General features: G+C 72.5%; 53 protein-coding genes and 1 tRNA gene (1 of these 54 cut by a window edge). 23 read left to right on the forward strand and 31 right to left on the reverse strand.

What is annotated here, in order from left to right; translation table 11 throughout:
* Positions 1-508: the 5' portion of a YIP1 family protein gene (locus ACGFML_RS22325; protein WP_393546197.1), read on the reverse strand. It extends 107 nt beyond the left edge of the window; only the first 508 of its 615 coding nucleotides appear in the window; the start codon lies at positions 506-508; its stop codon lies off the left edge, out of view.
* 85 nt (positions 509-593) lie between these two features.
* Here ACGFML_RS22325 and ACGFML_RS22330 point away from each other — a divergent pair, with 85 nt between their 5' ends.
* Entirely contained in the window at positions 594-1,310 is a 717-nt protein-coding gene (locus ACGFML_RS22330) for a VIT family protein (protein WP_393546199.1), read from the forward strand.
* A gap of 16 nt (positions 1,311-1,326) precedes the next feature.
* Here ACGFML_RS22330 and ACGFML_RS22335 read toward each other — a convergent pair whose 3' ends face one another.
* The 5 genes from ACGFML_RS22335 to ACGFML_RS22355 all read right to left on the reverse strand — a co-directional run bounded on the left by ACGFML_RS22335 (position 1,327) and on the right by ACGFML_RS22355 (position 6,518).
* Positions 1,327-2,448: a P1 family peptidase gene (locus tag ACGFML_RS22335; RefSeq protein WP_393546201.1), complete on the reverse strand. Its 1,122-nt coding sequence runs from the start codon at positions 2,446-2,448 to the stop codon at positions 1,327-1,329.
* Positions 2,449-2,495: 47 nt separating this feature from the next.
* Positions 2,496-3,320: a L,D-transpeptidase family protein gene (locus ACGFML_RS22340; protein ID WP_393546203.1), complete on the reverse strand. Its 825-nt coding sequence runs from the start codon at positions 3,318-3,320 to the stop codon at positions 2,496-2,498.
* Positions 3,321-3,810: 490 nt separating this feature from the next.
* Positions 3,811-4,968, reverse strand: a complete 1,158-nt coding sequence (locus ACGFML_RS22345) for a low temperature requirement protein A (RefSeq protein ID WP_393546205.1) — start codon at positions 4,966-4,968, stop codon at positions 3,811-3,813.
* A gap of 7 nt (positions 4,969-4,975) precedes the next feature.
* Positions 4,976-5,302, reverse strand: coding sequence for a nuclear transport factor 2 family protein (locus tag ACGFML_RS22350; RefSeq protein ID WP_393546207.1), 327 nt, complete (start codon positions 5,300-5,302; stop codon positions 4,976-4,978).
* Between the two features lie 241 nt (positions 5,303-5,543).
* Positions 5,544-6,518 carry a methyltransferase gene (locus ACGFML_RS22355; RefSeq protein WP_393546411.1) on the reverse strand — a complete coding sequence of 325 codons (975 nt, stop codon included), beginning with the start codon at positions 6,516-6,518 and terminating at the stop codon, positions 5,544-5,546.
* A 238-nt stretch (positions 6,519-6,756) separates the two neighbouring features.
* On the opposite strand from ACGFML_RS22355, the gene ACGFML_RS22360 reads away from it, so the two are divergent.
* Positions 6,757-8,079, forward strand: coding sequence for an amidohydrolase (locus ACGFML_RS22360; protein ID WP_393546209.1), 1,323 nt, complete (start codon positions 6,757-6,759; stop codon positions 8,077-8,079).
* A 102-nt stretch (positions 8,080-8,181) separates the two neighbouring features.
* Positions 8,182-9,279, forward strand: coding sequence for a MerR family transcriptional regulator (locus ACGFML_RS22365; RefSeq protein WP_393546413.1), 1,098 nt, complete (start codon positions 8,182-8,184; stop codon positions 9,277-9,279).
* 347 nt (positions 9,280-9,626) lie between these two features.
* Here ACGFML_RS22365 and ACGFML_RS22370 read toward each other — a convergent pair whose 3' ends face one another.
* From ACGFML_RS22370 to ACGFML_RS22385, 4 genes are all read right to left on the reverse strand, one after another.
* Positions 9,627-10,472, reverse strand: a complete 846-nt coding sequence (locus ACGFML_RS22370) for a S1 family peptidase (protein WP_393546211.1) — start codon at positions 10,470-10,472, stop codon at positions 9,627-9,629.
* Positions 10,473-10,819: 347 nt separating this feature from the next.
* A complete protein-coding gene (locus tag ACGFML_RS22375; RefSeq protein WP_393546213.1) occupies positions 10,820-12,025 on the reverse strand; it encodes an FAD-dependent oxidoreductase in 1,206 nt (401 codons plus the stop codon).
* A 98-nt stretch (positions 12,026-12,123) separates the two neighbouring features.
* Complete coding sequence (locus ACGFML_RS22380; protein WP_393546215.1) at positions 12,124-12,885, reverse strand: sulfite exporter TauE/SafE family protein; 762 nt, start codon at positions 12,883-12,885, stop codon at positions 12,124-12,126.
* Position 12,886: 1 nt separating this feature from the next.
* A complete protein-coding gene (locus ACGFML_RS22385) occupies positions 12,887-13,687 on the reverse strand; it encodes a GntR family transcriptional regulator (RefSeq protein WP_393546217.1) in 801 nt (266 codons plus the stop codon).
* A gap of 149 nt (positions 13,688-13,836) precedes the next feature.
* Here ACGFML_RS22385 and ACGFML_RS22390 point away from each other — a divergent pair, with 149 nt between their 5' ends.
* The gene (locus ACGFML_RS22390) at positions 13,837-15,222 is read left to right on the forward strand and encodes a rhodanese-like domain-containing protein (protein ID WP_393546219.1); all 1,386 of its coding nucleotides are present in this window, start codon (positions 13,837-13,839) and stop codon (positions 15,220-15,222) included.
* Positions 15,223-15,313: 91 nt separating this feature from the next.
* Here the strand turns inward: ACGFML_RS22390 and ACGFML_RS22395 are convergent, their stop codons facing one another.
* Positions 15,314-16,708: an MFS transporter gene (locus ACGFML_RS22395; protein ID WP_393546220.1), complete on the reverse strand. Its 1,395-nt coding sequence runs from the start codon at positions 16,706-16,708 to the stop codon at positions 15,314-15,316.
* Between the two features lie 393 nt (positions 16,709-17,101).
* On the opposite strand from ACGFML_RS22395, the gene ACGFML_RS22400 reads away from it, so the two are divergent.
* Positions 17,102-17,530 carry an AMP-binding protein gene (locus ACGFML_RS22400; protein ID WP_393546222.1) on the forward strand — a complete coding sequence of 143 codons (429 nt, stop codon included), beginning with the start codon at positions 17,102-17,104 and terminating at the stop codon, positions 17,528-17,530.
* A gap of 27 nt (positions 17,531-17,557) precedes the next feature.
* Here ACGFML_RS22400 and ACGFML_RS22405 read toward each other — a convergent pair whose 3' ends face one another.
* The gene (locus ACGFML_RS22405; protein ID WP_393546224.1) at positions 17,558-17,956 is read right to left on the reverse strand and encodes a MerR family transcriptional regulator; all 399 of its coding nucleotides are present in this window, start codon (positions 17,954-17,956) and stop codon (positions 17,558-17,560) included.
* A gap of 123 nt (positions 17,957-18,079) precedes the next feature.
* Here ACGFML_RS22405 and ACGFML_RS22410 point away from each other — a divergent pair, with 123 nt between their 5' ends.
* Positions 18,080-18,301 (forward strand): hypothetical protein, encoded by a 222-nt coding sequence (locus tag ACGFML_RS22410; protein WP_393546226.1) that lies wholly within the window; start codon positions 18,080-18,082, stop codon positions 18,299-18,301.
* 39 nt (positions 18,302-18,340) lie between these two features.
* On the opposite strand, the gene mscL is transcribed toward ACGFML_RS22410, so the two are convergent.
* The 5 genes from mscL to ACGFML_RS22435 form a co-directional block, all read right to left on the reverse strand.
* Entirely contained in the window at positions 18,341-18,847 is a 507-nt protein-coding gene (mscL, locus tag ACGFML_RS22415) for a large conductance mechanosensitive channel protein MscL (protein WP_393546228.1), read from the reverse strand.
* Positions 18,848-19,517: 670 nt separating this feature from the next.
* Positions 19,518-20,351 carry an S-methyl-5'-thioadenosine phosphorylase gene (locus tag ACGFML_RS22420; RefSeq protein WP_393546230.1) on the reverse strand — a complete coding sequence of 278 codons (834 nt, stop codon included), beginning with the start codon at positions 20,349-20,351 and terminating at the stop codon, positions 19,518-19,520.
* A gap of 103 nt (positions 20,352-20,454) precedes the next feature.
* Complete coding sequence (locus ACGFML_RS22425; RefSeq protein ID WP_393546232.1) at positions 20,455-20,817, reverse strand: FmdB family zinc ribbon protein; 363 nt, start codon at positions 20,815-20,817, stop codon at positions 20,455-20,457.
* A gap of 112 nt (positions 20,818-20,929) precedes the next feature.
* Positions 20,930-22,228 carry an MFS transporter gene (locus ACGFML_RS22430; protein ID WP_393546233.1) on the reverse strand — a complete coding sequence of 433 codons (1,299 nt, stop codon included), beginning with the start codon at positions 22,226-22,228 and terminating at the stop codon, positions 20,930-20,932.
* Positions 22,229-22,608: 380 nt separating this feature from the next.
* Positions 22,609-24,156 carry a potassium/proton antiporter gene (locus tag ACGFML_RS22435; RefSeq protein WP_393546415.1) on the reverse strand — a complete coding sequence of 516 codons (1,548 nt, stop codon included), beginning with the start codon at positions 24,154-24,156 and terminating at the stop codon, positions 22,609-22,611.
* Between the two features lie 199 nt (positions 24,157-24,355).
* Between ACGFML_RS22435 and ACGFML_RS22440 the strand changes: the two genes are divergently transcribed.
* Positions 24,356-27,061 carry a penicillin acylase family protein gene (locus ACGFML_RS22440; protein WP_393546234.1) on the forward strand — a complete coding sequence of 902 codons (2,706 nt, stop codon included), beginning with the start codon at positions 24,356-24,358 and terminating at the stop codon, positions 27,059-27,061.
* Between the two features lie 127 nt (positions 27,062-27,188).
* Here ACGFML_RS22440 and ACGFML_RS22445 read toward each other — a convergent pair whose 3' ends face one another.
* Positions 27,189-27,812 carry a 5-formyltetrahydrofolate cyclo-ligase gene (locus tag ACGFML_RS22445; protein ID WP_393546235.1) on the reverse strand — a complete coding sequence of 208 codons (624 nt, stop codon included), beginning with the start codon at positions 27,810-27,812 and terminating at the stop codon, positions 27,189-27,191.
* Positions 27,813-27,924: 112 nt separating this feature from the next.
* Here ACGFML_RS22445 and galU point away from each other — a divergent pair, with 112 nt between their 5' ends.
* From galU to ACGFML_RS22480, 7 genes are all read left to right on the forward strand, one after another.
* Positions 27,925-28,827, forward strand: coding sequence for a UTP--glucose-1-phosphate uridylyltransferase GalU (gene galU, locus ACGFML_RS22450; protein ID WP_393546237.1), 903 nt, complete (start codon positions 27,925-27,927; stop codon positions 28,825-28,827).
* Between the two features lie 4 nt (positions 28,828-28,831).
* Positions 28,832-30,148 carry a gephyrin-like molybdotransferase Glp gene (gene glp, locus ACGFML_RS22455; RefSeq protein WP_393546239.1) on the forward strand — a complete coding sequence of 439 codons (1,317 nt, stop codon included), beginning with the start codon at positions 28,832-28,834 and terminating at the stop codon, positions 30,146-30,148.
* Positions 30,149-30,298: 150 nt separating this feature from the next.
* Positions 30,299-30,781 carry a cyclic pyranopterin monophosphate synthase MoaC gene (gene moaC / locus ACGFML_RS22460; protein WP_393546241.1) on the forward strand — a complete coding sequence of 161 codons (483 nt, stop codon included), beginning with the start codon at positions 30,299-30,301 and terminating at the stop codon, positions 30,779-30,781.
* Positions 30,778-31,278: a molybdenum cofactor biosynthesis protein B gene (locus tag ACGFML_RS22465; RefSeq protein WP_393546243.1), complete on the forward strand. Its 501-nt coding sequence runs from the start codon at positions 30,778-30,780 to the stop codon at positions 31,276-31,278. The genes moaC and ACGFML_RS22465 overlap by 4 nt, the downstream gene beginning before the upstream one ends.
* Before the next feature lie 14 nt (positions 31,279-31,292).
* Complete coding sequence (locus ACGFML_RS22470; protein WP_393546244.1) at positions 31,293-31,907, forward strand: GNAT family N-acetyltransferase; 615 nt, start codon at positions 31,293-31,295, stop codon at positions 31,905-31,907.
* Positions 31,908-32,058: 151 nt separating this feature from the next.
* Entirely contained in the window at positions 32,059-33,078 is a 1,020-nt protein-coding gene (locus tag ACGFML_RS22475; protein WP_393546246.1) for a hypothetical protein, read from the forward strand.
* A 75-nt stretch (positions 33,079-33,153) separates the two neighbouring features.
* A tRNA-Ala gene (locus ACGFML_RS22480) sits at positions 33,154-33,226 on the forward strand.
* Between the two features lie 148 nt (positions 33,227-33,374).
* Here ACGFML_RS22480 and ACGFML_RS22485 read toward each other — a convergent pair.
* The 7 genes from ACGFML_RS22485 to ACGFML_RS22515 all read right to left on the reverse strand — a co-directional run bounded on the left by ACGFML_RS22485 (position 33,375) and on the right by ACGFML_RS22515 (position 39,453).
* Positions 33,375-34,655, reverse strand: a complete 1,281-nt coding sequence (locus tag ACGFML_RS22485; RefSeq protein WP_393546248.1) for a glycosyltransferase — start codon at positions 34,653-34,655, stop codon at positions 33,375-33,377.
* 108 nt (positions 34,656-34,763) lie between these two features.
* Positions 34,764-35,552: a MerR family transcriptional regulator gene (locus ACGFML_RS22490; protein WP_393546250.1), complete on the reverse strand. Its 789-nt coding sequence runs from the start codon at positions 35,550-35,552 to the stop codon at positions 34,764-34,766.
* Positions 35,553-35,727: 175 nt separating this feature from the next.
* Entirely contained in the window at positions 35,728-36,123 is a 396-nt protein-coding gene (locus tag ACGFML_RS22495) for a GntR family transcriptional regulator (RefSeq protein ID WP_393546252.1), read from the reverse strand.
* A gap of 142 nt (positions 36,124-36,265) precedes the next feature.
* Positions 36,266-37,255 carry an ABC transporter permease gene (locus tag ACGFML_RS22500; RefSeq protein ID WP_393546254.1) on the reverse strand — a complete coding sequence of 330 codons (990 nt, stop codon included), beginning with the start codon at positions 37,253-37,255 and terminating at the stop codon, positions 36,266-36,268.
* Positions 37,252-38,196: an ABC transporter ATP-binding protein gene (locus ACGFML_RS22505; protein WP_393546255.1), complete on the reverse strand. Its 945-nt coding sequence runs from the start codon at positions 38,194-38,196 to the stop codon at positions 37,252-37,254. Before ACGFML_RS22505 ends, ACGFML_RS22500 begins: the two co-directional genes overlap by 4 nt.
* A gap of 208 nt (positions 38,197-38,404) precedes the next feature.
* Complete coding sequence (locus tag ACGFML_RS22510) at positions 38,405-38,905, reverse strand: GNAT family N-acetyltransferase (RefSeq protein ID WP_393546257.1); 501 nt, start codon at positions 38,903-38,905, stop codon at positions 38,405-38,407.
* A 323-nt stretch (positions 38,906-39,228) separates the two neighbouring features.
* Complete coding sequence (locus tag ACGFML_RS22515) at positions 39,229-39,453, reverse strand: hypothetical protein (RefSeq protein WP_393546259.1); 225 nt, start codon at positions 39,451-39,453, stop codon at positions 39,229-39,231.
* Between the two features lie 277 nt (positions 39,454-39,730).
* Between ACGFML_RS22515 and ACGFML_RS22520 the strand changes: the two genes are divergently transcribed.
* A complete protein-coding gene (locus ACGFML_RS22520) occupies positions 39,731-39,895 on the forward strand; it encodes a GntR family transcriptional regulator (protein ID WP_393546417.1) in 165 nt (54 codons plus the stop codon).
* Positions 39,896-39,950: 55 nt separating this feature from the next.
* On the opposite strand, the gene ACGFML_RS22525 is transcribed toward ACGFML_RS22520, so the two are convergent.
* Positions 39,951-41,126 carry a protein-L-isoaspartate(D-aspartate) O-methyltransferase gene (locus ACGFML_RS22525; protein WP_393546260.1) on the reverse strand — a complete coding sequence of 392 codons (1,176 nt, stop codon included), beginning with the start codon at positions 41,124-41,126 and terminating at the stop codon, positions 39,951-39,953.
* A 1,173-nt stretch (positions 41,127-42,299) separates the two neighbouring features.
* Positions 42,300-42,599 (reverse strand): hypothetical protein, encoded by a 300-nt coding sequence (locus ACGFML_RS22530; RefSeq protein WP_393546262.1) that lies wholly within the window; start codon positions 42,597-42,599, stop codon positions 42,300-42,302.
* A 106-nt stretch (positions 42,600-42,705) separates the two neighbouring features.
* Here ACGFML_RS22530 and ACGFML_RS22535 point away from each other — a divergent pair, with 106 nt between their 5' ends.
* The 3 genes from ACGFML_RS22535 to ACGFML_RS22545 all read left to right on the forward strand — a co-directional run bounded on the left by ACGFML_RS22535 (position 42,706) and on the right by ACGFML_RS22545 (position 44,785).
* The gene (locus ACGFML_RS22535) at positions 42,706-43,536 is read left to right on the forward strand and encodes a Scr1 family TA system antitoxin-like transcriptional regulator (protein WP_393546419.1); all 831 of its coding nucleotides are present in this window, start codon (positions 42,706-42,708) and stop codon (positions 43,534-43,536) included.
* Positions 43,533-43,730 (forward strand): DUF397 domain-containing protein, encoded by a 198-nt coding sequence (locus ACGFML_RS22540; RefSeq protein ID WP_393546264.1) that lies wholly within the window; start codon positions 43,533-43,535, stop codon positions 43,728-43,730. Before ACGFML_RS22535 ends, ACGFML_RS22540 begins: the two co-directional genes overlap by 4 nt.
* A 251-nt stretch (positions 43,731-43,981) precedes the next feature.
* Complete coding sequence (locus tag ACGFML_RS22545) at positions 43,982-44,785, forward strand: exodeoxyribonuclease III (RefSeq protein ID WP_393546265.1); 804 nt, start codon at positions 43,982-43,984, stop codon at positions 44,783-44,785.
* 119 nt (positions 44,786-44,904) lie between these two features.
* Here the strand turns inward: ACGFML_RS22545 and ACGFML_RS22550 are convergent, their stop codons facing one another.
* A complete protein-coding gene (locus ACGFML_RS22550) occupies positions 44,905-45,453 on the reverse strand; it encodes a hypothetical protein (RefSeq protein WP_393546267.1) in 549 nt (182 codons plus the stop codon).
* Positions 45,454-45,726: 273 nt separating this feature from the next.
* Complete coding sequence (locus ACGFML_RS22555; RefSeq protein WP_393546421.1) at positions 45,727-46,461, reverse strand: MerR family transcriptional regulator; 735 nt, start codon at positions 46,459-46,461, stop codon at positions 45,727-45,729.
* A gap of 309 nt (positions 46,462-46,770) precedes the next feature.
* Between ACGFML_RS22555 and ACGFML_RS22560 the strand changes: the two genes are divergently transcribed.
* The 4 genes from ACGFML_RS22560 to ACGFML_RS22575 all read left to right on the forward strand — a co-directional run bounded on the left by ACGFML_RS22560 (position 46,771) and on the right by ACGFML_RS22575 (position 50,459).
* Positions 46,771-48,294 (forward strand): flavin-containing monooxygenase, encoded by a 1,524-nt coding sequence (locus ACGFML_RS22560; protein ID WP_393546423.1) that lies wholly within the window; start codon positions 46,771-46,773, stop codon positions 48,292-48,294.
* The gene (locus ACGFML_RS22565) at positions 48,291-49,277 is read left to right on the forward strand and encodes an alpha/beta fold hydrolase (protein WP_393546269.1); all 987 of its coding nucleotides are present in this window, start codon (positions 48,291-48,293) and stop codon (positions 49,275-49,277) included. Before ACGFML_RS22560 ends, ACGFML_RS22565 begins: the two co-directional genes overlap by 4 nt.
* Positions 49,274-50,155, forward strand: coding sequence for an SDR family oxidoreductase (locus ACGFML_RS22570; RefSeq protein WP_393546271.1), 882 nt, complete (start codon positions 49,274-49,276; stop codon positions 50,153-50,155). The genes ACGFML_RS22565 and ACGFML_RS22570 overlap by 4 nt, the downstream gene beginning before the upstream one ends.
* 121 nt (positions 50,156-50,276) lie before the next feature.
* Positions 50,277-50,459 carry a hypothetical protein gene (locus ACGFML_RS22575; protein WP_393546273.1) on the forward strand — a complete coding sequence of 61 codons (183 nt, stop codon included), beginning with the start codon at positions 50,277-50,279 and terminating at the stop codon, positions 50,457-50,459.
* A 126-nt stretch (positions 50,460-50,585) separates the two neighbouring features.
* Here the strand turns inward: ACGFML_RS22575 and ACGFML_RS22580 are convergent, their stop codons facing one another.
* Positions 50,586-53,900 carry a S41 family peptidase gene (locus ACGFML_RS22580; RefSeq protein WP_393546425.1) on the reverse strand — a complete coding sequence of 1,105 codons (3,315 nt, stop codon included), beginning with the start codon at positions 53,898-53,900 and terminating at the stop codon, positions 50,586-50,588.
* 182 nt (positions 53,901-54,082) lie between these two features.
* Entirely contained in the window at positions 54,083-55,384 is a 1,302-nt protein-coding gene (locus ACGFML_RS22585) for an alpha/beta hydrolase family protein (protein ID WP_393546275.1), read from the reverse strand.
* A gap of 199 nt (positions 55,385-55,583) precedes the next feature.
* On the opposite strand from ACGFML_RS22585, the gene ACGFML_RS22590 reads away from it, so the two are divergent.
* Positions 55,584-56,567, forward strand: coding sequence for a helix-turn-helix domain-containing protein (locus tag ACGFML_RS22590; RefSeq protein WP_393546276.1), 984 nt, complete (start codon positions 55,584-55,586; stop codon positions 56,565-56,567).
* Positions 56,568-56,607 lie beyond the last annotated feature (40 nt).

A 56,607-nucleotide genomic window follows, 5' to 3' on the forward strand; every position in this document is an offset into this window, starting at 1 on the left:
GCACCGCGAGGACATAACCGAAGCCCCAGGTGGCGTACGTCGCCGCCTGGACGAAGGTGGCGTCGGTCGGCAGCCACGCCACGATGGCCAGCCGCGGCAGATCCGTCACCCAGAAGAGCACGATGAACAAGCTGGCGGTAGGCGCGTAGCGGCCGCTGCCGCCGAGTGTGCGGGCTATGGCATGGGTGACCGACCCCAGCGCGAGACTGGCCACCAGGACCCCCGCCTCGGCCGTCCCGGCCAATTGCAGCGCCACGGTCCGGCCCGCCGACCACTGCTGCCGGAACGACTCCACCGACAGCATGCCGATGCCGCCGCTGACCAGCGACAACATCACGGCTGCGCCCCAGGCGCTGCGGTCCCGCGCCTCGTCCAGGACCTCCACCGGCCGATACCAGAGCCCCAGGATGAGCCGGTGCCACCACAACCGGCGGCGTGGCGCGGGCCTGTCGGGTCGCGGCTGGACGAGCGTGGGCGGAGGGGCGGGGGGAGGTGGCGATGCGGACATACGGCCGTTTCTACCACCGGTGATTTCACGACGGTGCGGGGGCGTCGGTCGACGGCGCCACGGGCGCGGATGAGACGCTCGGCCGGTGAGCTCCCAGACACCCGAGCACGACGAGGCGCACCGCGGCGGGCTCGGCAACCGGCTCAACTGGCTGCGGGCCGCGGTCCTCGGCGCCAACGACGGCATCGTCTCCACCGCCGGGCTCGTCGTCGGCGTGGCCGGCGCCACCGACGAACGCAGCACCCTGTTGACCGCCGGCCTGGCCGGGCTGCTGGCCGGCTCGATGTCGATGGCCGCCGGCGAATACGTGTCGGTCTCCACCCAGCGCGACTCCGAAAAGGCCGCCCTGGCCCTGGAGAAGCGCGAACTGGCGACCGAACCGCATGCCGAACTCGTCGAACTGACCCAGCTGCTGGAAGGCAAGGGGCTCGGCACGGACCTGGCCCGGGAGGTCGCCGAGCAGCTCACCCGACACGATGCCCTGCGCGCCCACGCCGAGGTGGAGCTGGGCATCGACCCCGACCGACTGACCAACCCCTGGCACGCCGCCGGCGCCAGCTTCCTCGCCTTCACCTTCGGCGCGCTGCTGCCGCTGCTGGCGATCGTGCTGCCACCCGCGGTGCTGCGCCTGCCGGTCACCGTGGCCGCGGTGCTCGTGGCACTGGCGCTGTGCGGCTGGAGCAGCGCCCGGATGGGGGCGGCACCGCCCGGCCGCGCGGTGCTGCGCAATGCGGCGGGCGGCGCACTGGCGATGGCGGTCACCTACGCGGTGGGGACGCTGCTGGGGGCCGCCGGGGTGTGAGGACGGCGCCGGCCCGTCAGCCGCCGTACAGATCCCGGTACGACGGGAACAGGCCCCCCGGCCCGTCCACCGTCTCCGCCGCCAGCGCCGCCTTGACCACCGCACGCATCAGGACGTCGGCCCCGGCGGCGAGGATCTCGTTCAGCGCCCCGGCCTCCGCGTGCACCGCGAACACCGGATCGGCGAGGGCCTCTTGCGGAGCCGGTGGGTGGGTGCCGGTGGACAGCGCGAAGACGGTGTCGCCGTCGGAGAGGAGATGGACCGGGCGGACCGCGCGGGCCAGGCCGTCGTGCGCGGTGCCCGCGAGCTTGTGGGCCTGGGCGCGGGTGAGGACCGCGTCGGTGGCGACCACCGCGAGCGTGGTGTTGAGCGGCGGGCGGACCGACGCGGCCGAGCGGGTCCGCGAGATCTCCCTGGCCTCGGCGAGCCGGCGCTGTGCGGCGGCGTGGACATCGGGGGAGGGGAAGGCGGCCGGGCCGCCCGAGAGGCGGCCGTGCAGCGCGCCGGTGTCCGGGTCGGCGAAGCCGCCCGCCGCGTTGGCCGCGACCAGTGCGGCGACCGTGACACCCGAGGGCAGCACCACGCTCGCGGTGCCGATCCCGCCCTTGAGGCCGCCGGACACCGCCCCCGTGCCGGCGCCCGTATTGCCCTGCGCCACCGGCGACCGCGGGTCGGTGCCCGCCGCCGCCTCGGCCGCCGCCCGGCCCAGCGCGGCATCCGGCCGGGCCTGCCAGTCACCGCCGCGCCCCAGATCGAACAGTGCCGCCGCCGGGACCACCGGGACCACCTGAGCGGGATCGGGGCCGACGCGGAAACCGCGGCCCCGCTCCTCCAGCCAGGCCGCCACGCCGGTCGCGGCGTCCAGCCCGAAGGCGCTGCCGCCGGTCAGCACCACCGCTTCCACCCGCTGTACGAGATTGCGCGGATCCAGCGCGTCCGTCTCGCGGGTGCCGGGGCCGCCACCCCGTACGTCGACGGCCGCGACGGCACCGCCCTCGGGGGCGAGGACCACGGTGGTGCCGGTCAGAAACCCGTCGCCGATCCGCTCGGCGTGCCCCACCCGCAGCCCGGTGACGTCGCTCAGCGCGTCGTGCGGTCCCGGCAGGTGCGGCACTCGTCCCTGCTGTGCGTCAGCCATGGGTCATGGGTACCACGCTGCCGGGCGGTCGGAGCGGCGGCCGGGTGTCAGGGACCGGACGGGCCCATCACGACGACCGGGTGCTGCTTGGGGTCCAGGGCGCGCAGGAGCTCGCGCATGACCTGGGGCTTGAGGCTCACACACCCCTGGGTGGGGCCGTCGTGGTCCACGTGCAGCCAGACGCCGCCGCCCTTGCGCGCGCCCTCCGGCCGCTGCTGGTCCAGCGGGGAAGTGCCCGGCACCCGGTTGTAGTTGATGGCGATGACGTAGTCGAAGGCGCCGGCCAGCGGCTCGCCCTCCACGCCGGTGCCGTGGGCGACGAAGTTGCTGTTGTGGTCGTAGGGGAGCTTGGTGCCGTCCGGGGCGGGGAGCCGGCCGCCCGCGTCGGTGAGGGTGTAGACGCCCTCCGGGGAGCGGAGGTCGCCGTAGTGGTGGTCGTCGGTCCAGCCGCGGGCGGCGTTGTGCGCGACCCAGCCGCGGCCGGGCCGCCAGTCGTCGGAGCCCTTGGCGCGGCTGTAGAGGACGACCCGGGACTCGTGGGAATCGCTGTCCGTGCCGGTGACCACCAGCACCTGGCGGCTGTCGGCCGGTATCTGCTTGCGGACGGCGTCGGTCAGCCCCGGGATGGGGCGGGCGGCGGGGACGGTGTTCGGCACGGACCGGCCCTCCGCCCTGGGGCTGACGGCCGTGTCCGGGCTGGCGGCCGTCTTCGGCGCGCCGTTCTTGCCGTCGGCCAGGCTGTCGTGATCGTCGCCCGAGGCCGGCCCGGCCCACAGGGCGGTGCCGACCAGCGTGGTGAGGGCCAAGCCGCCGACGGCCTTGCTGCGCCGGGACAGACTCTTGCGCGCGCGGGTCTGGGCGTGGCGGGCCATGACTGGCGTCTCCTCAGGTACGGACGGATGGATCGGGTTCGGACGGGCGGCGCCCCCTGCGGACTCCCCCCACCGGACTGCTGAGAGGGAAACCCGTAGGCATAAAAAGGGCAATCTGCACCCTACCCCGTCTGCGTGGCGGCCCGCCCTCCGCCCCCGGTGAAGGGTGAGGGGCAAGAGGAGGGAGTCGCGGGAAGTGGTGCCGGTTCGAGGGGAATTGGCGAGGATTGAGGGGGCCTGGTGGCAACGGAAACGGACCGGCCCGGACGGCCGAAGATGGCCGAATCCGGCACCAATGCGGCACCCGTGCAGGCCCATCCGGCACCAATGCGGGCTACCGGCAACCGAGTTGGGACCGCTGTGCCGGAACTCCGGACGACTTTCGCCCGGTCCGGTGGCCGCGTACGGCCGTTCGGCACGCTTACGGGCGAAACCGCGTGGACGGCCGTAACGGACCGGGACTCCCCCCAGCGCCCCCGCTACGTCCCCGCTACGCCCCCAGGGCCGTACCCTGCCGCGCCGTCAGCGTGACGCCCACCGCGACCGTCGCGGCGGCCACCAGGCCCGCCGCCGGCACCGCGAACGCCCCGCCGAAGGTGCAGGCCAACACCAGCACCGCGGACACCGGAAGCACCAGCTGCTGCGCCGGCCCGCGCTTTTGATGGCGGGAGTGGATCAGCCAGACCGACAGCAGAAACAGGGCGGCCGGCACCGTGACACAGGCGGAGGCCGCGAACAACGACAGATGCCCCTTGCCCACCGACTCCTCCACCGCGACCTCGATACCCGCGCCGACCGCCGCCGCCGAGCCGTAGACCAGATAGTGGCCGTAGCCCCACAGGAACGCCTGGGTGTTGCTCCGCAGATGCAGATGGATGGGGACCGCGAAATAGATCCAGTACGCGGCGAAGACCAGCAGCAGGCCGCCGCCCGCGATGGGCAGCAGGGTGCCCAGCTCGTCGTTCTCGTCGAGCGCGGACTGGACGGCGACGGTGGCCGCCGCGATCGTCTCCCCAAGCACGATGATGGTGAACAGCCCGTAGCGCTCGGCGATGTGGTGCGGATGCCAGGGCGTCTGCCGCTCCCGCTCGGCGAACGCCGGTACGGACAGCTCCAGCACGCCCATCACCAGGAACACCCAGGGCACGACGGACGCGGAGGCGAACAGCAGCGCCACCCAGCCGACCTGGCACACGCTCACCCCCAGCGCATAGCGCAGCGCGGTCCGCCGCTCGGCCCCCCGGCAGCCGTGCGCGGCCCGCAGCCACTGGGAGACCAGCGCCAGCCGCATCACCAGATAGCCGAACCAGACCACCCCGAAGTCGCTGAGGTCGAACGCGCGCGGCACGCCCGCGGCCAGGATCAGCACCCCCGCGATCTGTACCAGGGTCACCACACGGAAGAGCACGTCGTCGTTGTCGTACGCCGACGAGAACCAGCTGAAGTTCACCCAGGCCCACCAGATGGCGAAGAACATCATCAGGTAGCCGGCGATGCCGGGACCCGGATGGCCCTCGGCCAGGGCGTGCACCAGCTGACGGCCGGCCTGGGCGATGGCCACCACGAAGCACAGGTCGAACAGGAGCTCCAGCGGGGTGGCGGCGCGGTGTGCCTCGTCGCGGCTGCGCGCCCGCATGGGGAGTGTCATACGGCCGTCAGCCGGTGATCCGCATCAGCGTGATGCGGTCACCCTCGACGGTGAAGGCGAAGTCGGACGGTCCGGTGTAGCCGTTGCCGCCGACCTGGAGGCTGACGGTCGTGGTGCTGCCCTGGGTCCGCACGGCCGTGACTTCGAGCGTGACCTGACGGCCGATGAACTCGCCGTCGCTCCAGCCCCGGATCGCATCATGGCCCCGGAACTCCCGGCCCCAGTCGTTGACCGCGCCGTCCTCGGCGAAGGCCGCGAGAAAGCCGTCGATGTCGCCGCCGTTGGCGGCACGCAGAGCGCGGTCGACGGGCGCGGGGAGGGGCGGGGTGGGCATGGCGGGCTCCTTGGCTCCGGGCGCTTCTTCCGGCCCCGGGCCGGGACGCGGGGTGGCATCAGTACAACCCGGGCGGGCCGCGGCGCCGCGATGGGCGCGGGGGCGCGGCGTGTCGTGTCGCGGGAACCGGGGCGGCCACGGCCCCGGCGCGGACCGGCGGCACGGGCCGTCTTCGGGGGGCGGCGCGGGCGGGGACGACTCCGGGGAGACCCGCTGCAGGACGCCCCTCAGTCCGTCACCCTCAGTCCGCCACCGCCTCCACGATCGACGGGAACGCAACCGTCGGCAGAACCCGCGTCAGCCGGAACCCTCCGGCCGAAAGCAGCGTCGCGAAATCCTCCGAGGTCCGCTCCCGCCCGTCCAGAACCGCCATCATCGCGACATCCATCGTCTTGCCGAAATGCGGCGCGTTGCCCGCCGGCAGCACGCTGTCGACGATCAGCAGCCGGCTGCCACGGGCCATCGCCGCCCGGCAGGTGTGCAGAATGCGCCGGCACGCCTCGTCCGGCCAGTCGTGCAGGACGTGCTTGAGGACGTACACGTCCCCGCCCGCCGGGACGGACGCGAAGAAGTCGCCCTCCTCGGTGCGCCAGCGGCCCTTGAGATCGTCGCCGCCCAGCAGATGGCAGGCCAGCGGCGGCGGCTGGTCGAAGAGCACACCGGTCAGCTGGGGGTGGCGGCGCAGCGCGGCGCGCAGCAGACCGCCGCGGCCGCCCCCGACGTCCACGACCGTGCCGGCCGCCGGAAACGGGTACGCGGCGACCACCGCCTCGTCCACCGGACCCGACAGCGACGCCATCCCGGTGTCGAAGAGCTCGCGCCGGGCCGGGTCGGACATCAGATGTTCGAAGAGCGGCACCCCGATGAGCCGCTCGAAGGCCGCGCCGCCCTCGCGCACCGCCTCCGGCATCCCCGCCGAGGTCCGCAGGAACAGCTCGTCGGTGAGCATCATCACGGCGGGGTGCAGCGAGTCGGGGACGTCGGTCCGCAGCGGTCTGGCCGCCGGCGTCAGCTGGTAGGCGCCCGCGGCGTCCTCCCGGAAGATGCCCCGGGTGGCGAGATAGCGCAGCACCCGGCGCAGGTGCGGGGCGTGGGTGTCGGTGGCCAGGGCCAACTGCTCGGCGGTGCGCGGGCCCTGGGCCAGGTGGTCGGCTATGCGGTAGTGGGCCGCCGTCCGCAGCGCGGCGGAGAAGAGGTGGCCCATGGCCTGCTCCATCAGGTGGGCCACGAGATCCGCGGGCTCGCCGGTCGGCGGGGTGGATGCGGTCGCCAATGTCGGCCTCCAGTCAACGGCTCGGGCAGGCTGGTTCACGGTGGCAGTCGGGGGGCCGGGTGTCACGAGTCGCCCGCGGCCGACCCGCGAAGTCCGGCCAGCCGACGGCGAATACGGTCCGGTGCGCTCCGGCGGGTCTGCCGGTGGGCCTCGGCGCGGTCGTTCATGGTCGAATGCGCGAATGAGCGACAGCGACCACTCCAGCCCCGTCAGTGACGCCTCCAGCTCCGTCAGTGACCTCGCCGGCTCCGGCACCTCCCGATCCGCCACCGACTCCGTCCTGGCGCCGCTCGACACCCGCCTCGCGGATCTGGTGGCGCTCTACGAGGACCTGCACCGCCATCCCGAACTCGGCTTCCACGAGACCCGTACCGCCGCCGAGGCCGCCCGCCGGCTGACCGCGTTCGGCTACGACGTCACCACCGGCATCGGCGGCACCGGAGTCACCGGAGTGCTCCGCAACGGGCCGGGGCCGGTCGTCCTGCTGCGCGCCGACATGGACGCGCTGCCGGTCACCGAGCGCTCCGGCCTCGACTACGCCTCCACGACGCCCGGCCGGATGCACGCCTGCGGCCACGACGTCCACGTCACCTGCCTGCTGGGCGCCGCCGACCTGCTGGCCGAAGGGCGGGACCGGTGGTCCGGCACCCTCGTCGTGCTGTTCCAGCCGGCCGAGGAGATCGGCAACGGCGCCCGCGCCATGCTCGACGACGGCCTGTACAGCAAGGGCCTGGTACCCACCCCCGACGTAGTGCTGGCCCAGCATGTCGCCCCGTTCGGCGCCGGGCTGATCGCGTACTGCCCCGGGGCCTGCATGGCCGCCGCCGACAGCCTGGAGATCACCTTCCACGGCATCGGCGGACACGGCTCCCGCCCGGAGACCACCGTCGACCCGATCCTGATGGCGGCGTCGTTCGTCCAACGGGTGCAGTCCGTCGTGGCCCGCGAGGTGGCACCCAAGGACCAGGCCGTGGTCAGCGTCGGCTCCTTCCACGCCGGCGACACCGCCAACGTCATCCCCGACCGGGCCGTCGTCAAGCTCAGCGTCCGCAGCTTCGACGAGGCCGTACGCAGCCGGGTGCTGGCCGCCATCGACCGGATCGCCCGTGCCGAGGCCACCGCCTCCGGCGCCGACCGCACCCCGGAGGTCAGGATCCTCGACTCCTTCCCGGTCACCGTCAACGACGCCCGCACCCTGCGCAAGGTCAACGAGGACTTCACCCGGTTCTTCGGCGAGCAGCGGCTGTTCGCCTACGACCCGGCATCGGGCAGCGAGGACGCCTCCCTCCTGGCCACCGCCGCCGAGGCACCGCTCTACTACTGGTGGCTGGGCGGCTGGGACCCGGACGAGTTCCGTACGGCACTGGCGGCGGGACGGCTCGCGCAGGACATCCCCTCCAACCACTCACCACACTTCGTCCCGGTGGTGCGTCCGACCCTGACGATGGGCGTGCAGGCGCTGGCAGCGGCGGCCATGAACCGCCTCGACCCGGCCGCGGGCTGACGACACCGCCCGGTACGGCCCGTTGACCTTGCCCTTGGGGGAGGCCCCAGCATCGGCCGTGCCGGGCGAGGGGCCCGGCACGAGGAGGGCGGACGGATGGGCATGAGCGGTGGCACGGACGGTGGGCTGCTGACCATCGGCGCGTTCGCCCGCGCCTGCCGGCTCTCGCCCAAGGCGCTGCGCCTGTACGACGAACTGGGCCTGTTGACCCCGGCCCACGTCGACCCGTACAACGGCTACCGCCGCTACGCCCCGGCGCAACTGGAGCGGGCCAGGCTGGTGAGCTGGCTGCGCCGGCTCGGCATGCCGCTGGCCCGGATCCGCGAGGTGTGCGCGCTGCCGCCCGGCCCGGCGGCCGAGGCGGTCGCCGCGTACTGGGCGCGGGCCGAGGCCGACACCGCCGCCCGCCGGGAGCTGGCCGCCTTCCTCGTCGACCAGCTGCAGCGGAAGGACGACAACGTCATGACAGCAACGGGTACTTCTGCACCTCTCCCCCTGACGATGCGGTACGCCGCCCGGACCGACCGGGGGCGGGTCCGCCCGGCCGACCAGGACGCCGCGTACGCGGGGCCGCGGCTGCTCGCGGTGGCCGACGGCCACGGCGAGCGGGGTGGGGCGGCCGCGGCCGCCGCGATCGACGCGCTGACCGCCCTGGAGGACCGGGACCTGACCGCGTCCGACCTGCTCACCGCCCTGGAGGAGGCGGCGCGCCGGGCCCACCGGGCGGCCCCGGCGGCGGACGCGGAGACCGGCTGCACCCTCACCGCGCTGCTCCGCTCCGGCTCGCGGCTGGGGCTGCTGCACGTGGGGGACTCGCGGGCGTATGTGCTGCGCGACTCCGGGCTGTTCCGGATCACCCACGACCACAGCATGGTGCAGTCCCTGGTCGACGAGGGCCGACTCACCCCGGAGGAGGCGACGGCGCACCCGCAGCGCGCGCTGCTGCTGCGCACGCTCGGCGGTGGCACGGAGTTCGCCCCCGACCTGCACCTGCTTCAGGCGCGGCCGGGCGAGCGGTATCTGCTGTGCACCGACGGGCTGTCCGGGGTCGTCCCGACCGAGGCGATGCGCGACGTCCTCACGACGGCGGCCGACCCCGAGGAGGCGGTACGGGAGCTGATCGCCCTGGCCCATGAGGCGGGGGCGCCGGACAACGTCGGGTGCGCGGTGGGGGAGGTACGGAGGGGGGAGGAACCGTGAGGGAGGTATGGGTGAGGTGAAGTCCCGTAGGGGCGGGCCCGTAAGGGGTGTGCGGGCCCCTTGCGGTATCCCTGCCCGTCGGGCGGGCGGGGTACGCGGGGCGGCGGAACCGTGGCCGGGTGGCAGCGCCGCCCGGGGCCCGGCGCGGGAAAGGGGCACAGCTCCCTGAGCTGCGCCCCCGTCACTCCCCGGCCCGGCCGGCCGGATCCGACCGGTCAACCCGATCCGACCGGTCGACTCAACCGGAACCGACCGGTCGACCGGGTCGACCGGACCGGTCACCGACATCCCCGGTCACCGACATCCGCCGGTGGGTGCGCACCGGCACCGGCTGCGCACCCACCGGGTCAGCCGATGACCTTGGACACCCAGTCCTTGAAGGAGTGGATCTCGGTGTAGACGTCCGGCGACTCGCCGCAGACATGGCCGACGCCGCGGCTGTCGACGCCGACGATCTCCCAGCGGCCGGCGACCTTCTTCAGCAGCGGCGAACCGGAGTCACCGCCGCACGGGCCGAACTTCCCCGTGGGGTTGTCGGCGCAGACGTCGCCCTTGTGGATCCCCCAGGAGTCGTCCCCGTCCGGGCCCTTGACGCACTTGGGCGTGTTGGCCGGGATGGTCTTGGTGTCGAGCTGCTGGAGGGCCTTCGGGAGCTTGTCCTGGCCCGAGTCCGTCGGCTTGGTGTAGCCCCAGCCGATCTCCCGGACCGCCGTGCCGGCCGCCGTCGCCGTGGACGACATCGCCACCGGAGCCTGCGACACCTTCTTGTCCAGGTGCAGCAGCGCGAGGTCGTTGCCGTTGTCCCGGTCGTCCGAGGCGACGTGGTCGGGGTGGACGGTCACGCTCTTGACGCCCACGACGGTGCCGCCGGTGGTCCGGTCCTTGGAACCGATGCGGACCGTGAACTCCTTGGCCGGGATGACCTCGGTCTTCCCGTCCTTGCCCGCCTTGGAGACACAGTGCGCCGCGGTGACCACCCAGTCGCCGCGGACGAGTCCGCCGCCACAGGTGAAGGCCTTCGCGTCGCCCCAGCCGCCGTGGATCGCGGCCATGAACGAGTAGGCCGGCGCCGTGCCGCCGCCGATGATCTTCGGTGAGTTGTCTCCGGGCCCGGTGGCGGGGGCCGCGCCGGCCGTACCCGCCAGAGCGCCGACCAGGACGGTCGCGGCGGCCGCGACGGGTGCGTACCGCACTCGCCGGGCGGCTCCCTTCAACTTCGATCCGCGCTTCACGTAGGAATGATCCTCTCGAACGTATGTTCAATTACGTGGCCACAGTAGTCAGTTGGGGAATTTCCCACAACGCCGACAACTGGTGACTCGGTAGTCACACAGACCACAACAGCCACAACAGTCGCAGGGGGCAAGCGCGTTCGGATATCCGTTGTCGTACTCAGATGGCGGCACGGCGTGAACAGCACGAGGGGATACGGCAGTTGACTCGCGGCGCGATGGGAGCCGCCGCCGACCGAGCCGATCGGCGGCTACCGGGCGGAGTCGGCGGCCGCCCGGGCGGGGCCGACGGCGGCCGGGCGGGGCCGCTACGCCAGGCCCTTGAGCATCCCCTTGAAGTACAGCTGCGGCAGCCCGTAGCGCTTGAGGAACCACATGTCGGTGCGCTCCCGGGTGGTGTCCAGGAACGGGATCGACGGGGCGGGCCGCAGGTCGTAGTCGAACTCGGCGAGCAGCATCTTGTGGCGGGCGGTGACCAGGGGGCAGGAGGTGTAGCCGTCGTAGCGGGCGGTCGCGGGTCGGCCGCGGAGACCGGCGAGGAGATGGGCGACCACGACGGGAGCCTGCTTGCGGACGGCCGCGCCGGTCTTGGACGTGGGCAGGTTGGCCACGTCGCCGAGCGCGAACACCTCAGGGTGGCCGGGGTGCTGGAGGGTTTCGCGGTCGGCCTCGACGTACCCGTAGGGGGAGTCGGGGTCGGCGAGCGGGCCGTCGGCGAGCCACTGGGGGGCGCGCTGCGGCGGTACGGCGTGCAGGAGGTCGTAGCGGACGGTCTCGGCCGTGCCGGTGGCGTGGTCGGTGATCACGGCCTCGCGCGCGGCGCCGTCCAGGGCCGTCATCTCCGACCGCAGCCGCACCTCGATGCCGTACCGCCGGGCCGTCTCCGCCAACACCCGCGAGAACACCGGGACCTTGAACATCGCCGGCTCCGGCAGCACCAGGATCGTACGGATCGCACCCAGCACACCGCGCTTGCGCCAGTGGTCGGCCGCCAGATACGCGATCTTCTGCGGGGCACCGCCGCACTTCACCGGCCCGGACGGCATGGTGAACACCGCCGTACCGCGCTGCATCCGGCGGATCAGCTCCCAGGTGTGCGGGGCGAGATCGGGCCGGTAGTTGCTGCTCACCCCGCCGTGGCCGAGGGCCGCGGCCAGGCCGGGTACACCGTCCCAGTCGAGCTGGAGGCCGGGTGCGAGGACGAGCCGGCCGTAGGAGAAGACCCGACCCGAAGTGGTGGCGACCGTCCGGGCGACCGGGTCGACGGCGGTGGCGCGCTCGCGCAGCCAGCGCACGCCGGGCGGGATGACGTCCGCCTCGGTGCGCAGCGCGGCCCGCAGCGGCGCCTGGCCGCCGCCGACCAGCGTCCACAGCGGCTGGTACCAGTGGGTCTCGGAGGGCTCCAGCAGCGCGATGTCCCGGATGCCGGCGCGGCGTAACCGGGCGGCGACGGTGATGCCCGCGGTGCCGCCGCCGACGATCAGGACCTGGTGGTGGGTGGCGGGGGGCGTCATGGGTTCCTCCAGTAGGGGGTGCGTCGGGGTCTCGGTCGGGAGCTCGGTCGGGGACGTCGTCGGGAACCTCGGGGCCACGGGCGGGGCACGGGCAGCGGTCACAGACGGGGCAGGGCGGTGGCGGCCATGGTGACGGCGACGACGGTGACCAAGGAGGCGAAGGCGCGGGTCAGGACCGGCGCGGGCAGGCGGGTGGCCAGACGGTTGCCGAGGTAGCTGCCGGCCGCCGTACAGGCCGCGAAGCCGGCCAGCAGCGGCCAGTCCAAACCACCGGTGCCGGCCCGAGTGGCCAGCGCCGTGGCGGAGTTGACGAGGACGACCAGGAGCGAGGTGCCGACGGCGACCGGCAGCTCCAGCCCCAGGACGAGCGTGAGCGCCGGCACCACGACGAAGCCGCCGCCGACACCGAAGAAGCCGGTCAACAGCCCGACGGCGGAAGCGGTCAGGGCGATGTGCGCGGGATGCCGCCGGACACCTGCCGCCGCTCGCCGCGGCCCCCGCCCCCTCAGCAGCACCGCCGCCACCGTCAGCATCAGCCCCGCGAACGCGGCCATCAGCACCGCCGGATCCAGCGACGCGCTCCACCGCGTGCCGAGAAAGCTGCCCGCCGTGCCCAGCGCGCCGAAGGCCGCCCCGGCCCCCCAGCGGATCCGGCCCGCACGAGCATGACAGGCCAGTCCCGTGACGGCGCCGACGGCGACCACCACCAGGGCGCCCGCGGTCGCTTCGTGCGGCGACTGGCCCAGCAGATAGACCAGCACCGGGACGGCCAGTATCGAACCGCCACCGCCGAGCGCGCCCAGCAGCAGACCTATCAGCAGCCCGCACGGCAGCGCCGCCGCGGCTAAGACGACGGACACGCTACGCGGAGGGACACGCGGCCCGCGGCGCGAGAGCGACGGCCCGGCTCTCGTCCGACCACTCCGCGACGAAGGCGAACCGATCGCCGCGCACCACCGTCTCGCGCCACTCCACCGGCCGCTGACCGGCCCGGCCCAGCCGCTCGATCGCGAACGCCGCCTCGCGGTCCGCCAGTCCCAGCAGCCACGCCTGCCGCACGTCCGGCAGGAACGGCTGGATCCGCTCCCGGCCCCCGGTCACCTTCACGCCGCAGCGCCGCGACAGCTCCCCGTAGAGCGAGGTGTGCCCGAAGTCGGCGTCCAGCAGCGGCTCGGTGATCTCGGCGGGCAGATAGGCGGTGTCGTGCGCGAGCGCCTCGCCGTCCGCCAGGCGCAGCCGCTCCAGTACGACCAGCGGCGCGTCCGGGACCAGCCCCAACTGCCCGGCGACCGTCCCGTCCACGGTCCGCTCCAGTCGCAGCACCTCGCTGCGCTGATCCACGCCCTGGCCCTCCAGCTCGCGGAAGAGGCTGTAGAGCGAGCCGAGCGGCTGCTGTATGCGGCGGGTGTCCAGGCGGCTGGCGCGGCCACGCTCGGCGATCACCAGGCCGTCGGCGCGCAGCTTGCGCAGCGCCTCGCGGACGGTGTGCCGGCTGACCTCGTACTCGCCGGTGAGCCGGTGCTCGGCGGGGAACTCCTCGGTGAACGCGCCCGCTTCCATCCGGCGCCGCAGATCGGCGGAGAGCTGCGCCCACAGGGGAAGCGGCGAGCGCCGGTCCAGAGGGCGCGGGGCGTGGTCCCCGTCCGGCTGCTGGGTCGTCATGGGTGCCTCCGCGAGCGGGTGTTCGGGGATGAGCCGACGGGGGGCCGGGCTTGTTGCCTCCCCTCCGGCTGCCTAATGTACGTACATCCGTGCATCCGCACAACGGACGCTGCCCGAGCCGACCTTGGGCGCACCCCTCGGAGGTCACCGTGCACTTCGCGCAGTACTACCTCGACTGCCTCTCCCAGGCGTCGTACCTCATCGGCGACCAGCGCACCGGACGCGCCGTCCTGGTCGACCCGCGCCGCGACATCGACGACTACCTGTGCGACGCGGACGAGGTCGGTCTGCGCATCGAACTCGTCATCGAGACGCACATTCACGCCGACTTCCTCTCCGGCCACCTCGAACTGGCCCGGGCGACCGGCGCCACCATCGCCTTCGGCGAGGCCGCCGACACCGGCTTCCCCATCCGGCGGTTACGCGACGGCGAGCGGATCGGGCTCGGGGCGTCCGAGGACGACGGCGTCACCCTCACCGTCCTGGCCACCCCCGGCCACACCCCCGAGTCCATCTGCCTGCTCGTCCACGAACACCCCGACGACGCCGAGCCGTTCGGCGTCCTGACCGGCGACACCCTCTTCGTCGGCGACGTGGGCCGCCCCGACCTGCTCTCCGCCGCCGGGCACTCGCCCGAGGACATGGCCCGTCGGCTGCACCACTCCCTGCACACCAAACTCATGACGCTCCCGGACGCGACCCGGGTCTTTCCCGCACACGGCGCCGGCTCCGCCTGCGGCCGCAACCTCTCCACCGAGACCAGCTCCACCGTCGGCGCCCAGCGACGCCTCAACTACGCACTCCAGCCCATGCCGGAGAGCGCCTTCGTCCGGCTGGTCACCACCCAACAGCCCGCCACGCCCGGCTACTTCGCGCACGACGCCGCCCTCAACCGCGACGGCCACCCCCTCCTGGAGCCCGCCCCGCCCGCGGCCCTCACCCTGGCGGAGGCCCGCACGGCCCGCGACGAGCACGGCGCCGCCCTCCTGGACTGCCGCCCCCTCGCCGACTACACCCGCGCCCACCTCACCGGCTCCCTGCACACCAGCCTGGACACCCGGTTCGCCGAGTACGCCGGCAGTGTGGTGCCGCCCGGCACACCGATCGTGCTGCTCGCCCTGCCCGGTACGCAGGACGAGGCCCGCCTCCGCCTCGCCCGCATCGGCTACGACCGCGTCCTGGGCCACGTCCCCGACCCGGCCGCCGCCCTGGCCCGCGAACCCGCGCTGACCACCCGCAGCCACCGCATCTCGCTCGATGAACTCCCCACGGGCGACCATCAGTTGATCGATGTCCGCAACCCCTCCGAACACGCGACGGGCGCCCTCCCCGGAGCCCGCAACATCCCGCTCGCCACGCTCCCCGGCCACCTCGCCCACCTTGACCGCGACCGGCCCGTCGTCCTCTACTGCCGCAGCGGCAACCGCTCGGTGATCGCGGCGGCACTGCTGGAGGCACGGGGATTCACCGACGTGCGGGACGTGGTGGGCGGCTACCAGGCACTGGTGGCGCAGGACGTACCCGCCGCGGGGTGAGGGCGGGCGTACCCGTACCGCGCGGCAGGCGCGTGGCCGCTTCCGTACGGCGCGTTCGCGGGGCCACTGCCGTACGGGCGCGTTCGCGGGGCTACTCCCGTACGGCGCGGCAGGCCGCCCGGCCCCCCGCGGCCGGTACGAGAACCGGCGCCGCCACCAGACACAGCACCGCCGGGAACAGCAGCGACACCGGTGCGTGCGCCGCACCCGACCCGCCGCCGCCCGCCCCGGCCAAGGACAGCCCCACGCCCGCGGTCACCGTCATCACGGACTTGGTCACCCCCGACGCCTCGCCTGCGCGCTCGGGGCGAACCACGGCCTGCGTACCGGTGAGGGCCAGCGCGCCCGCCACCCCCAGCGCCGCCGCGGCCCCGGTCGCCGCCACCAGGAGGACGGGCGTCCCGGTGGCGCGTCCGGCGGCCGCCAGGGCGAACGCGGCGACGGCCAGACAGACCGCCGTCACCGGCACCGTGACCGCCGCCCGCACGCGTCCGGCCAGCGGACCGCCGACCGCCAGCGCGGCGGCCGGCGCGAGAAACGCCACCCCCGCACCCGACGCCGACCGCCCCTGCGCCTGCTGGAGCGCCGGCGGCACGGCGTACAGCAGCGCCACGGTCGCCGCATTGGCCACCGCCCCCGCCGCCGTCAGCACCACATAGCGCCGGTTGCGGAAGAGCCCCAGGTCCACCAGGGGGCCGGGTGAGCGGCGCTCGGCCCGGACGAAGGCGGCGCCGAGCAGCAGCGCACCGGCCGCCCACCCCCAGGAGGCGGGGTGCTGCAGCCAGAGGGCCAGACAAGCGGGCGCGGCCGTCACGGTGACCACGCCGGCGGCATCGAGCGGGCGGCCGGTGGCCGGGGCGCGGGACTCGGCGGCCCGCCCGGCGTACCCGGCCGCGGCCGCGGCGAGCGGCACCGTGACCCAGAAGACGGCCCGCCAGGAGAGGCCCTGGACGAGCACACCGCCGAGGAACGGGCCGCCCACGGTGCCCACTCCGCCCAGCCCCAGCGCCAGTCCGGTCGCCCGCCGGCGGCGCTCCGGGGCCACGGCACGGGTGAGCAGCGCCAGCCCGACGGGCATGATCAACGCCCCGCCGGCGCCCTGGACGACGCGCGCCGCCACCAGAAGGGGGACCGACGGTGCGAGCGCACACAGTGCGGAGCCGCCGCCGAAGAGGGCCAGCCCGAGGACCAGCATCCGGCGACGGCCAAGGAGGTCGCCGAGACGCCCGGCGGCCGGCATCAGCGAACCGGCGGCGAGGAGATAGCCACTGACCACCCACGGCATCGCCCCCGCCGAGCCGTGCAGGGCCGAGCGGACGACGGGCAGCGCCGGATTCAGCGCGAAGGAGTCCAACTGGACGCAGAAGACGCCCAGGGCGACGGCGACCACGGCGGGCTCGCGCACCAGGGATGCGCGGCCGGGCAGTGGGCCGGGCAATGGGCCGGGCTTCGAGCCGGGCGCCGGGACGGGCATGCGGGTGGGCATGGGTGCCTCTCGTACGGACGACGGACGACGGACGACGGACGGTCGGGCGGTCGGGCGGGCAAACGGGCGGGCAGACCGGCAGGCCGACAGGCGGACGACGGCGGGTGCGGACGTCACGGAACGACGGGCGTACGGAGGGAGGGATTGTCGGCACCGGAAGCGGGGCAGAAAGGCCCGGGCGGCCGCAGGAAGGCGGCGGCAGGTGCGAGAAGGCCGGCGCGCAGCCGGCTCGGGGACGCTGTACAGGAGACGTTCAGCGATCGTTGATCGCTCATCATCATCCTGAACTGCATGTTGCGCCCTGTGACTTCAGAGCATGTAGATGACGCCCGGGAAATACAAGAGCCGCAGGCGTCGCGGATCGCCCTCACCTGGAGCGGTGAGCCAGGCCGGATGGAAGAGCTCACGCACGGCATGCTCCTCGAACAGGCCGACCGGGCCGCGGCCGCCCTCTCCCGGCTCGGAGTGCGGGCCGGTGATCAGGTGGCCGTCCATCTGCCGCTGGTGCCCGAATCGGTGATCGCCACCATCGCCTGCGGCCGTCTGGACGCGTTACGCACCACGCTCCCCGTCTCGCTCACGGTGCCCGAACTGGTCGCGCGAACCCGGGAGTCGGGGGCCCGGGTCCTGATCACGGCGGACGCGGCCTTCTGGGACGGTGCGATACGACCGGTGAAGGCGGTGCTCGACCATGCGCTGGCGCGGGGCGGGGCGGTCGGCGGACAGAGTCGTACGGTCCTGGTGGTCAACCGCTGCGCGCGCCCGGTGTCCTGGACCCCTGGCCGCGACCGCTGGTGGCACGAGGCGCTCGACGCGACGTAGGCCCCGGAGCGCAGTCACCCGGGCCGCTCAGGTCGCGGCCGCCACCTCACCGGCGGCGTCCGGGCGCGTGGTGCCGCGCACCACGTCGAGGTACTCGGCCACCGCATCACGGTTACGGACCAGGCACGCGATGCGCTCGGTCATACGGTCGCGTTCGAGCTCCAGCGTGGCGAGCATCTCCGGCGTCGCGTCGGCGAAATGGATGGTCCGGGGCCGGTCCAGGCAGGGCAGGATCTGCTTGATGATCCGGGTCGGCAGTCCGGCATCGAGCAGCCCTCTGATCTGCAGGACGCGGTCCACGAACCGTTCGTCGTACTCGCGATAGCCGTTCGCCGACCGGCCGGCGACGATCAGCTCCTGCTCCTCGTAGTAGCGCAGCAGCCGCCGGGGCGTCCCCGTGCGCTCCGAGAGCTCTCCGATCCGCATGTGCTCCCCCTCGCACACGGCCGACGCCCTTCACCCATGACCGTCGGCCTTCTCACGCGTGTGATGGTCCGGAGCATACGCAGCACCCGCCACGGGCCGCGCTCCGCCCCGTACCCTGAAGAGGTGAGCACCACCCGTGAACCCGCACCCGAACCGGCCCCCGCGCCCGATACCGCCGAGGCGGCCCGCCCCGCGCCCCGCCCCGCCGCGCTGATCTTCGACGACCCGCTGGACCAGCAGTCCTCGGACGACACCGACCGCGGCTGGGGCGAGCGCCCCGCGTCCTCCGGGGGCGCCGCCGACCTCGCGCGCTTCCTCGACGACAAGCCGCCCCACCACCTCTGAGCGAGGCGGCGGGGCGGCTCGGCCGGTCCGTGGTGCTCGCTACTGCTGCGTCTTCTGCGTGATGACGGTGGCCGCCGATGCGGCGGAGTGCGGACCCGAGCCGTTGCGCTGGGCGAGGAGCGCATCGCGGATCTCGGTGAGCAGCTCGATCTCGGTGGGGTCGACCGGAGTGTCGTCCACCGGCTTCTTCGCGTCCTGGCGGGCCTTCCACTTGTTCATCGGAAGGATCATGAGGAAGTAGACGACCGCGGCGGTGATCAGGAAGGTCAGCGCGGCGCTGAGCACCGAGCCCCACAGGATGTAGATGCCGTCGGTGAATTCGCCGGTCTTGCCGTCCGGGTGGCAGGTGGCGCTGAGGCACGTCTTGTAGTTGTCGAGGTTCTGCGAACCGAGCGCGCCGATGATCGGGTTGATCACGCCCTTGACCACGGCGTTGACGATGTTGGTGAACGCCGCTCCGACGACGACTGCGACCGCGAGCTCGATGACGTTGCCGCGCATCAGGAATTCCCTGAATCCCTGAAGGACGCCCTTGTTCTCGCTCACCTGACAGCCTCTTTCCACGCTCGGTACGGACGGTGCAGCAACAATCAGCACCGCAACTTACGACAGGGCGGGCCAGGCATGTCCAGTCGGGCCACACGAACCAGCGATCGGCGGGAGCGCCAGCACTGATTCGAGGGGACGGCCTGCCACCCGGAAGAGTTTTGCGTGCGAGCGAGGGCGATGCCACTCGATCTTGTGCCACCGCTACCGCCCTTCGGAGAGCGCTGCCGGCAGGCATCCGGGCGCGGACGCACTTCGTACGGCACCGTACGAACCGCCGGTGGCCAGTGCTGCGGCGGCCATCGCCAGTCCGGCCGCGCACATCCGCCGCCGCGTCGCCCGCTGCCACCGGCATCGGCCGCCGCCGGATCGTACCGGGGCGAAGTGGGGCACTTCACACGTCGGCGGCGTCGGGAGCGGCGGTTCGGGGGGCGGAGGCGACGGGAACGGTGCGGCGCCGGCGGCGGGCGGACCGGCGGGCGAACGGCCCGCGAAAGGGGGCTGGGGGAGAGGGGGCTCGGGGAAGGGACGGGGCATCGTCGTCACCGCCTGTCGGGTGGGCGCGGAGGTCGGAACCGGTGATCACCACCGTGCCGGAATTCCGCGCATCCCGCCGAGGGCTGTGGACGAGCCCGCCCGATGTGGACAACCCCGTCACCCGTCGGAGCGGCTACGGCAGCTCGATGCCCAGGTCCCAGCCGTCGACGGCGCTCGCACACGCACAAGCGCGGGCGGCGCCGGCGGGCAGGGCGGCGACCGCGTCGAAGAGGACCTCGCGCAGCAGGCCGACGTTCTGGCCGAACACCTCGAGGACCTCCTGGTGCGAGACGCCGTCGCCGCTCTCGGTGCCGGCGTCCAGGTCGGTGACGAGCGTCAACGAGGTGTAGCAAAGGCCCAGTTCGCGGGCGAGCACGGCCTCGGGGTGGCCGGTCATGCCGACCACCGACCAGCCCTGCGCGGCGTGCCAGCGCGACTCCGCGCGCGTGGAGAAGCGCGGTCCCTCGACGACCACGAGGGTGCCGCCGTCCACCGGCTCCCAGTTGCGCCCGCGGGCCGCCGCCACGGCCGCCCCGCGCCCGGTGGGGCAGTACGGGTCGGCGAACGCGACGTGGACGATGTTCGGGACGCTGCCGTCCGGCAGCGGTTCGCCGTCGAAATACGACTGGACGCGGGACTTGGTGCGGTCGACGAGCTGGTCGGGTACGAGCAGCGTGCCCGGGCCGTACTCGGGGCGCAGGCCGCCGACGGCGCACGGGCCGAGGACCTGGCGGACGCCGACCGAGCGCAGGGCCCACAGGTTGGCGCGGTAGTTGATGCGGTGCGGTGCGAGGTGGTGACCGCGCCCGTGCCGGGGGAGGAAGGCGACGCGTCGGCCGGCCACCTCGCCCAGGAAGAGGGAGTCGCTCGGCGGCCCATAAGGGGTGTCCACCGTGATCTCGGTCACGTCGTCGAGGAAGGAGTAGAACCCCGAGCCGCCGATAACGCCAATCTCCGCGTCAGCCATGCCGGTCACACTATCGGGGCAGGGATGCCGGCCCTCGGGGTGGTCCGCCGCAGCATGCCGCGGACCCCGCCGTCAGAGACGGCGGGGTCCGGGGAAGCGCTGGTCAGGCCGCGGAGCTGCTGCTCGTGGACGACGAGGAAGACGTCGAGGACGAGGAGGAGGACGACGAGGAGGACGACGCGGCGGACGTCGAGGACGACGACTTGGTGTCCGAGCCGCCGGCCGAGTCCGACGAGGAGGAGCCGCTCGACGCACCGGCGGTCTTCGCCGGGCTGCTGCTGGACGACGAGCCGCGGCTGTCGTTGCGGTAGAACCCGGAGCCCTTGAAGACGATGCCGACCGCGGAGAACACCTTCTTGAGGCGTCCGTTGCAGCCCGGGCACTCGGTGAGCGCATCGTCGGTGAACTTCTGCACCGCCTCGAGGCCCTCGCCGCACGCGGTGCACTGGTACTGGTAGGTCGGCACGTGACTTCCTCCTGGCACTCTCACTCATTGAGTGCTAACGACGATCCATAGTGCAGTATTCCGGCCCGCCAGTCCACTGTGACCGCCGGACGGTGACCCACCACACGTCCGGTCAGGCGCTCGCCAGCTCCCGCTCGCGGTCCTCGACGGCGTCGGCCGGGGCCGTCGCGCCGCGGTCGGCGCCGGTGACGACGACTGCCGACGAGTGCGGCCGCAGATGGCCGCGGAGCGTCAGCAGCACCGTCAGGGCCAGCGCCGTCCCGGCCAGCGGAACCAGGAAGCCGGCGCTGGGGCCGAAGCGGTCCGCCAGCTGGCCCGCCGAGGAGGCGGCCGCCGCCTGACCCAGCGCGACCGCGCCGGTCAGCCAGGTGAAGGCCTCGGTGCGGGCGCCCGCCGGGACCAGCGATTCGACCAGGGTGTAGCCGGAGATCAGGGCCGGGGCGATGCACAGGCCGATGAGCAGACCGACCGCGGCCAGCAACGGCACCGCGGTCACCGCCCACAGCGGGGTGGTGGCGAGCGCCAGCAGCCCGTAGGCCACCAGGAGCCGCCGCCGCGGGCCGACCTTCCAGCTGACGGCGCCGCAGACGACGCCGGCGAGCATGTTGCCGGCCGCGAAGATCCCGTAGAGGACGCCGTTGATGCCCGGGTGCCCGATGTGCTCGGTGAAGGCCGTCAGGGAGACCTGCATGCCGCCGAAGACGGTGCCGATGCCGAGGAACGCGACGATCAGGACGCGGACGCCGGGCACCGACAGCGCCGAGACGCGCGGCAGATCGTCGGCCTGCGCCCGGTGGACGGGCGGCTGGGTGCGCCGCTGCGAGGCGAACAGCAGGCCGCCCGCCAGCGACAGCACGGCCTCGGCGACCAGGCCGGCGGCCGGGTGGATGCCCGTGCAGAGCGCGGTCGCCAGCACCGGGCCGACGACGAAGGTGAACTCGTCGGTCACCGACTCGAAGGCCGCGGCCGTCGGCATCAGCGGGCTGCCGCCCAGCTTCGCCGCCCAGCGGGCCCGCACCATGGGGCCGACCTGCGGCGTCGAGGCGCCGGTGGGGACCGCCACCGTGATCAGCGCCCACAGCGGGGCGTGCACGAGGGCGAGGGTGATCAGCGCCGCGACGCCGACGACGTGCACCACGACGCCGGGAAGCAGCACCGCGCGCTGACCGAAGCGGTCGGCGAGCTTGCCGCTCTGCGGGGCGAACAGCGCCATTGAGACACCGGTGGCGGCGGTGACCGCGCCCGCGGTGCCGAAGGAGCCGGTGGTGGACTGGACGAGCAGGGTGATGCCGATCGTCAGCATCGCGAACGGCTGCCGGGCCAGAAAGCCGGGCAGCAGGAATGTCCATGCACCAGGGGTGCGCAGCAGTTGTCCGTAACCGGGACGGGAGTCCTTGACCGCGGATGCCACGGCCGGGCCTTTCTGCCGCCTGGTAGCGCGCCGCCGCAAGGTCGTCACGGGTACGCGCCGAGAGCTGTCCTCTCGCGCAGGACCGAGTGATACCGCGTGGTCCTCACCAAGGAAGTGGCTGCGCGAGTGGCAGTGGACCGCGGCCGCCGAGCGGTCGCGCCAGCTCTGCTTCAGGCAGAGTTGGTTCGTTTATTGCTTCTTCATACTACAGGCGGGAGTGCGTGAAGCCCTGGGATTAACCAGAGCTTCACGCGTAATTCCTTGGGATCCGTGGAGAGATACGGCACATACCGGCCGGTCGGAGTCGGATCGGAGTCGTCTGGGCCCTACCGTCGGCCGGCGGCGCGGCGCGGCGCGGCCCGGCCACGCGGCACGGCGCGTCAGCCGGCGTCCCGCTGCCGGCGCCGCCGCTCCTCATGGTCGCCGTGCCGCCGGCCGCCGCCCGTGCCCAGCCAGCCGGCCAGCTTGCCGCCCTGGGAGACCGCCTGCAGTCGGCGCTCGGCCGTGTCCCGCACCGGATCGGTGGCGACCACCAGCAGCTCGTCGCCGTGCCGCAACACGGTCGTGGGCGACGGGACGAAGCTGGAGCCGTCCCGGACGACCAGGGTGACCGCGGCGCCCGCCGGCATCCGCAGCTCCCCGACCTCGACGCCGTGCATCCGGGAGGACGGGCCGATGGACGTGGACAGCAGATGGCCGCGCAGCCGCTCCAGCGGGGCCGACTCGATGCCCAGGTCGGCCGCCTCCCCTGCGGCGGTGCCCAGCCGCAGCCGCCTGGCGAGCCAGGGCAGCGTCGGGCCCTGGATGAGGGTGTAGACGACGACGAGCACGAAGACGATGTTGAAGACGTGGTCGCTGCCCGGAATGTCGGTGACCATCGGGATGGTCGCGAGCACGATCGGCACCGCGCCGCGCAGCCCGGCCCAGGACAGCAGGGTCTTCTCCTGCCAGGGCATCCGGAAGGGCAGCAGGCTCGCGAACACCGACAGCGGCCGGGCCACCAGCGTCAGGATCATGCCGATGACCAGCGCCGGGACTATGTCGTCGAGCAGGTTGTGCGGGGTGACCAGCAGGCCCAGCAGGACGAACATGCCGATCTGGCCGATCCAGCCGAGCCCTTCGGCGAAGCCGCGGGTGGCCGCCGTGTGCGGCAGCTTGGCATTGCCCAGGATCACCGCGGCCAGATAGACGGCGAGGAAGCCGGAGCCGTGCGCCAGGGCGCCGGCCGCGTACGCCGAGACGGCGATGGCCATGACGGCGATCGGATAGAGGCCGGAGGCCGGCAGCGCCACATGCCGCATGCCGTACGCGCCGAGCCAGCCGACGGCCAGCCCGATGGCGGCGCCGATGGTCAGTTCCAGGGCTATTTCGCCGATCAGGGCGTACCAGTGCTCGACCGGACCGGCCGTGGAGAAGGCGACGACGAGGATGACCACCGGGGCGTCGTTGAAGCCCGACTCGGCTTCCAGGACACCCGTCAGCCGTGCGGGCAGCGGCACGCTGCGCAGGACGGAGAAGACCGCGGCGGCGTCCGTCGAGGAGACCACGGCGCCGATCAGCAGTGCCTGACGCCATTCGAGTCCGGCCAGATAGTGCGCCCCGGCCGCGGTGACCCCCACGCTCACCGCGACGCCGACCGTCGACAGCGCCGCCGCCCGGGGCAGCGCCGGCCTGATCTCTTTCCACTTGGTGCCGAGGCCGCCCTCCGCCAGGATGACGACCAGGGCCGTATAGCCGAGGAGTTGGGTCAGTTCGGCGTTGTCGAAGACGACACCGCCGAGGCCGTCCTGCCCTATGGCGATGCCTATCCCCAGATAGATGAGCAGGCTGGGGAGCCCGCTGCGCGAGGAGAGTCGTACCGCGGCCACCGCGATGAGCAGTACGAGCGAGCAGACCAGCAGGAGTTGATTGAGGTGGTCGACAGTCAGGAGCTGGTCCTTTCTCGCACGGGAGCCGGAAGGAAGCGGTCCGTCGGACCTACGATCCTTACCGTATCTAGTTACTGAGACTAACAATTTACCATTACTTGAAAGTCGGATGTGCTCGTAGTGACTCCGCGTAGGGGTCGCCGGACCCGTGCGCCTATGGTTGCTCCAGCACTCCCACCCTGCCCCTCGAAGGACAGAGATGCCCGCCAACAAGTCCGGCCCAGCGCCAAAAAAGAAGAAGGGGCGGCGCGGCCGCCTCGTCGCCATCACGGTCGTGCTGCTGCTCGTGGCGGGCATCGGCTTCGGCGCGTACTGGGGCGTGAGTACCGTCCGGGCCTCGTTCCCGGAAACCACCGGCTCGCTCAAACTGCCCGGTCTGACCAACCCGGTGGACGTCTCGCGGGACGCCAACGGCATCCCGCAGATCTACGCGGACACCGATGAGGACCTCTTCCGCGCCCAGGGATACGTCCAGGCCCAGGACCGCTTCTGGGAGATGGACGTCCGCCGGCACATGACGTCCGGCCGACTGTCGGAGATGTTCGGCAAGGGTCAGGTCAAGAGCGACGAGTTCCTGCGCACGCTCGGCTGGCACCACGTGGCGCAGAAGGAGTACGACACCAAGCTGTCGCCCAGTACCAAGAAGTACCTCCGGGCATACTCCGACGGCGTCAACGGCTACCTCAAGGAGCACCAGGGCTCGGCGCTCTCCCTGGAGTACGCGGCGCTGGACTTCCAGAACGACTACAAGCCCGAGAAGTGGACGCCGGTCGACTCGGTCGCCTGGCTCAAGGCGATGGCCTGGGACCTGCGCGGCAACATGCAGGAGGAGATCGACCGCTCCCTGATGACCAGCCGGTTCACGCCGGAGCAGATCAAGCAGCTCTACCCGGCGTACCCGTACAAGCGGAACCGGCCGATCGTCGAGGGCGGTTCGGTCGACCCGGCCACGAAGAAGTTCCGGCCCAAGGGCTCGGCCAATGCCACCCCGGCCGGCAGCGCCGCCGTCGGCCTGCAGTCCCAGCTGTCCTCGCTGTCCAAGACCCTCGACAAGGTCCCGGCACTGCTCGGCCCCAACGGCAACGGCATCGGCTCGAACTCCTGGGTCGTCTCCGGTGCGCACACCACCACCGGAAAGCCACTGCTGGCCAACGACCCGCACCTGGCGCCCCAGATGCCCTCGCTCTGGTACCAGATGGGCCTGCACTGCCGCACCACCGGCCCCAAGTGCAACTACGACGCCTCCGGCTTCACCTTCTCCGGCATGCCGGGTGTCGTCATAGGTCACAACCAGAACGTCTCCTGGGGCATGACCAACCTCGGCGCCGACGTCTCCGACCTCTACCTGGAGAGGATCAGCGCCGACGGCTACCTCGACGACGGCAAGCAGCGCCCGTTCCGCACGCGCAAGGAGACCATCAAGGTCGCCGGCGGGGACAGCCGCCACATCACCGTCCGCTCCACCGGCAACGGACCGATCGTCTCCGACCGCGACGGCGAACTGGCCGACGTCGGCAAGGACGCCCCGGTCGGCAACGCCGCACCGGACCGCGGCGACGGCTACGCCGTCTCGCTGCGCTGGACCGCCCTGGACCCGGGCAGGTCCATGGACGCCGTCTTCGAGCTCGACCGCGCCAAGGACTGGACGGGCTTCCGCAAGGCCGCCGCACACTTCGAGGTCCCCTCGCAGAACCTGATCTACGCCGACACCAAGGGCAACATCGGCTACCAGGCGCCCGGCCGGATCCCGGTCCGCGGCGCCGGCGACGGCACCTACCCGGCGCCCGGCTGGGACCGGAAATACCGCTGGACCGGCTACGTCCCCCAGCAGGCCCTGCCGTACGAGTACAACCCCGCCCGCGGCTACATCGTCACCGCCAACCAGGCCGTCGCCGACGAGAAGTACCCCTACCTCCTCACCAAGGACTGGGGCTACGGCTCCCGCAGCCAGCGGATCAACGACCTGATCCAGTCGAAGATCAAGGACGGCGGCAAGGTCTCCACGGACGACATGCAGACCTTCCAGAAGGACAACAGCAGCGAGATCGCCCGGCTGCTCACCCCGTACCTGACGAAGATCGACATCAAGGACAAGTACGTCCGCGACGCCCAGCAGCTGCTGGACGGCTGGGACTTCACTCAGGAGCCCGACTCCGCCGCGGCCGCCTACTTCAACGCCGTCTGGCGCAACACCCTCAAGCTCGCCTTCGGCAACAAGATGCCCAAGGAACTGCGGCTCGAGGGTCAGTGCCTCACCGTCCGCCCGGCCGACGAGACCGGCCCCGCCGACGACCTCGAGAAGCTGGTCCGCGAATGCGGCGAGCGGGCCGCCGACTCGGCGCAGCCCGACGGCGGCGACCGCTGGTACGAAGTGGTCCGGAAGATCCTGGACGACCCGAACAACGCCTGGTGGAAGACCGAGGACCGGCCCGGCCACCCCGGCGACCGCAACCGCGACCAGCTCCTCGCCGAGGCCATGAAGGACGCCCGCTACGAGCTGACCGCCAAGCTCGGCAAGAACATCGACAACTGGAGCTGGGGCCGCCTCCACCAGATGTACCTGAACAACCAGACCCTGGGCACCGACGGCCCCGGCTTCCTCCAGGGCCTGTTCAACCGCGGCCCCTGGAACGTCGGCGGCGGTGAGGCCGCGGTCGACGCCACCGGCTGGAACGCCGCGGGCGGCTACAAGGTCACCTGGGTCCCGTCCATGCGGATGGTCGTCAACCTCGCCGACCTCGACAAGTCGCGCTGGATCAACCTCACCGGCGCCTCCGGGCACGCCTACAGCGCGCACTACTACGACCAGACCGACAAGTGGGCCAAGGGCGAACTGCTGCCCTGGGCGTACAGCGAGTCGGCGGTCAAGAAGAAGGCGAAGGACACGCTGACGCTGTCGCCGTAACGGGCGCGGAGCGCATGCACGCCGTCGGGCGGGCCGGAGCACCTCCGGCCCGCCCGACGGCGTTGCGGCCTCAGGACGGCGTTGCGGCCTCAGGACGGCGTTGCGGCCTCAGGACGGCGTTGCGGCCTCAGGACGGCCGGTGGAAGCGGTGCACCGCCGTCGGTGTCACCGCCGCATGCACCGGCCGATCGTGCGCCTCGACCGGCACCGTCCCACGCACCTCCGTGTCGTAGAGCAGCACCACCAGAGACGCCCCGGACCCGGCCCGCTCCAGCCGCGCCAGCACCCGGTCGTAGGACCCGCCACCCCGCCCCAGCCGCAGCCCCCGCCCGTCCACCGCCAGGCCCGGCAGCAGCACCACATCGGCCTGGGTGACGGCCTCCGGGCCGAGCCGCTCACCGCCCGGCTCCAGCAGCCCCCAGCCGGCCGGCACGAGCCGCTCGGCGCCCTCGTACGGGGCCCAGTCGAGATCGTTGTCCGGCAGCAGTACGGGCAGCAGCACCCGCACCCCGGCCTCCCGGAGCTCGTCCAGCAGCGGCCGGGTCGCGGGCTCCTGCCCGATGGAGACGTACGCGGCGACGGTCAGCGGACCTCCCGCGGCGGGCGCCGTCGCGACTCCCGCGGGGCCCTCCCGTCGCCGCGCCGCCCGGAACTCGTCCAGCTCCCACGTCCGCCGGGCCAGCGCGGCGCCCGTCGCCGCGACGACATCCCGCGGCAATGATCTCCTCACCTCCAGGAGATCGCGCCGCAACCTGCGCTTCCTATCGTGACCAGAGTTCACTTGTGTGCCCTTGCTCCCGCTCTCATGCTCTATTCACCAGACCCTCATCATCGTTCCGATAGGGCCGGTTATGGTGTCGCGCATGACCCCATCGCACACGCGGATCAGCAAGGCTGTCATCCCGGCAGCCGGCCTCGGCACCCGGTTTCTCCCTGCCACCAAGGCCACGCCCAAGGAGATGCTCCCGGTAGTCGACAAGCCCGCCATCCAGTACGTGGTGGAGGAGGCGGCCGCCGCCGGACTCTCCGACGTCCTGATGGTGACCGGCCGCAACAAGCGCCCCCTCGAGGACCACTTCGACCGCAACTACGAACTCGAAGAGGCCCTGCACCGCAAGGGCGACGAATCCCGCCTCGCCAAGGTCCAGGAGTCCAGCGACCTCGCGACCATGCACTACGTACGGCAGGGCGACCCCAGGGGCCTGGGCCACGCCGTGCTGTGCGCCGCGCCCCACGTCGGCGACCAGCCCTTCGCGGTCCTCCTCGGCGACGACCTCATCGACCCCCGCGACCCGCTGCTCCAGCGCATGGTCGAGATACAGGAGCAGCACGGCGGCTCCGTCATCGCCCTCATGGAGGTCGACCCGTCGCAGATCCACCTCTACGGCTGCGCGGCCGCCGCCCCCACCGGCGAGGACGACGTGGTCGTGGTGTCGGACCTGGTGGAGAAGCCCGACCCCGCCGAGGCCCCCAGCAACCTCGCGATCATCGGCCGCTACGTCCTCGACCCGGCCGTCTTCGAGGTGCTGCGCAAGACCGAGCCGGGCCGCGGCGGCGAGATCCAGCTGACCGACGCCCTCCAGGCGCTGGCCGCCGATCCCGCCCTCGGCGGACCCGTACACGGTGTCGTCTTCAAGGGCCGGCGGTATGACACCGGTGACCGTGGCGACTACCTGCGTGCCATTGTCAGACTGGCATGCGAACGTGAGGACCTGGGCCCGGACTTCAGGGCCTGGCTCCGCAGTTATGTCACCGAGGAGATGTAAGACGTTGAACGGCACCACCGACCAGACCCGCCACCAGGACCGCGTCTGGTCGGTGGCCGAGCACCTCGACGACGTCCTGTCGAAGATCCCTCCGCTGGAGCCGATCGAGCTGCAACTCCTCGATGCCCAGGGCTGCGTCCTGGTCGAGGACATCACGGTTCCCGTGGCCCTGCCGCCCTTCGACAACAGCTCGATGGACGGCTATGCCGTCCGCGTCGCCGATGTCGCGGGCGCCACCGAGGAGTTCCCCGCCACTCTCACCGTCATCGGCGATGTCGCGGCGGGCAGCGGCGAGCCGCCCGCGGTGGGCCCCGGTGAGGCGGCCCGCATCATGACCGGGGCCCCGGTGCCGCCCGGTGCCGAGGCCGTGGTGCCCGTCGAATGGACCGACGGTGGCACCGGCCAGGGCCCGGCCGCCGGCATGCGCGCCCACAGCGCCGCCCCCGAGGACGCCACCGGCGAGGTCCGCGTCCACCGCCCCGTGACGGCGCGCGCCCACATCCGCGCACAGGGCAGCGACGTCTCCGCGGGCGAGCCGGCGCTGCGCGCGGGCACGGTCCTCGGCCCGCCCCAGATCGGCCTGCTCGCCGCGATCGGCCGCGGCACGGTCCGGGTACGGCCCCGCCCCCGGGTCGTGGTGATGTCGACCGGCAGCGAACTGGTCCAGCCGGGGGAGGCGTTGGGCCCCGGCCAGATCCACGACTCCAACAGTTTCCAGCTCACCGCCGCCGCCCGCGCCGCCGGGGCGATCGCCTACCGCGTGGGCGCCGTCGCCGACGACGCCGAGACCCTCCGCGCCACCCTGGAGGACCAGCTCATCCGCGCCGACATCCTGGTCACCAGCGGCGGCGTCAGCGTCGGCGCGTACGACGTGGTCAAGGAGACGCTGACCGACCTCTCCGCCGAGGAGGGCATGGTCGAGTTCCGCAAGATCGCCATGCAGCCCGGCAAGCCCCAGGGCTTCGGCCTGGTCGGCCCCGACCGCACCCCCCTGATGGCGCTCCCCGGCAATCCGGTCAGCTCCTACGTCTCCTTCGAGATCTTCGTCCGCCCCGCCATCCGCACGCTGATGGGCCTGCCCGACGTCCACCGCCCCACGGCCCGCGCCGAGTGCACCGAGCCGATCGCCTCGTCCCCCGAGGGCAAGCGGCAGTTCCTGCGCGGCTCCTACGACCCGGACACCGGCCGGGTCGCTCCGGTGGGCGGCTCCGGCTCCCACCTGATCAAGGCCCTCGCGCACGCCAACGCCCTGATCGTCGTCCCCGAGGACACGACCGAGGTGGCCGCCGGCGACGAGGTGGACGTCGTCCCGCTCGCCTGAGGGCTGTCCCTCGGTCCGCGGCACACCGCGCGAGCCCGGAGGCGTCCCCGCCGCGGAACACCTCCGGGGCTCTGCGGGCACCCCCTGCCCGCCTGCGGGTACGGTGTCGTCCCACAGGCGCGGCACGGCACGGTCCGGACCAGGAGAACGATGAGCAGCGGCCAGCAACACCTCACCCATATCGATGCGGCGGGCGCGGCCCGGATGGTCGACGTATCGGAGAAGGACGTCACCGCCCGCACCGCCGGCGCCCGCGGCCGTGTCCTGGTGTCACCGCAGGTCATCGCGTTGCTGCGGGGTGAGGGCATGCCGAAGGGCGACGCCCTGGCCACCGCCCGGATCGCCGGCATCATGGGCGCCAAGCGCACCCCTGAGCTGATTCCGCTCTGCCACCCCCTCGCCGTCTCCGGCGTGAAGCTGGATCTGACGGTCACCGACGAAGCGGTCGAAATTGCCGCCACCGTCAAGACCACCGACCGCACCGGCGTCGAAATGGAGGCGCTCACCGCCGTCTCCGTCGCCGCCCTCACCGTGGTCGACATGGTCAAGGCCGTCGACAAGGCCGCGGTCATCTCCGACATCCGCGTCGAGGAGAAGACCGGCGGCAAGTCCGGCGACTGGAGCCGGTCGTGAGCCCCGCCCGCGCCCTGGTCGTCACGGCCTCCAACCGCGCCGCGGCCGGCGTCTACCCCGACAAGGGCGGCCCGCTGCTCGCCGAGGGCCTGACCGGCATGGGCTTCGCGGTCGACGGCCCGCAGGTCGTCCCCGACGGCGACCCGGTGGAGGCCGCCCTGCGCGCCGCCGTGGCGGCCGGCTACGACCTCGTCCTGACCACCGGCGGTACGGGCATCTCGCCCACCGACCGCACCCCCGAGGCCACCCGCCGGGTCCTGGACTACGACGTGCCCGGCATCCCCGAGGCCATCCGCGCGGCCGGCCGCGACAAGGTCCCCACCGCGGCTCTCTCCCGCGGCCTGGCGGGCATCGCCGGGCAGACCCTGATCATCAACCTCCCCGGCTCGACGGGCGGCGTCCGCGACGGCCTCGCCGTACTCGCCGACCTCCTGCCGCACGCCGTCGACCAGATCCGCGGCGGCGACCACCCCAGACCTACCGGGAGCCCGAGCTGAACGCGTCCTGGCCGGTGGTCCTGACGGACGGCGACGTCGCCCTCCGCCCGATAAGGCTGCGCGACCAGCGGCCCTGGCGGGAGGTCAACCGCCGCAACCGCGACTGGCTGCGTCCCTGGGAAGCCACCATCCCGCCGCCCCCGCCGGGCATCGCCTCGCCGCACCGCCCCACGTACCGTCAGATGGTCCGTCATCTGCGTGCCGAGGCGCATGCCGGCCGGATGCTGCCGTTCGTCATCGAATACCGCGGACGGCTCGCCGGGCAACTGACGGTCGCCGGCATCACCTGGGGCTCGATGTGCTCGGGTCATATCGGCTATTGGGTCGATCAGGAAGTCGCCGGCCGCGGCGTCATGCCCACTGCCGTGGCGCTCGCCGTCGACCACTGCTTCCGCTCCGTGGGGCTGCACCGCATCGAGGTCTGTATTCGGCCGGAAAACATCCCCAGTCGCCGCGTGGTGGAAAAGCTCGGCTTCCGCGAGGAGGGCATTCGGCCGCGCTATCTGCACATCGACGGCGGCTGGCGTGACCACGCGGTATTCGCCCTGACCGCGGAAGAAGTGCCGGAAGGTCTGCTCAACCGCTGGCGGCAGCACCGGCCCAGTGCACCGGGCACACCCCACAAATAAAATGAATGTTCGAATACGTGTCCGGCCTGGCCGGATTCGCCGCCATGGCCTCCCTACAATCACAAAAAAAGTTCGAGATATCAGCCAGATCGTGCGACACACCGGCCCAATTGGCGGATGGCCCCGCGCAAACCCCTCTACCGTGTGAGTTGTGAGAAGCAGCGGCCTCATCTACGCAGTCATCGTCGGGGCCTGGGCCGCCTATTTGGTGCCGATGTGGCTCCGTAGGCAGGACGAGCTCAACGAAGCCCGTCCGACCGAACGCTTCAGCACTGCCATCCGGCTCCTGTCCGGACGTGCGGCCATGCAACGCCGTTACGACAAGGGGCAGGACGAGCGCCCCGCCGACGATGCCGGCGACGAGCAGCACCCGGACGCCCCGGCCGACGAGGCGGACGCCGGGTCCTTCGACGACCCCGCGCAGGCGCCCGCGGCGCACCCCACCCGTGTGCAGCCGGCCCCGCCGCGCCCGTCCCTCGCCGAACGCACCAAGCGGGCCAAGGTTCTCGCCCGCCGCCGGCGCACCATCACCGTCCTCTTCCTCGCCTTCACCGTCGGCGCCATCGCCGCGGCTGTCGGCGGCCTCGCCTTCCTCTGGGCCCCCGCCGCCCCCGCCGCGCTCCTCACCGCGTACATCGTCTACCTCCGTGTGCAGGAGCGGCGCCGCTTCACCTTCACCATGGACCAGCGCAGCGCGGAGGCGGCCGCGCAGCGGCTGCGGGAGGGCAGGCGCCGCCCCCAGTCGGCGGCCGACCAGCCGCCACTCGACGACCAGCGGGCCGATGCCCGCGCTGACGCCCCGGCCGAGCCCGTCGCGGAACCGCCCCGCCCGGCGACCCCCGCGCACACCGCCGGCCGGCGCGCTCTCGTCGAGGAGACCGACCACGCCGAGTGGGTCGACCAGCAGCGCGAACGCGAACGCCCCCGCCCCGCCGCAGGCACCTGGGAGCCGGTCCCGGTCCCCCTTCCCACCTACGTCACGGCCCCGGTCGCCCCCCGTGCCACCAGCCACATCGACCTCGACGCCGAGGGCGCCTGGAGCTCCGCCCGCTCCAGCGCCGCCCCCGACCATCCGCAGGAACCCCCGCAGGCCGAGCGTCGCCCCCGCGGCCGCACCCCGCTCTTCGACCAGTACGAGGACGAGGACCGTCCCCGTGCCGCGAACGAGTGACGCCGCTCCGCTGACCAGCATCGGAAGCGATTTCCGAGCACCGCGACCGAGATGCTAGAGTTTCACTCGTCGCAAGGGCCTGTGGCGCAGCTGGTAGCGCACCTCGTTCGCAACGAGGGGGTCAGGGGTTCGAATCCCCTCAGGTCCACAGCGTTTGTCGAAATCCCGTCCGATCTGGTTGATCGGGCGGGATTTTGGCGTTCCCGGGGGCCGGTGGCCGTGGCCGGCGGGGTCGAAGTGTCCGTCGGTGTGCGGGCGTTGCCGGATCGGCTGGGGAAGGGGTGTGCGGAGACGCGTCAGGGGGTCCGGTCGGCCAGCCGGGCCACCGCATCGAGGACGGCGCCGGCGCCGTCCTCGGCGGCCAGACGGTGGGCGGCGTGGGTGGCGCGTGCGGTGAGGGCGGGGTCCGTGGTGGCCCGGGTGATGGCCGCGGCGAGGCGGGTGACGGCGTCGTCGGCGGTGAGCCGCGGGAACGGGAGCGGGGCGGTGGCGGCGCCGAGGGCGGCGAGGCGGGCGGCCCAGAAGGGCTGGTCGGCGGTCACCGGGACGGGGACGGTGGGGACGCCGGCGCGCAGGCCCGCTGCGGCGGTGCCCGCGCCGCAGTGGTGGACCACGGCGGCCGTGCGGGGATAGAGGAGGGCGTGCGGGACGTCGCCCACGGTGAGGACGTCGGGGGTGCCGGCGGCCTCGGCGGTCAGGTTCGCCCAGCCGGACTGGAGGATGCCGCGGACCCCGGCGCGGTTCAGGGCCCGTACGGCGAGGGAGCTCAGCCGTGCGCCGTCTCCGGACGCCATGCTGCCGAGACCGATGACGACGGGCGGTGGACCGGCGGCGAGGAAATCCTCGACGGCGGGCGGGAGTTGGGCGTCGGGGGAGTGCCAGGGCCACCAGTTGCCGACGACCTCCAGGCCCGCGCCCCAGTCCGCGGGGCGGGGCACCAGGACCTCGCTGAAGCCGTGCAGGACCGGTCGGCCGGCCGCTTCGGCGCGACGGCGGACGGTACGGGGTGCGGCGGGCGGCAGGCCGAGACGGGCGCGGAGGTCGCGGGTCGCGTCGGCGTAGAGGCGGTCGACGACGCGGCGGGAGAGGTGTCCGGCGGCACGGTTGCCCCAGCGGCCCAGGGAGCGGCCGCCGCTGACCACGGGGGCGAAGTCGCCGGTGGGGGCCTGGGGTACGAGGGGCAGGTCCAGGCAGGGGATGTCCAGCGCCTCGGCGAGGTGCCGGCCGAGCGGGGCCGTGGTGGTGGAGAGCAGGAGGAGTTCGGTGTCCGGGTGGGCCGCGTCGGCGATGCCGCCGCCCAGCTGCCGGACGAAGGCGGCGGCCCGGCGCAGCAGCGCCCGGTTGCCCGCCGGGGAGGCGGACGGGTGCCCTTCGGCCGTCTCCCCGGCGGCGGGGCGGGTGGTGCGCGGGTCGGCGGGGAGGGGGCGGAGCTCGAGGCCGGCGGCCCGTACCAGCGGGGCGTGGGTGTCATGGGTGGCGAGTGCGACCTCGTGACCGGCCTCCCGGAGGCGGGCGCCGACGCCGGTGTACGGGGCGACGTCGCCGTAGGAGCCGGCGGCGGTGATCAGGATCTTCATGGGAGGCGAACCCTCAGGTGCTGGTGGGCGGACGATGGGCCGGCCGGGCGGCCGGGTGCCGGAGGCGGCGCGGTACGCCGCACGCGATACGCGGGCCGGGGCCGCCGGTCAGGCTTCCTCGGGGGTGTCCGGCCGGTGTACCGCGTTGGCGTGGACGGCCGTGCGCAGATACCCGGCCAGGCCGGGGCGCTGTTCGGTCGGCGGGACGAGCAGGGCGAAGGCGCGGGGGTCGGCGGCGAAGTCGTCGGCTATCCGGCCGTGCATGGCGGTGGGGCACGGGGTGAACCAGCGGGTGAGGTGCTGTCGGTGTTCCTCGGCGAGGTCCATGGCGCGCTCGCCGTCCGCCGGAGCGCCGGCGTCGAAGGCGGCGGTCAGACGCCCGCGCCAGGCGGCGGACTCGGCCATGATGTGCGCCCAGTCCTCCTTGGAGTGCGCGGCGGCCCGCGCCATGGAACGCCGATGCCCCTCGCTGTGCTGCCACTTGAGGTGGGCGTCGGTGGCGTAGCTCAGGTCGAAGGCGACCTCGCCGAAGACCTCGAACCGCTCCTCGGGCGTCAGCGCGACGCCCGTCTGCTGGACCTCGATGGCCTGCTCGGCCACCTCGACGAGGCGCTGGAGCTTGGCGATCCGGCCGGTCAGGAGGCGGTGCCGGGACCGGAGGTGGTCCAGGGCGTCGGCCTGGGGGTCCGCCAGGACGGTGGCGATCTCGTCCAGGGGGAAGCCGAGTTCCCGGTAGAAGAGGATCTGCTGGAGGCGGACGAGGTCGGCGTCGCCGTAGCGCCGGTAGCCGGCCCGGCTACGGACGCTGGGGGAGAGCAGGCCGACCTTGTCGTAGTGGTGCAGGGTGCGCACCGTGACCCCCGCGAAGCCGGAGACCTGCCCGACCGAGTAGCTCATCGCACGCCCTTCGTCCCGTTGCCCCCGGTGCCGGTGCACCGTGGCCGTGCCGTCGTTCAGGGTGGAGCCCGACGTCGGGTGAGGGTCAAGGGGGGGCGGGACGAAGGGGCGGGACGAAGGGGCGGGACGAAGGGGCGCGGTGTGGGTCCGGCGCGGGAGGCCGAGGGCCGGGGCCTCACCCCGACGAATACCGCTCCTCCAGTACGGAGTTCAGCACGGCGCGGACGTCCTCCCGGTCCAGCCCTGCCGCCCGTGCCCGGTCCATCCAGGCGCACAGTTCCGCGCGCAGCTGGGAGTCCGCCGCGGACGTGGGGCGGGCGAGGGTGCGGCTGACGAACGTGCCGAGGCCGGGGCGGGGCTCGACCAGGCCCTCGCGTTCCAGCTCGCGGTACGCCTTGAGCGTCGTGTTCGGATTGACCTTGGTCGTCGCGGCCACCTGCGCGGCCGTCGGCAGGCGGTCGCCCTCCACCAGGACGCCCAGCCGCAGGGCCTGCTGGACCTGCTGGACGATCTGGAGGTAGGTGGCGATGCCGCTCCGGCGGTCGATCCGGAACTCCACGGCGCTCACCACCTTTCTGCTTCCGCCGGGCCCGGGCCACCCGGCCGCGGGCCGGGCCGGCACCGCTTGATGATCGGGCGGCCCGTGCCGGGTGTCAAAGCGCCGGCCCCGGCACGCCGGTGCAGGTCCGCCGGCCGGGCGCCCGAAGTGCCTTTCAGAGCGGCCGCCGGCGGACCCGCCACACGATCAGTGCGAGCACGATGACGGTCAGCGCCAGCAGGATCCCCGCGCCGCGCCACTGCATCCCGGCCATCTGGTCGAAGTCGAAGTACTGCGACACACGGTCGACGATTCCCAGCTTGGCTTCGCAGGCCCGGTCGCTGCAGGTGCCGAAGCCGTAGAGCTTGCCGTCCGCGGTGGACACCCACTGGTCGATCTCCACGGCGCCGGCAGGCAGGGAAGGGGGGTTGGCGGAGTGCTCGGGGTAGATCATGCTGCGGAAGGCGCCGAGGTGGACGCGCACCTTCTCCGACCAGATGATGTCGACGCCGAAGGAGACGAACAGGGTGGCCGCCATCGCGGGGACGACGCGCTTGATCAGCATGCCCAGGCCGATGCCGCAGGCGGTCAGGAAAAGGGTCATGGCTGCCAGGCCGGGGCCGGTGACCTCGACGGCGTAGGTGAGCCAGTCACCGTCCAGCGCCAGCTCGTGGGCCGGATACCACAGCCAGTGGAAGGCGAGGGCCAGCAGCGCGGCGGACACCGCGGCCGCGGCCAGCGGCAGGCCGAGGGCGGCGGCGAGCCAGCGGGTGCGGCCGACCGACTGGGTCGTGGCGAGTTTGATGGTGCCGTGTTCCTGCTCGCCGGCGATCAGGGGGGCGCCGAGGAAGACGGCGACGGCGGTCGGCAGGTAGTCCAGGAGGTTGCGGTAGCGCTCGAACATCGGGGCGAATTCGGTCTGGAACTTCGTCTCCGTGTCGCCGCTGCGGCTCGTGCCGTGGGCGTGCAGGAAGTCCATCAGGCCGATCCGCTCGTAGGCGAAGAGCGCGCAGCCGCCGACGGTGATCAGCAGTCCGGCGATCAGCAGGTTGCGGTGCCGCCGGTAGACGAGCCAGGGCAGTCCGCGCAGCAGGCGCCGGCGCGGTGCGCCGGATTCCGTCAGGCCGTTCGCCGGGGAGGCGGGGGGCGTCGTGGTGGTGCTCATGCCGCAACCTCCTGCGGGCCGTCGATACGGGCCTCGTTCGCGATCAAGATGGGTGCGTCGGGGGAGCGGAGGTAGCCCAGCAGGACCTCCTCCATGCTGGGGACGACGGTCTCCCAGCTGTCGGAGACCGGACCCCTCGGCCGGATCAGAGCGGTGAACTGCCGCCCCGAGACCCGGGATTCGATGACGGTGTGCTCCCGGGCCAGTTCCTCGGGGACGCCGTCCCGGCCGCCCTCGCCCGCGGCCATCCCGGTCACCAGCAGATGCGCCGGTACCAGTTCGTCGGTCGGGCCCGCCATCCGCAGCCTGCCCTTGGTCAGGACGACGAGGTAGTCACACATGTCCTCGATCTCGGTGAGCATGTGGGACGACATCAGGACGGTCGTGCCGTGCTCGGCGGCCTCGGCCATCAGCAGGCCGGACAGCTCGTGCCGGGCGAGCGGGTCGAGGTCGGACATCGGCTCGTCGAGCAGCAGCAGATCGGGCCGCTTGCCGAAGGCGAGCGCGAAGGCGACGCGGGTGCGCTGGCCGCCCGAGAGGGTGCCGATCCGGCCATGGAAGGGAAGGTTGCCGGAGCGGACGATCCGCTCGGCCAGCGCCTGGTCCCAGTGCGGGTTCAGCTCGCGGCCCATGCGCAGGGTCTCGGCCACCGTGAAGCGCGGGTAGAGGGGCTTGGCCTGGGCCAGGAAGGCGATCCGTTCCAGGACGGCGGGGTCGTCGACGGGCACCCCGAAGAGCTTCAGGCTGCCGGCGGTCGGCTGCACCAGCCGCGTCGCGGCCCCCAGGAAGGTGCTCTTGCCGGCGCCGTTCGGGCCGACCAGCGCGCAGATGCGGCCGGCCGGGAGGCGGAAGGAGCAGTCCTGCAGGGCCCAGCCGCGGAGGAATTTCTTCCCCAGCCCCACCGACTCGATGGCCCATGGGCTCGGGTTCGGCTCACTCACCGGGTCCCCCCTTTCACTAGTGAGTTAGTGGATTAGTGGAATGAGTATGGGGAGCGGTGCGTGAGAGTGTCAAACGTCAGCCGGGACGGCGGACGGCGAGCAGGCGGCAGAGACGGCAGGCGGCAGGCGGCAGGCGGCAGACGGCGGGCGCGGCCGGATGGCCGCGCCCGCCGTCGCAAACCCGGAGGGGTGGGGTGGTGGCGGCCGCTCAGCCGCCCGCCACCAGGGACTTCGCCATGCACCGGCTGTCCTCGTACGTCCGGTACAGCCCGAACTTCGTCACCGGCGCGTAGCCGCTGGAGGCGTACAGCGCCAGCGCCTCGGGCTGCTTGATGCCGGTTTCCAGCACCATGCGCGCGCGGCCCGCGGCCCGCGCGTCCGCTTCCAGGGCCGCGAGGATTCGCCGGGCCAGGCCCAGGCCGCGCGCCTGCGGGACCACGAACATCCGCTTGATCTCGGCGTCACCGACCGCATAGCCCTCGTCCGCGTCCTCCTGGTGCCGCCAGCCGCCGGTGGCCAGCGGGCGGGCGCCGTCGTAGGCGATCAGATACCTGCCCCGCGGCGGAGCGAACATCGCCGGGTCGAGCGGTGTCACGTCGCCGTCGCCGCCGTAGCGGCGGGCGTACTCCTGCTGGACCAGGTCGTCGAGGGCGACGGCGTCCGGGTGGTCGTAGCGGACCGGGCGGATCTCGACGGGGCGTGTCTCCATTCCAGAAATCGTACGGGTGAACGGGTGCGCGGCGCGAGGACGCATGGGGGGGAAGGGGCCGTGCCCGGATGCGCACCGTGACGTCACACAACGTGTGTAAAGCACTCGCCATCTGACCTAGGGAACGCGAGGCGCCCCCGGTGGGAGATTCCGCCGGGGGCGCTGCTGCTTCGGTTGCATCCAGACGTCGTGATCGCCGCCTCGCCATTCGATCAGGTTGTGGTCGTCGAGCGATGCCGCCTCAGGGCCTAAGTCCCATGCAGCCTCAAGACACTTGATGAGGAAGGGGCGATTGCCCCGAGAAGGCCCGCCGTCGGGAGCAGCTACTTGAGGTGCGGGACGTCCATCGACCCGAAGGCGGTTCCGACATCCTGTCCCTTGTTCCACTGCCTCAAGGCCTCGTCGACCTCGCCGGCGGTGACGCTGTCGGCGTCCGGGGATTCCTTGCGCGCCTTTTCGAGCGCCGCGCCGGTGGTCATCCTGCCCTGTGTCATGGAGCTGATGGCCGTGGTGATGATCGCCGCCAGTTGTTCCTTCTTCGTTGCCATGGCGCAGCCTCTTCCTGGTTGCTCAGCGTTCTTGGTCAACCACCCAGGGGAGTCGCTCGCCGCCTGCTGCGACCATGCAGGTGGCACCGGTCTTTCGTGTCCGGACTCCACAGAGCTATGCATAGCTCGACAGAGCTTTCGAGTCTTATGGGGTGCTCTGGCTTGGGGGGATGCGCGTACCGGAGTTCGCCCCGCAGCCGTCCCAGGTGCTGTATGTCGCCGTGGCTGATCACGTGACAGTGCGAATCGCTGCGGGTGACCTCAAGCCGGGTGTCGTCTGTCGGCCGAACGGGATCTAGCCGCCGAGCACGGCGTTTCCTACGTCACGATGCGCCGCGCGATGGCTGTACTTCGAGAGTGCGAACTCATCCAGACCGTTCACGGGCGAGGAATGTTCATCGCTGACCCGCTCCCCCCAGATCACACCGATACGCCGGCGTAAGTGCACGCGAATCCCCGTCCATCTGCCGTGGAAGTGGCAGATGGACGGGGCGCTGTCAGACGGTCCAGGAGTCAGTCGGGTCGTCCAGCCACGCGGATTGCCCTTCCGCTGTCACGGTGAGCCCGAACCGCTCGTGTCCTGGCCTGGATTTCTCTTCCCACCATCGATAGGCGGCTTCCGCTTCATCCCACAGCCGGCGGGGGCCGGACTGCCAGACGCGGGCCGCTTCGCCATCGCGAAACCAGACGCACCCCCATGAGCGATCGGTCATGCCGTACAACCAGACGGGTCGCCCGCCATCGCGTTTCTCGGCAATGACATGCAGGCAGTTGGGTACGCGGAGACCGAGGGCGAACCGTTGGGGAGTGAACTGTCCCCCAACGAACTCAGCTTCCGTGATCGTCGTGGACGTTTCGTCACCATCGGCGACACTGCCCGGCACGTAGTCCTTATGGATCACGGGCGGCACTCGTTGTGCCCGCAGCCTCATGAATTCGACGGGCCCGGCGAACTGTCCGGATGCGCTTTCCCCGTCTGGCGCGACGACCAGGCGGGCGACGGCGTCAGCGTTGCTGTAATGCGTCCCCCACGGGGCCACGATGATCCCGCCCGGCTCGCACTGCTCCACCCATGCGAAAGGGATGGAGCGGAGGCCACATGTGGCGATGACGCGGTGGAACGGCGCCCCCTCGGGGTAGCCCTGGAAACCGTCGCCGTGGACAACGCGGACGCAGTTGCCGAATCGCTCCGCTGTCGCGCGTGCCGCGTCTGCGAGAGTCTTGTCCACTTCCATGGTGGTGACATTGCCCCGCCCGGTGCGGTGCGCCATGAGCAAGGCATTCCACAGTGTTGCGGTGCCGATCTCCAGCGCACGATGTCCGGGGCGGAGGTCCAGGGCCTGAAGCATCGGGAACACGACACTCGGCATGGATGCGGAACTGGTGGGAACGTGGCCGGGGTCGGTGCCGGCGTGCTTCCCGTCGTCCCACTGAGTGACGATCGGTACGTCGGAGTCCGCGTACTCCTGCCACTTGTCGGGGTCGTCCGCTTTGGACACGGCCACGCTCCGGCCGGCCTCCATGTCGAATGGCCACATGAGGTCGGGCAGGACGCTGGAGCGGGGAACGGCCGCGTACGTGGGGGCCCAGTCGGAGGAGAGGGCCCCGGAAGACATGAGGGCACGCCCCAGCCTGTCCAGGCTGGGGCGCTCCTTGTGTGCGTCGGTGGTCACTCAGGCAGCCTTGGGCGGGTTCGGCTGACCCGGTCCACCGTCGGGGGACGGGGGCTGATGCGGGCCGGGGTACGGCTCACCAGGGAGCTTGTCGCCACCATCGTTCTGAAGTGCTGCGTTCACGCTTCTCCTCTTGAGGTTCCGGCACAGAGTCTTTCCCTGTGCCGTCGGGCTACCCGCTCCCGTCACGAGGCGCAACGTCCGTCCTCTGAGCGGGGGTTGTGCCCGCCCCTCTGCCAGGTTCGTTCCGCTGGAGGGGGCGGAGTCCATGAAAGGGGTCCGCTGAAACATGCCGTAAAACCATGGTGGCGGCGCGTTCTTTCGGCGCCACCACTTCCCACCTCAGTCCGGAATGCACGCCTCGTGAACGTTCTTGTGGCCATGGCGCAGATCGCACCTCACCCACTTCGGCACCCCTTGAGGTAGGGGGTGGTTCTCTCCCCTTTGTAAGACGCGTGCCTTGGACGAGCACTGCCTACGATTCATCCGGCAGCCTCTTAAAGCCGTGAACGTTTTGCCGCTGCCTTCTCATGAGGCGGTCTCAAGGACGCGAGCGGGGCCGGCACTGATTCGGAGTGATGCAAGGGTGGTTGCGGGGGCGGGGCGGCGGTGGCCGGGCAGATCTGCGCGCAGGCGACTGCCCGCTCGTGGGTGCGGTGGTACGGACGAACGGGGTGGATTTCTTGCGCGCCGAGGGGGCCGAGCCAGGTAAGGGAGTGGTCCGGCCGGAGGTCGCGGCGATAGGTCGCACACGTTGTCGGTTCCTTCGCTGTGGGGGCTGGGCGCCCCAGGGCGGCAGAGCTGGTTAGGGCTTCTTGACGCAGGCGAGACACGGCGTCCGGCCGTCGCGCTCCGCCTTGCTTCGGGATACCACGGTCACCTCTGGCGCGGGGCTGGCTCGGCCGAGGGTGTAGCAGCTGTCTACGGCGTGGTAGGGCTCTCCCTTGCCGCTGGCGACGAAGACCGGGCCATCGGGGGTTGGGCGCTGACCCACCCCGCTCCCAGGACTGCGAAGGGGGGAGCCTCGGGTGTCGGATTGGGGGCGGGGCGGGAACTCAGGGGCGGGCGGGCTGGGGTGGATCACGAGCGTCACGCCGTGCTCCGCGCAGTAGTACGCCCATCTGCTCAGCCGCTCCATGTCGTGAGTGGCCACGGAGGGACAGCGCACAGGCTCTACCACTTCCGGCCGGTGTACTTGCCCGCATCGGAGCCGCTGGACGATTCCTGGTTCTTCTTGCGGTTCTTTTCGCTCACGTCGGCAGTGCTGCCGGCCTCCAGGATCGTCGCGAGACGGATCACCTGTGAGAGCGACAACGCCGGGATACGAACGCGGTTGATCTTGACGCCCTCGACAACGTCGCTCGTCACGATCGACGGCTCGGCGTCGAATCCGGCGCGCCGCAGCGCATCGTCCAGGCGTAGACGTAGGTCGTTTGTGGCCTGATGGGGTGTCCGAATCATCGGGGCAGCCATGGGCCCGCTCCTCTCCGTAGTGATTCCACTACCAGGAGGATTCAGCGTGGCCTACAGTCAACGTGTCTTCAACTTGCGGGACTTGCTTGGGGAGTTGAACGCCGAGATGGTGAACCGTAAAGAGCTGGATGCCGAGGAGTCGCCGAGTGCGCGGTTCGGGCAGCTTTTACGCAGGCTGCGGGACGAACGCGGCTGGACACAGGATGAGCTGGCGGAGCGCATGGGGTGCTCCGGCACGCATATTTCCGCCGTCGAAACTGGTCGACGCCCTCCAACTCCCCGTTTCGCGGCGAGTGCTGACAAGATCTTCGGCACCGGCGACCGACTCGAACGCCAGAGCCGGGCGGTTCGCCACACGGCACTACTGGAGGGCTTTCCGGAGTACGTCACGCACGAAGCACGGGCGGCGGAAATCCGGCTGTACGAAGTGGGCGTGGTCCCTGGTCTGCTCCAGACGCCGGAGTATGCGGCAACTCTGGAAGCCGACGCAGTGCGGCGGGAAGCCATCACCCCGGAACAAGCCGAAGAACGGGTGGGGCTGGTGACGCGAAGGCAAGCCACGCTGGCCCGCAACCCGTCACCCTTGATTCTTGCGGTGCTTGACGAGAGTTGCGTTCGCCGGCCGATGGGTGATCCCACCATCATGAATGCCCAGTTTGAACGATTGCTGAAGTTCGCCGATCGACCGAACACCGTTCTACAGGTCGCACCGTTCTCTATGGGCGCGCGGCGACCGTTCACCCTGCCCGTGACCGTGCTCACCATGCCGGATCGCTCGATCATGTCGTACGCCGAGTCCGCGCAACGGGGGCACCTCGAACGGGAAAGCGCTTTCGTGCTGCCCATACTGACGGCCTACCATCAGTTGCAGGCCGAAGCGCTGTCCCAGGCGGCATCCGTGGCCATGATCGAAGAGCTTCGAAAGGGTTCCCCGTGACAACCGAATCCCTCCGCTGGTTCAAGTCTTCCTACAGCGGCAACGGCGGACAGTGCATCGAGTGGGCACCGGAGCACGCGGCGGCCACTGGTGTGGTCAAGGTCCGTGACAGCAAGAATCCGAACGGCCCGCACCTCACACTGACGCACGAGGGGTTCGCCGGGCTCGTGGAGTTCGCCAAGTACTACGGGTGACTCCTCCCCTGATGACCCCGAGTGACCGGCCCTCGCAAGCGGCGGGGGCCGTTGTCATGGGGTGCTTCGGTCACCGGTGCCGGGGTGGCCACGGTGGCTTGGCAGCGGTGCGGCCCAGGAACGCAAGAACGCACCTCGCCCGCGCGCGGCCGTGGAAGGTCGGGGGCGGGGGCGTCGTGATCAAGGGTGGACTTTCCATGGTGAACGGGTGCGCGGCGCGACGAGGTGCGGGGGATGGGTATCGTGCCCGGATGCTCACCGTGACGTCTGTGAATGTGAACGGGCTGCGCGCCGCGGCCAAGAAGGGCTTCGTGCCGTGGCTGGCGGGGACCGAGTCCCAGGTGGTGTGCCTGCAGGAGGTACGTGCCGAGGCCGCGCAGCTGCCCGACGACGTCCGCGATCCCGAGGGCTGGCACGCCGTGCACGCCCCGGCCGCGGCCAAGGGTCGGGCCGGCGTCGCGCTCTACACGCGGCGGGAGCCGGAGCGGGTGCGGGTGGGTTTCGGCTCCGCGGAGTTCGACGACAGCGGGCGCTATGTCGAGGCCGACCTGCCCGGGGTGACCGTCGCCAGCCTCTACCTGCCCTCCGGCGAGGTCGGCACCGAGCGCCAGGACGAGAAGGAACGCTTCCTGGCGGAGTTTCTCCCCTACCTCGTCGACCTGCGCAAACGCTCCGCCGCCGACGGCCGCGAGGTCGTGGTCTGCGGCGACTGGAACATCGCCCACCAGGAGGCCGACCTCAAGAACTGGAAGGCCAACCAGAAGAAGTCCGGCTTCCTCCCGGAGGAGCGCGCCTGGCTGACCGGCGTCCTGGACGAGACCCGCGGCGGCTATGTGGACGTCGTCCGCGCCCTGCACCCGGGCACCGAGGGCCCGTACTCGTGGTGGTCCTACCGCGGCCGGGCCTTCGACAACGACGCGGGATGGCGCATCGACTACCACATGGCCACGCCGGGCCTGGCGCAGCGGGCGGTGAAGGCGTACGTGGAGCGGGCGGCGAGCTATGACCAGCGATGGTCGGATCATGCGCCGGTGACGGTGGTGTACGACCGGTAAAGGGCGATGCGGCCCCATCGGGAAGAGCCCGATGGAGCCACGTTGCCACCGCACCGCGAGGGCCGGACGGTGCCGTTTCGTTTCGCGGTGAGCAGTTCGCCGCTCGGGGTGCCCCCGTCCTACGCGTTGTCGCCCCGACCCAGTCGTACGCAGCCCCATGTGCCTGCCGCGACGACCAGCGCTGCCAGGCCGCCGATTGTCCCTCCGTACGCGCCCGGCTCCAGGTCCACTTCCATGTCCTCCATCGGACCGGCTACGCCCTTGGGGTCGTACAGCACGCGCAGCCTGTCGCCCGGCTCGACCCGTTCCGCCTCGCAGCCGTCGCCCTGCGACAGCTGAGGTGAGATCTCCCGGCCGTCGCGGGTGCGGAGCGTGCACTTGTCGGTCTTGTGGTTCTCGACCTCGACCACGACGGCCTCGGTCCACCGGCCTCGTTTCTCCAGTGCCCGCTCGTCGCCGGCCCCTTGGGTGGTGATCGCCAGCCCGACTGCGGCAATGACGGCAACGGCGAGCGCGAAGGCGGCCGGTTTCGGCTGCTTCTTGTGCGGGATGCGGCGGAGCAGGAGGGCCGGCACCAGGGCGAGCGCCACGGGTATCAGCAGCACGGAGGTGAGCCGGCCCGTGCCGCTCAGCAGGGTCGGCAGTGGGACCACCGGCGCGAACCACATCAGGGCCACCGAGGCCGCAGCGCACGCGCTGTGGAACAGAAACCAGTGAAGGGGGCTCGTACGGCGTCGCGGAGGGGCGTTCTCGGCCGGCTGGGCCGCTCGGTCGGATCCTGCCGCGAGCCCGTGTGTGCCCTTGTCCCCCGCCATGCGCTCCCTCGCCCTCTCCGTCTACGTCGGCCTGTTGGCCGACGAGCGTACGGGGTGCGGAATCCAGGCTGATCGGCGAGGTCTTGTGAGGTGAGTTCCCCGTGCCCGGCCGGCGGACGCCGCCGCTCAGTCCTGTCGCTCGGCGCAGGCCCGCAACCACTCGTCGATCTCCGCGCGGACGTGGCGGTCCATCGCCATGGAGACCTCGGCCTCGACGACGCCCTTGGACAGGGGGCGGAGCTCTTCGATGGTCTCGGCTATCCGGGCCACCTCGTGGGGGGCGGGCGGGCGGCCGTCGGCGGTGTGCGCCAGGACGTCGGTGAGAACGTGGGTGCGGATCAGGTTGCAGAAGAGTTCGGCCAGCGCGTCGGCGTGGGTGCGGACCTGGCGGCCGGCTTCCAGGACGGCGGCCAGCGGGATGCCTTTGCCGACGAGTTCGGTGGAGGCGTCCAGGAGGCGGCGGCTGATGTGGACGAACTCGTCGCCGTCGACGGCGAGATAGCCGATGTCCAGGGAGGTGGTGAGGTTCTCGGGGGTGATGTCGTCGCTGAAGTGGTCGGCCAGTTCCTCGGGCGTCAGCCGGACCGGGGTCTCCTCGGACCATGGGGTGACGAGCGTGGTGTCCAGGCCGAGGAGTTCGCCGACGTCGCGTCCGTTGTCGAAGGCGGTGAGGAGCTCGCCGATGCCGCCGAGGGTGTGGCCGCGCTCCAGGAGGGCGCCGATGGTGTGCAGGCGGGCGAGATGGTGCTCGTTGTACCAGGCGATGCGGCCCTCACGGCGCGGTGCCGGGATGAGTTTGCGCTCGCGGTAGAAGCGCAGCGTGCGGACCGTGATGCCGGCCTCCTCGGCCAGGTCGGCCATGCGGAATTCGCGCGGGGACGACGAGGGGAGGGCGTCGCGTGCCTCGGGCGCGCCGGTGGCCGGGCCCGCCTTCCTGCTTCCGTGTCGGTGCCCGTTCGCCGTCTCGTGCTCGTTCGCTGCCACCCGTTCACCCTATGCCGGGACGAGGCCGCCGCGGCGAGGTGCGACCGGCGGTAACTTCCTGGTGCCCACCCCCTACCGCTCGGTACGGAGCTGGCCTACTCTCCCATCAGGCGATCGCGCCAGTAATTGCTGGCGCGGTTGGTGTGAAGACTGGTGCAGGTGACGTCGAACTCGGGAGGCGGCGGGATGGCCGAGCGTGAGCACGTGCGGGTGGCGGTGATCGGATCGGGCTTCGGTGGCCTGGGGGCGGCCGTACGGCTGCGCCGCCAGGGGATCACCGACTTCGTGGTCCTGGAGCGGGCCGATGCGGTGGGTGGCACCTGGCGGGACAACAGCTATCCGGGATGCGCGTGCGATGTGCCGTCGCATCTGTATTCGTTCTCCTTCGCGCCCAACCCGGAGTGGCCGCGGAACTTCTCCGGGCAGCCGCACATCCGCGCGTACCTGGAGCGGGTCGCCGACACCTTCGGGCTGCGGCCGCACCTCCGCCTCAACTCCGAGGTGCGCGGCCTGCGATGGGACGGCGACGCGCTGCGCTGGGAGGTCGATACGGCGAGCGGGGCGCTGACGGCCGACGTGGTGGTCTCGGCGACCGGGCCGCTCTCGGACCCGAAGCTCCCCGATGTGCCGGGGCTGGACACCTTCCCCGGCAAGGTCTTCCACTCCGCGCGCTGGGACCACGACTACGACCTGCGGGGCAAGCGCGTCGCGATGATCGGCACCGGGGCGTCGGCGATCCAGATCGTGCCGGCCATCCAGCCCGAGGTGGACCGGCTCACCGTCTTCCAGCGCACGCCCCCCTGGGTCATGCCGCGCGCCGACCGCAAGATCACCGGTGCGGAGCGCTGGCTGCACGGCAAGGTGCCCGCGACCCGCGCGCTGCGCCGCCGGCTGCTGTGGGGCATCCGGGAGCTCCAGGTCAGCGCCTTCACCAAGCGGCCCAACGAGCTCGGCCTGATCGAGGCCCTCGCCAAGGCCCATATGCGCAAGGCCATCAAGGACCCGGCGACGCGGGCCCGGCTCACCCCGGACTACCGCATCGGCTGCAAGCGGATCCTGCTGTCCAACAGCTGGTACCCGGCGCTCGCCCGGCCCAATGTCGACGTGGTCCCCTCCGGGCTCAAGGAGATCCGCGGCAACACGCTGATCGCCTCGGACGGTACGCAGACCGAGGTCGACGCGATCATCTTCGGCACCGGCTTCCACGTCACGGACATGCCCATCGCCCAGCGGGTGACCGGTGCATCGGGCACCACCCTCGCCGAGGAGTGGAAGGGCGGCATGGAGGCGCTGCGCGGCTCCACCGCCGCCGGCTTCCCCAATTTCCTCACCATCATCGGGCCCAACACCGGCCTCGGGAACAGCTCGATGATCCTGATGATCGAGGCGCAGCTGAACTACATGGCCGACTTCATGCGTCAGCTCGACGTCCTCGGCGGGCGGATCGCGCTCAGCGCCCGGCCGTCCGCGGTGCAGGAGTGGAATCGCGGGGTCCAGCAGCGCATGGAGCGCACGGTGTGGAACACCGGCGGCTGCGACAGCTGGTACCTGGATGCGAACGGCCGCAACACGACCGTCTGGCCGGGGACGACGGCGGAGTTCCGCCGGGTGACCCAGCAGGTGGATCTCGCCGAGTACGAGGTGCTGCGGCCGCCGGCCGGGACGGACGGCACATCCGGCGACCGGCTCGCCGAGGAGGTGGCCGCATGAGCCGCCCCGCGCACCTGACCACCGGGGCGTACGCACCGCCCGTGCCGCGCAAGGCGCTGACCGTCACCTCCGACGACGGGGCGCGGCTGTACGCCGAGATCCACGGGCCCGAGGGCGCCCCCGCCGTCGTCCTCGCCCACGGCTGGACCTGCTCGACCGCCTTCTGGGCCCCGGTCGTCCGCGACCTCGCCGCCGAGCACACGGTGGTCGTCTACGACCAGCGCGGACACGGGCGCAGCCCGGCGGTGGGCGCGGCGGGGTACGGCACCCACGCCCTCGCCGACGACCTCGTCGCGGTGCTGGAGGCGACGCTGGACGGCGACGCACGCGCCGTGATCGGCGGCCACTCCATGGGCGGCATGACGATCATGGCCGCCGCCGAACGCCCGCAGCTGCGCGAGCGGGCCGCCGCCGCGCTGCTGTGCAGCACCGGCAGCTCGGAACTGGCCGCGGAATCGCGGGTCTTCCCGCTCCGCAGCCCGCAGGGCCGCCGCCGCGCGCACCGTCTGATGCTGGGCTCGCGCGCCCCGCTCGGCCCCGTGTCACCCGCCACCAAATGGGCCCTGCGGTACGCCACCATGGGTGCCGGCGCCACCGCCGAGCAGATCGAGGCGTGCGCGCGGATCGTGCACGGCTGCCCGGCGGGCGTGCGGGCCCGGTGGGGCAAGGTGCTGGCGGGTCTCGAACTGACCGGCCAGGTGGCCCGGTTGGACGTGCCGACGGCCGTCCTCGCGGGCACCACCGACCGGCTCACGCCCCTCGCGCACGCCCGCCGGCTGGCCTCGGTGCTGCCCGACTGCCGCGGCGTGACCGAGCTGCCCGGCCTGGGACACATGACCCCCATCGAGGACCCGGGCGCGGTCGCCGGCCGGCTGCGCGAACTCGTACGGGACCACCTGATCGCCGGCGCGCCGGAGAACGGGGGCGCCGCATCGGCTCCCGCCGCGCGTGGCAAGCGGCAGAAGAAGGAGAAGACGGCGTGAGTGCAAGCAGGAAGCTGGACGGGCAGGTCGTGGTCGTGACCGGTGCGGCGCGCGGGGTCGGTGCGCTGCTGGCCCGCAAGCTGTCGGCGCGCGGGGCGACGCTGGCGCTGGTCGGGCTGGAGCCGGACGAGATGCGGGAGGTCGCGGCCTCGCTGCACGGCCCGGCGCACCACTGGCACGCCGATGTCACCGACCACGAGGCGATGGCCCGGGTCGCGGGCGAGGTCAAGGACCGCTTCGGCAAGGTCGACGCGGTCGTCGCCAACGCCGGGGTGGCCACCGGCGGACCGTTCGTCGACTCGGACCCGGTGGCGTGGAAGCGCGTCATCGAGGTCAACCTGATAGGCGGCGCGGTCACCGGGCGCGCCTTCCTGCCCGTACTGATGGAGTCGCGCGGCTACTTCCTGCAGATCGCCTCGCTGGCCGCGATCACACCGGCCCCGATGATGACCGCGTACTGCGCGTCCAAGTCGGGCGTCGAGGCGTTCGCACACAGCCTGCGCGCGGAGGTCGGCTACAGGGGCGTACGGGTCGGCGTCGGCTATCTGAGCTGGACCGACACGGACATGGTGCGCGGCGCCGACCAGGACGACGTGATGCGTGAGCTGCGCTCCCGGCTGCCCTGGCCGTCGAACAAGACCTATCCGCTCGGCCCCGCCGTCGACCGGATCGTGGCGGGCATCGAACGCCGCTCGGCGCATGTCTACGGGCAGTGGTGGCTGCGCGGGATGCAGTCGATCCGCGGCGGTCTGCCCTCGCTCATCGGTTCGGTGGGCCAGCGGGAGATGCGGCGCTTCGGGGACCGGCTGGACGGCATGCGGGTCGGGCTGGTCGGCGCGGGCGGGGAGGCGGACGAGAAGGCCCGGACGGAGCGGTAGCACTCGGCGGCGCGGGAGCCGCTCTCGGACGAGAGCGGCTCCCGTCGGAAATGCGGTGAATGTCCGGCTGTGTAAGGCTGGTCGGGCCCTGTTCCCCGTACCGCGCGTAGGAGTGAGAAGCATGGGTCTCAAGGAGCAGTTCTGGGCGAAGGCCGAGCGGCTCAAGGCCCAGGCGCAGGCACAGGAAGCGATGAACGGCGTCGGTGACGAGGCGGGCGAGCCCGGGGAACCGGGCCGGGGCCGGCCGGGCCGGCGGCAGGACCGGGACGCGAAGGACGAAGCCGAAGGCCCCTTCCAGAGCTGATACTTCCAGAGCCGATACGCCGCCCGCGCACACGCGCGGCGCCCATGCACACGAGGGGGACGCACTCGGTACCGGGTGCGTCCCCCTCGTGTGCGCGCACTTGCGCGTCCCTTGGGCGAGGCGCCCTCACACGGTGCGCGGCGGCAGCTGGGGCCGCTGCCGGTCCGGCACGTCCGACAGGTCCGGGGGCGTCGCGGCCGGGTGCCGCTCCAGCAGCTCCAGCACCGTACGCACCGCGACGCCCAGCTGCGGATGGCGCCCCTCCGCCCAGTGCACGGGTGAGCGCAGCGCCTCGATGTCCACCTCGACGCCGTGGTTCTCCACGCCCCACCCGTAGAGGTTGAACCACGCGGCGTTCATCGGCACGGTGATCGTGGTGCCGTCACCGAGGCGGTGGCGGCCGGTCATCCCCACCACCCCGCCCCAGGTGCGCATGCCCACGACCGGGCCGATGCCCTGGAGCTTGAAGGCCGCGGTGATCATGTCGCCGTCGGAGGACGTCATCTCGTCGGCCACCGCGACCACCGGGCCACGCGGTGCGTTGCTGCTGTACGAGACCGGCTCGGCGTGGCGGGTCAGGTCCCAGCCCATGATGGTGCGGGTCAGCTTCTCGATGACCAGCTCGGAGATGTTGCCGCCCGCGTTGCCCCTGACGTCCACGATCAGCGCGGGCATCGACACCTCCAGCCGCAGATCGCGGTTGAACTGGGCCCAGCCGGAGCCGCCCATGTCGGGGATGTGCAGATAGCCGCATCGGCCGTCGCTCAACTCCCGTACCACCGCCCGGCGTTTGGCGACCCAGTCCTGGTAGCGCAGCGGCCGCTCGTCGATCAGCGGGACCACCGCGATCCGGCGCGCGGGGCCGCCGTTCCCTTCCGCCGGGGCGAACGTCAGCTCGACGGTGGTGCCCCCGGCCGCGGCGAGCAGCGGGAACGGCCCGGCCACCGGGTCGACCGGGCGGCCGTCGACATGGGTGAGCGCGGCGCCCTCGCGGATGCCCGTACCGGCCAGCGGCGAGCGGGCCTTGGGGTCGGAGGACTCACCGGGCAGGATCCGCTGGAGGATCCAGCGCCCGTCCCGGGCGTAGAAGTTGGCGCCGAGCAGGCCGATGGGGCGCTGGTAGTGCGGGGGGCCTTCGTTGCGGCGGGCGCCGGCGACGTAGGCGTGCGAGGTGCCCAGTTCGCCCAGCACCTCGCGCAGCAGATCGGCGAACTCGTCGGGCGAGGCGACCCGTTCGACCAGCGGCCGGTACTGCGCCAGCACCTCGTCCCAGTCGATGCCGCACATCTGCGGCTCCCAGAAGTACGCCTTGGTGAGCCGGCCGGCCTCGTTGAACGCCTGGCGCCACTCCCACTCCGGTTCGACGTCGTGCAGGATGCGCCGCAGGTCCAGGAAGACCGTCGAGTCGGCGTCGGGCGGCTCGGTCGCGGGGACCGCACGCAGATCGCCCTCGTCGTTGACGATCAGCCGGGAGCCGTCGCCGCTGAGCGCGAACGCGTCCAGGGAGCTGGTGAGTTCGGTGCGCCGCGCCTTGGTCAGGTCGAAGTGTTCGAGGGTGGGCCGGCCGGAGGTGTCGGCGGGGTTGGCGAAGGTCTCGCCGAGCGCCCCGGAGATCGGCCAGCGCAACCAGACCAGCCCGCCCCCGGAGACCGGCTCCAGCGACGAGTACTTGGACGCGGCGACCGGGAACGGCGTGACCCGGTTCTCCAGCCCCTCCACCTCCACCAGCACCGGGCCCTCCCCCACGGGCGGGTTCTCCGCCGGGTCCAGCCCGCCCGCCGCCGGCCGCCCCTCCGGTGACAGCGCGAAGGGGGAGGGGGTGGCGGAGGACAGCGGTACGAGATGCGGACGGCAGCCCAGGGGGAAGGAGAGGTCGCCGGTGTGCACGTCGTAGACCGGGTCGAAGCCGCGCCAGGAGAGGAACGCGAGATAGCGGCCGTCGCGGGTGAACACCGGCTGCTCGTCCTCGAAGCGGCCGTTGGTGACGTCCACGACGAGTCGATCGGCCAGCCGGGCCATCTTGATCTGCCGCAGCGTGCGGCCGATGCCCGGGTGCGACCAGGTCAGCCAGCGGGAGTCGGGGGAGAAGGCCAGGTCGCGGACCGGCCCGTTGGCCGAGGTGATCAGCTCGGTGACGTCCCCGGGACGCCCCGGCTCCCCCTCGTCCGCCTCCTGTTCCGGGCGGGTGTCCACCAGCAGCAGTCGGCCGTCGTGCGCGGCCACCGCCACCCGCTCGCCGTCCGGGGCGGAGACGAGCTCGTGGACCCGGCCCAGTTCGCCGGCGGCCAGCCGCACCGGGGGGTGGGCGGCGGTGGCCCGCGGCAGGTCGGAGATCTCGATGGCGTCGTCGCCCTCGGCGTCGGTGACATAGGCGATCCGCCCGGTGGAGCCCAGCATTTCGGGCTGCCGGACCCGGACCCCCGGGACGTCGTGGATCGTGCGGGCCGGGCCGTCGCGGTGGGTGAGCCAGTACAGACTGCCGCGGACACCGACCGCGCTGGCCCGGCCGGTGGCGTCCACCGCGAGCGAGGTGACATGCGCGGCGGCCGGCACCTGATAGGTGCGGCGTCCGGCGCGCGGCCCGCCGAGCTGCACCGCCAGCTTGCGCGGCAGGGCGCCCGGGCTCAGGTCGTCGATCAGCCAGAGGTCGCCGGCGCACTGGTAGACGATGCGCGAACCGTCCGTCGAGGCGTGCCGCGCGTAGAAGTCCGCATGGTCGCTGTGCCGCCGCAGATCCGTGCTGTCCGGGAGGCAGGAGTAGACGTTGGCGATGCCCTCGTGGTCGGAGAGGAAGGCGATCCGGCCGCCCACGAACATCACCGAGTCCAGGTGCCCGTACAGATCCGCCACCAGCCGGGTCCCGTGCAGCCACAGCCGCCCCATCGCGCCGCCCCGGTAGCGCTTCCAGGAGGCGGGCTCGTGCGGCGGCTTGCCGGTGAGCAGCAGGGTGCGGTGCTCCCCGTCGAGATCGGCGACCGCGATGTCGGAGACCGGACCCCAGGGCAGCCGACCCCCGGGACTGCCGTCGGTCGGCAGGCCGTACGCCCACGAGTAGTACGAGAACGGCTGCCCGTGCGAGGAGACGGCGAGGATCTGGGTGGTGCCGTCCTGGTCCGGCGGCGACCAGCCGCAGACGCGGGCGTCCGTGCTGCCCCAGTACGTCAGGCGCCGGGCCGGGCCGCCCTCGACCGGCGTGAGATGGACCTCCGGGTCGAGGCTGCGCCAGGTGGTGAAGGCGATCTGGCGGCCGTCGGGGGAGAAGCGGGGGTGGCCGACGCGGGTGCGGTCGACGGTCAGCCGCCAGGCGCGGCCCGGTTCCTCACCCGGGGGCGCGATCGGCGCCACCCACAGGTCGTCCTCGGCGGCGAAGCACAGCAGATCCCCGTGCAGATGCGGAAACCGCAGGTAGGAGCCGGGCGGCGGGCCCGGCGACGCCGGCATCCGGCGCAGCCGACCGCGAGGCGTGGCGGGGTGCGTCTGCGGGTGCGGGCCGACGGCCTCGCGTGCGTCGCTCACCCCACCATCGTTTCGGCACGGCCCGGGGGCGGCAACTCGGCCGGGCGCCCGGCCCACCGGCGCACCCTCCCCGAGGAGGAGGGCGCCGCCGGGCCGGCCGGGCCGGGTCAGCGCGCCGGCAAGTGCCGGGCGAAGAAGGAGTGCACCGCACGGCGCACCAGGGGAACCGACGTGGCCTGGGCGACCGGGCCGACCAGCGCGTTCCGGTCCCGCGCGGTCATCAGCCCGGCGGCCTGCAACTGGGGCGCCATGGCGGCGTGGTCGGTGAACACGAAATGCGCGGCCCGGGCGATCTCGCGCCGCTCGACGCGCCGGTGCGGGTGGGCGAGCGCGGCCGCCCAGGAGCGGTCCCGCTCCCTCCTGGTGGCGAAGCGTTCGCTGCCCACCAGGAGCAGTGGCCGGTCCACGCCGTGCCGGGCGACGGGGTAGAGCTCTCCCGCCTCGCCGGGCCGCTTCGGCGGGTGGTCCAGATAGCCCTCCAGGTTGACCGTGGCGCCGATGCGCCGGTCCTCGTACATCGCCTCGGCCGCGGCGGTGCCGCCCGCGGAGTGGCCGTAGCAGCCCACCCGCCGCAGGTCCAGCGCCCGCCCCAGGCCCGCCGGCAGCGGGCGTCCCGCCGCGTCGGGGTTCCGCCCCGCCGCCAGCGCCGCCAGCTGGTCCAGTACGAACCGGAGGTCCGCGACCCGCGTGTCGATCATGGTGGCGAACTGCCGTGGGTCCGCCCGCGGATCCGCCCGGAAGACGGTGCACCGGACCCTCTCCCGGCCCGCCCGTGCCACCGGGAAGTCGACCTCACCCGCATCCCCCGGATGATCGACGGTCACCACCACCCGGCCGTGGCTCGCCAGCTCCTCGGCGAGCCCGGTGCCCAGGGTGCGCGGGTCGCCGCCGCCCGGGCCGTAGAGCAGCACCGGCCGTCTGCCGGGCAGTGCGGGGGCGTCCGCGTGCGCGTGGGTCCGGGTCGCCGCCCAGTCCACGCCCTTGGCCGGCAGGTGGTGCACCCGTGCGTCGACGGCCGCGAACGCCTCCGCCGCGCCCCTGGTCATCTGTGGTGCCACCGGGTGACCGCCGACCCTCCGGGCCGGATAGAACACCGTGACCATCACTTCCCGTACCGCGATCCGCTCCCACGGGTCGCGCCGCGACCGGTCCACGAGGTAGAGCGTGGTGGCCCCGATCCGGTGCGGCCCGGTCGGCGCCGGCAACCGCAGGGCCGCACCGGCTGCGCCCCGCCCCTCCGCGGGCCCGGACGCCGCCCGCGCCGGGTCTCCCGTCATGGGCGCACCCTTCGCCGGTCGCCCCGCGGCGCCGCCGCAGCCCGCGAGCGCCAGTCCGGCGCCCAGCGCCGTGGCCGATGCGATGACCGCCCGCCGGCCCACGTCCCCGTGGCCGGCCGTCTTGCGGATCATGTCTCCCCCTTGTGCCCGTGGTGTCCCGTGACGGCCGGGTACCGCTGACCCGTCCGTCCTTGCGGCCCTCGGCGCCTCCGGGTGGATGGCGCGCGAGGACCTGTGCCGGGCATGCTGGCGCCCGGCGGGGCGTGCGGGCGAGGGTTCAGGGCCAGGCCGAAACCATGGCGCCGCGCGGGAAAGCGGGAAAGGGGGGACGGTGCTCAGGATCCACTTCACGGCCGACGACCTCGCCCGTGTCCGGTTCGCGTCCCGGCCGGCTCCGCTGCAGGAGCTGAACGTCGCCCTGATGAAGATGTCCCTCCCCGACGAGCCGCTGCTCTTCGGCCGCTGGCGGCACCGGCTGCTGCGGTCCCTGCCGGCCGCCGTCCTGCCGCTGCGCGACCTGGCCCCCGCCGGCAGGGCCCCGCTCTTCCTCGACGTCTTCACCGACGGCGCGCAGGACGGCCTGGAGACCCTGCGGACCTCCTGCGCCGGGCTGGTCCGCTCCGAGATCGAGCGGGTCTACGCATCCCACCCGTCCCCGCCCCCGCCGTGGATCCGGGACCTGCACCGCGCCGACGCCGACGCCTGGCACCTCCTGCGCCGCGCCCAGCACGCGGCCTTCGAGACGGCCCTGCGCCCCGTGTGGCCGCAGGTCCAGGACCTCCATCGGGCGGAGTTCACCCGCCACGCCCTGACCACCGCCGAACACGGCATCGGCAGGGCACTCACCCAGCTCCTGCCGGGCGCCGAACTGCGCGAGGGCACCTGGGAGTTGGCGGCACCCGTCGACCGGGACATCGCACCGGCGGGCCGCGACCTGGTCCTCCTGCCCACCTTCCACTGGACCGGTCACCCGCTCGTCGCCGACCTGCCCGGCCGCCCGCTGTTCCTGACCTACCCGGCCGGCAGCGGCCTGCCGCTCACGCCGGACGGCGCGCAGGGCACCGACGGCGCGCTGTCCGGTGTCCTCGGCCGCACCCGCGTCGCCGTCCTGCACCGGCTCGCGGACGCCCACACCACCAGCCAGCTCGCCCGCCGGCTCGGCGTCAGCAACGCCACCGCCTCCGCCCACGCCGCCGCCCTGCGCGGCGCCGGGCTGGTCACGACGGTCCGGGCCGGCCGGGCGGTCCTGCACCGGCGCACCGAGCTGGGCGGCCTGCTGGTGCGGGGTGACGGCGGCGGCCCGCGGAACACCTGACGCGGGTCCGTACGCGACCGCATGTGCGCCACCGAGCGTG

The sequence above is a fragment of the Streptomyces sp. NPDC048650 genome, assembly GCF_043199095.1.
GTDB lineage: Bacteria > Actinomycetota > Actinomycetes > Streptomycetales > Streptomycetaceae > Streptomyces.

Bases quoted from the DNA above. Each gene is read 5' to 3' on its own strand.
- ACGFML_RS22335 (WP_393546201.1), bottom strand. From the start codon at position 2,448: ATGGCTGACGCACAGCAGGGACGAGTGCCGCACCTGCCGGGACCGCAC.
- ACGFML_RS22340 (WP_393546203.1), bottom strand. From the start codon at position 3,320: ATGGCCCGCCACGCCCAGACCCGCGCGCGCAAGAGTCTGTCCCGGCGC.
- ACGFML_RS22345 (WP_393546205.1), bottom strand. From the start codon at position 4,968: ATGACACTCCCCATGCGGGCGCGCAGCCGCGACGAGGCACACCGCGCC.
- ACGFML_RS22350 (WP_393546207.1), bottom strand. From the start codon at position 5,302: ATGCCCACCCCGCCCCTCCCCGCGCCCGTCGACCGCGCTCTGCGTGCC.
- ACGFML_RS22355 (WP_393546411.1), bottom strand. From the start codon at position 6,518: ATGGAGCAGGCCATGGGCCACCTCTTCTCCGCCGCGCTGCGGACGGCG.
- ACGFML_RS22360 (WP_393546209.1), top strand. From the start codon at position 6,757: ATGAGCGACAGCGACCACTCCAGCCCCGTCAGTGACGCCTCCAGCTCC.
- ACGFML_RS22365 (WP_393546413.1), top strand. From the start codon at position 8,182: ATGAGCGGTGGCACGGACGGTGGGCTGCTGACCATCGGCGCGTTCGCC.
- ACGFML_RS22375 (WP_393546213.1), bottom strand. From the start codon at position 12,025: ATGACGCCCCCCGCCACCCACCACCAGGTCCTGATCGTCGGCGGCGGC.
- ACGFML_RS22385 (WP_393546217.1), bottom strand. From the start codon at position 13,687: ATGACGACCCAGCAGCCGGACGGGGACCACGCCCCGCGCCCTCTGGAC.
- ACGFML_RS22395 (WP_393546220.1), bottom strand. From the start codon at position 16,708: ATGCCCACCCGCATGCCCGTCCCGGCGCCCGGCTCGAAGCCCGGCCCA.
- ACGFML_RS22400 (WP_393546222.1), top strand. From the start codon at position 17,102: ATGGAAGAGCTCACGCACGGCATGCTCCTCGAACAGGCCGACCGGGCC.
- ACGFML_RS22405 (WP_393546224.1), bottom strand. From the start codon at position 17,956: ATGCGGATCGGAGAGCTCTCGGAGCGCACGGGGACGCCCCGGCGGCTG.
- ACGFML_RS22420 (WP_393546230.1), bottom strand. From the start codon at position 20,351: ATGGCTGACGCGGAGATTGGCGTTATCGGCGGCTCGGGGTTCTACTCC.
- ACGFML_RS22440 (WP_393546234.1), top strand. From the start codon at position 24,356: ATGCCCGCCAACAAGTCCGGCCCAGCGCCAAAAAAGAAGAAGGGGCGG.
- galU (WP_393546237.1), top strand. From the start codon at position 27,925: ATGACCCCATCGCACACGCGGATCAGCAAGGCTGTCATCCCGGCAGCC.
- moaC (WP_393546241.1), top strand. From the start codon at position 30,299: ATGAGCAGCGGCCAGCAACACCTCACCCATATCGATGCGGCGGGCGCG.
- ACGFML_RS22485 (WP_393546248.1), bottom strand. From the start codon at position 34,655: ATGAAGATCCTGATCACCGCCGCCGGCTCCTACGGCGACGTCGCCCCG.
- ACGFML_RS22490 (WP_393546250.1), bottom strand. From the start codon at position 35,552: ATGAGCTACTCGGTCGGGCAGGTCTCCGGCTTCGCGGGGGTCACGGTG.
- ACGFML_RS22500 (WP_393546254.1), bottom strand. From the start codon at position 37,255: ATGAGCACCACCACGACGCCCCCCGCCTCCCCGGCGAACGGCCTGACG.
- ACGFML_RS22510 (WP_393546257.1), bottom strand. From the start codon at position 38,905: ATGGAGACACGCCCCGTCGAGATCCGCCCGGTCCGCTACGACCACCCG.
- ACGFML_RS22515 (WP_393546259.1), bottom strand. From the start codon at position 39,453: ATGGCAACGAAGAAGGAACAACTGGCGGCGATCATCACCACGGCCATC.
- ACGFML_RS22530 (WP_393546262.1), bottom strand. From the start codon at position 42,599: ATGGCTGCCCCGATGATTCGGACACCCCATCAGGCCACAAACGACCTA.
- ACGFML_RS22535 (WP_393546419.1), top strand. From the start codon at position 42,706: ATGGTGAACCGTAAAGAGCTGGATGCCGAGGAGTCGCCGAGTGCGCGG.
- ACGFML_RS22545 (WP_393546265.1), top strand. From the start codon at position 43,982: ATGCTCACCGTGACGTCTGTGAATGTGAACGGGCTGCGCGCCGCGGCC.
- ACGFML_RS22550 (WP_393546267.1), bottom strand. From the start codon at position 45,453: ATGTGGTTCGCGCCGGTGGTCCCACTGCCGACCCTGCTGAGCGGCACG.
- ACGFML_RS22555 (WP_393546421.1), bottom strand. From the start codon at position 46,461: ATGGCCGACCTGGCCGAGGAGGCCGGCATCACGGTCCGCACGCTGCGC.
- ACGFML_RS22560 (WP_393546423.1), top strand. From the start codon at position 46,771: ATGGCCGAGCGTGAGCACGTGCGGGTGGCGGTGATCGGATCGGGCTTC.
- ACGFML_RS22565 (WP_393546269.1), top strand. From the start codon at position 48,291: ATGAGCCGCCCCGCGCACCTGACCACCGGGGCGTACGCACCGCCCGTG.
- ACGFML_RS22575 (WP_393546273.1), top strand. From the start codon at position 50,277: ATGGGTCTCAAGGAGCAGTTCTGGGCGAAGGCCGAGCGGCTCAAGGCC.
- ACGFML_RS22580 (WP_393546425.1), bottom strand. From the start codon at position 53,900: ATGCCGGCGTCGCCGGGCCCGCCGCCCGGCTCCTACCTGCGGTTTCCG.
- ACGFML_RS22585 (WP_393546275.1), bottom strand. From the start codon at position 55,384: ATGATCCGCAAGACGGCCGGCCACGGGGACGTGGGCCGGCGGGCGGTC.